General features: G+C 30.8%; 59 protein-coding genes and 1 riboswitch. Of the genes, 43 read left to right on the plus strand and 16 right to left on the minus strand.

The features are described from left to right. The 3 genes from LQ688_RS02570 to LQ688_RS02580 all read left to right on the plus strand — a co-directional run. A partial coding sequence (locus LQ688_RS02570) for an SDR family oxidoreductase (RefSeq protein WP_239752593.1) occupies positions 1-213 on the plus strand: 213 nt, incomplete at its 5' end. Between the two features lie 25 nt (positions 214-238). Continuing rightward, a complete protein-coding gene (locus tag LQ688_RS02575; protein WP_239752595.1) occupies positions 239-1,000 on the plus strand; it encodes an SDR family NAD(P)-dependent oxidoreductase in 762 nt (253 codons plus the stop codon). Between the two features lie 22 nt (positions 1,001-1,022). Beyond that, positions 1,023-1,499, plus strand: coding sequence for a hypothetical protein (locus tag LQ688_RS02580; RefSeq protein ID WP_239724285.1), 477 nt, complete (start codon positions 1,023-1,025; stop codon positions 1,497-1,499). A gap of 47 nt (positions 1,500-1,546) precedes the next feature. Here the strand turns inward: LQ688_RS02580 and LQ688_RS02585 are convergent, their stop codons facing one another. Then, a complete protein-coding gene (locus LQ688_RS02585) occupies positions 1,547-1,903 on the minus strand; it encodes an MmcQ/YjbR family DNA-binding protein (protein WP_017000006.1) in 357 nt (118 codons plus the stop codon). A 149-nt stretch (positions 1,904-2,052) separates the two neighbouring features. Here LQ688_RS02585 and LQ688_RS02590 point away from each other — a divergent pair, with 149 nt between their 5' ends. Both LQ688_RS02590 and LQ688_RS02595 read left to right on the plus strand, forming a co-directional pair. Further along, on the plus strand, positions 2,053-2,757 hold the full coding sequence (locus LQ688_RS02590) for a hypothetical protein (RefSeq protein WP_016999015.1): 705 nt from the start codon (positions 2,053-2,055) through the stop codon (positions 2,755-2,757). A gap of 152 nt (positions 2,758-2,909) precedes the next feature. Further along, positions 2,910-3,095 (plus strand): hypothetical protein, encoded by a 186-nt coding sequence (locus LQ688_RS02595; protein ID WP_016999014.1) that lies wholly within the window; start codon positions 2,910-2,912, stop codon positions 3,093-3,095. 67 nt (positions 3,096-3,162) lie between these two features. On the opposite strand, the gene nfsA is transcribed toward LQ688_RS02595, so the two are convergent. After that, positions 3,163-3,903, minus strand: a complete 741-nt coding sequence (nfsA, locus tag LQ688_RS02600; RefSeq protein WP_070045446.1) for an oxygen-insensitive NADPH nitroreductase — start codon at positions 3,901-3,903, stop codon at positions 3,163-3,165. A 189-nt stretch (positions 3,904-4,092) separates the two neighbouring features. Then, the gene (locus tag LQ688_RS02605; RefSeq protein ID WP_016999012.1) at positions 4,093-4,494 is read right to left on the minus strand and encodes a TetR family transcriptional regulator C-terminal domain-containing protein; all 402 of its coding nucleotides are present in this window, start codon (positions 4,492-4,494) and stop codon (positions 4,093-4,095) included. A gap of 296 nt (positions 4,495-4,790) precedes the next feature. Here LQ688_RS02605 and LQ688_RS02610 point away from each other — a divergent pair, with 296 nt between their 5' ends. Beyond that, positions 4,791-5,897 (plus strand): acyltransferase family protein, encoded by a 1,107-nt coding sequence (locus LQ688_RS02610; RefSeq protein ID WP_239747511.1) that lies wholly within the window; start codon positions 4,791-4,793, stop codon positions 5,895-5,897. Between the two features lie 30 nt (positions 5,898-5,927). On the opposite strand, the gene LQ688_RS02615 is transcribed toward LQ688_RS02610, so the two are convergent. Beyond that, positions 5,928-6,458, minus strand: coding sequence for a TetR/AcrR family transcriptional regulator (locus LQ688_RS02615; RefSeq protein WP_017001087.1), 531 nt, complete (start codon positions 6,456-6,458; stop codon positions 5,928-5,930). A gap of 126 nt (positions 6,459-6,584) precedes the next feature. On the opposite strand from LQ688_RS02615, the gene LQ688_RS02620 reads away from it, so the two are divergent. From LQ688_RS02620 to LQ688_RS02655, 8 genes are all read left to right on the plus strand, one after another. Further along, positions 6,585-7,778 carry an FAD-dependent monooxygenase gene (locus tag LQ688_RS02620; RefSeq protein ID WP_239752596.1) on the plus strand — a complete coding sequence of 398 codons (1,194 nt, stop codon included), beginning with the start codon at positions 6,585-6,587 and terminating at the stop codon, positions 7,776-7,778. Between the two features lie 128 nt (positions 7,779-7,906). Further along, entirely contained in the window at positions 7,907-8,749 is an 843-nt protein-coding gene (locus tag LQ688_RS02625) for an aldo/keto reductase (protein ID WP_239724287.1), read from the plus strand. Positions 8,750-9,386: 637 nt separating this feature from the next. Further along, positions 9,387-10,859, plus strand: a complete 1,473-nt coding sequence (locus LQ688_RS02630) for a BglG family transcription antiterminator (protein ID WP_239724288.1) — start codon at positions 9,387-9,389, stop codon at positions 10,857-10,859. Beyond that, the gene (locus LQ688_RS02635) at positions 10,860-11,324 is read left to right on the plus strand and encodes a PTS sugar transporter subunit IIA (protein WP_239724290.1); all 465 of its coding nucleotides are present in this window, start codon (positions 10,860-10,862) and stop codon (positions 11,322-11,324) included. 12 nt (positions 11,325-11,336) lie between these two features. After that, entirely contained in the window at positions 11,337-12,203 is an 867-nt protein-coding gene (locus tag LQ688_RS02640) for a ketose-bisphosphate aldolase (RefSeq protein ID WP_016998469.1), read from the plus strand. Positions 12,204-12,216: 13 nt separating this feature from the next. Further along, positions 12,217-12,525, plus strand: coding sequence for a PTS fructose transporter subunit IIB (locus LQ688_RS02645; RefSeq protein ID WP_016998468.1), 309 nt, complete (start codon positions 12,217-12,219; stop codon positions 12,523-12,525). Positions 12,526-12,549: 24 nt separating this feature from the next. Further along, positions 12,550-13,647, plus strand: coding sequence for a PTS fructose transporter subunit IIC (locus tag LQ688_RS02650; protein WP_239752597.1), 1,098 nt, complete (start codon positions 12,550-12,552; stop codon positions 13,645-13,647). Positions 13,648-13,659: 12 nt separating this feature from the next. Further along, on the plus strand, positions 13,660-14,175 hold the full coding sequence (locus LQ688_RS02655) for a D-lyxose/D-mannose family sugar isomerase (RefSeq protein ID WP_239752598.1): 516 nt from the start codon (positions 13,660-13,662) through the stop codon (positions 14,173-14,175). A gap of 65 nt (positions 14,176-14,240) precedes the next feature. Here LQ688_RS02655 and LQ688_RS02660 read toward each other — a convergent pair whose 3' ends face one another. Further along, entirely contained in the window at positions 14,241-15,266 is a 1,026-nt protein-coding gene (locus LQ688_RS02660) for a siderophore ABC transporter substrate-binding protein (RefSeq protein ID WP_016998465.1), read from the minus strand. A gap of 9 nt (positions 15,267-15,275) precedes the next feature. Then, positions 15,276-15,980: a DUF5694 domain-containing protein gene (locus tag LQ688_RS02665; RefSeq protein WP_239752599.1), complete on the minus strand. Its 705-nt coding sequence runs from the start codon at positions 15,978-15,980 to the stop codon at positions 15,276-15,278. Between the two features lie 143 nt (positions 15,981-16,123). Here LQ688_RS02665 and LQ688_RS02670 point away from each other — a divergent pair, with 143 nt between their 5' ends. From LQ688_RS02670 to melB, 5 genes are all read left to right on the plus strand, one after another. Beyond that, entirely contained in the window at positions 16,124-17,173 is a 1,050-nt protein-coding gene (locus LQ688_RS02670; RefSeq protein WP_239752601.1) for an ABC transporter permease, read from the plus strand. Between the two features lie 11 nt (positions 17,174-17,184). Next, positions 17,185-17,850, plus strand: a complete 666-nt coding sequence (locus tag LQ688_RS02675; protein WP_064204788.1) for an ABC transporter ATP-binding protein — start codon at positions 17,185-17,187, stop codon at positions 17,848-17,850. Between the two features lie 483 nt (positions 17,851-18,333). Continuing rightward, positions 18,334-19,218: an AraC family transcriptional regulator gene (locus tag LQ688_RS02680; protein WP_135032528.1), complete on the plus strand. Its 885-nt coding sequence runs from the start codon at positions 18,334-18,336 to the stop codon at positions 19,216-19,218. Between the two features lie 189 nt (positions 19,219-19,407). Continuing rightward, positions 19,408-20,706: an alpha-glucosidase/alpha-galactosidase gene (melA, locus tag LQ688_RS02685; protein WP_239752602.1), complete on the plus strand. Its 1,299-nt coding sequence runs from the start codon at positions 19,408-19,410 to the stop codon at positions 20,704-20,706. 88 nt (positions 20,707-20,794) lie between these two features. Beyond that, positions 20,795-22,168, plus strand: coding sequence for a melibiose:sodium transporter MelB (gene melB, locus LQ688_RS02690; protein WP_103269255.1), 1,374 nt, complete (start codon positions 20,795-20,797; stop codon positions 22,166-22,168). A gap of 81 nt (positions 22,169-22,249) precedes the next feature. Here melB and LQ688_RS02695 read toward each other — a convergent pair whose 3' ends face one another. Then, positions 22,250-23,194 (minus strand): nucleoside hydrolase, encoded by a 945-nt coding sequence (locus tag LQ688_RS02695; protein ID WP_070045465.1) that lies wholly within the window; start codon positions 23,192-23,194, stop codon positions 22,250-22,252. A 184-nt stretch (positions 23,195-23,378) separates the two neighbouring features. Between LQ688_RS02695 and adcA the strand changes: the two genes are divergently transcribed. The 11 genes from adcA (at position 23,379) to LQ688_RS02750 (ending at position 36,100) form a co-directional block, all read left to right on the plus strand. Next, entirely contained in the window at positions 23,379-24,974 is a 1,596-nt protein-coding gene (gene adcA, locus LQ688_RS02700; RefSeq protein ID WP_103269254.1) for a zinc ABC transporter substrate-binding lipoprotein AdcA, read from the plus strand. Positions 24,975-25,107: 133 nt separating this feature from the next. After that, positions 25,108-25,866 carry a class I SAM-dependent methyltransferase gene (locus tag LQ688_RS02705; protein ID WP_070045469.1) on the plus strand — a complete coding sequence of 253 codons (759 nt, stop codon included), beginning with the start codon at positions 25,108-25,110 and terminating at the stop codon, positions 25,864-25,866. Between the two features lie 108 nt (positions 25,867-25,974). Next, entirely contained in the window at positions 25,975-26,706 is a 732-nt protein-coding gene (locus LQ688_RS02710; protein WP_103269253.1) for a class I SAM-dependent DNA methyltransferase, read from the plus strand. Positions 26,707-26,770: 64 nt separating this feature from the next. Further along, positions 26,771-27,685 carry a DUF7916 family protein gene (locus LQ688_RS02715; RefSeq protein WP_103269252.1) on the plus strand — a complete coding sequence of 305 codons (915 nt, stop codon included), beginning with the start codon at positions 26,771-26,773 and terminating at the stop codon, positions 27,683-27,685. A gap of 295 nt (positions 27,686-27,980) precedes the next feature. Continuing rightward, the gene (locus tag LQ688_RS02720) at positions 27,981-29,411 is read left to right on the plus strand and encodes a 6-phospho-beta-glucosidase (protein WP_064204794.1); all 1,431 of its coding nucleotides are present in this window, start codon (positions 27,981-27,983) and stop codon (positions 29,409-29,411) included. 18 nt (positions 29,412-29,429) lie between these two features. After that, on the plus strand, positions 29,430-29,747 hold the full coding sequence (locus LQ688_RS02725) for a PTS cellobiose transporter subunit IIB (RefSeq protein ID WP_016998452.1): 318 nt from the start codon (positions 29,430-29,432) through the stop codon (positions 29,745-29,747). Positions 29,748-29,782: 35 nt separating this feature from the next. Further along, complete coding sequence (locus LQ688_RS02730) at positions 29,783-31,774, plus strand: BglG family transcription antiterminator (RefSeq protein ID WP_016998451.1); 1,992 nt, start codon at positions 29,783-29,785, stop codon at positions 31,772-31,774. 16 nt (positions 31,775-31,790) lie between these two features. Further along, a complete protein-coding gene (locus tag LQ688_RS02735) occupies positions 31,791-32,114 on the plus strand; it encodes a PTS cellobiose transporter subunit IIA (protein ID WP_016998450.1) in 324 nt (107 codons plus the stop codon). A 13-nt stretch (positions 32,115-32,127) separates the two neighbouring features. Then, positions 32,128-32,631 carry a hypothetical protein gene (locus LQ688_RS02740; protein ID WP_016998449.1) on the plus strand — a complete coding sequence of 168 codons (504 nt, stop codon included), beginning with the start codon at positions 32,128-32,130 and terminating at the stop codon, positions 32,629-32,631. A gap of 20 nt (positions 32,632-32,651) precedes the next feature. Then, on the plus strand, positions 32,652-34,007 hold the full coding sequence (gene celB, locus LQ688_RS02745; protein ID WP_016998448.1) for a PTS cellobiose transporter subunit IIC: 1,356 nt from the start codon (positions 32,652-32,654) through the stop codon (positions 34,005-34,007). A 368-nt stretch (positions 34,008-34,375) separates the two neighbouring features. Further along, a complete protein-coding gene (locus LQ688_RS02750) occupies positions 34,376-36,100 on the plus strand; it encodes an ABC transporter ATP-binding protein (protein ID WP_026023582.1) in 1,725 nt (574 codons plus the stop codon). A 106-nt stretch (positions 36,101-36,206) separates the two neighbouring features. On the opposite strand, the gene LQ688_RS02755 is transcribed toward LQ688_RS02750, so the two are convergent. From LQ688_RS02755 to LQ688_RS02765, 3 genes are read right to left on the minus strand one after another with little or no spacing between them, the layout of a single operon-like run. Next, positions 36,207-37,205: a FecCD family ABC transporter permease gene (locus tag LQ688_RS02755; RefSeq protein WP_070045478.1), complete on the minus strand. Its 999-nt coding sequence runs from the start codon at positions 37,203-37,205 to the stop codon at positions 36,207-36,209. Beyond that, on the minus strand, positions 37,202-38,197 hold the full coding sequence (locus tag LQ688_RS02760; protein ID WP_070045480.1) for a FecCD family ABC transporter permease: 996 nt from the start codon (positions 38,195-38,197) through the stop codon (positions 37,202-37,204). The genes LQ688_RS02755 and LQ688_RS02760 overlap by 4 nt, the downstream gene beginning before the upstream one ends. A gap of 18 nt (positions 38,198-38,215) precedes the next feature. Further along, the gene (locus LQ688_RS02765; RefSeq protein ID WP_070045481.1) at positions 38,216-39,208 is read right to left on the minus strand and encodes an ABC transporter substrate-binding protein; all 993 of its coding nucleotides are present in this window, start codon (positions 39,206-39,208) and stop codon (positions 38,216-38,218) included. Positions 39,209-39,446: 238 nt separating this feature from the next. Between LQ688_RS02765 and LQ688_RS02770 the strand changes: the two genes are divergently transcribed. Beyond that, positions 39,447-39,827, plus strand: a complete 381-nt coding sequence (locus tag LQ688_RS02770; protein ID WP_064204800.1) for an RrF2 family transcriptional regulator — start codon at positions 39,447-39,449, stop codon at positions 39,825-39,827. A gap of 72 nt (positions 39,828-39,899) precedes the next feature. Next, a complete protein-coding gene (locus tag LQ688_RS02775; protein WP_239752603.1) occupies positions 39,900-40,811 on the plus strand; it encodes an NAD(P)/FAD-dependent oxidoreductase in 912 nt (303 codons plus the stop codon). 96 nt (positions 40,812-40,907) lie between these two features. Here the strand turns inward: LQ688_RS02775 and LQ688_RS02780 are convergent, their stop codons facing one another. After that, positions 40,908-41,117 carry a hypothetical protein gene (locus tag LQ688_RS02780; protein WP_103269250.1) on the minus strand — a complete coding sequence of 70 codons (210 nt, stop codon included), beginning with the start codon at positions 41,115-41,117 and terminating at the stop codon, positions 40,908-40,910. Between the two features lie 74 nt (positions 41,118-41,191). Next, a riboswitch (SAM riboswitch) is annotated at positions 41,192-41,292 on the minus strand. Between the two features lie 130 nt (positions 41,293-41,422). Here LQ688_RS02780 and LQ688_RS02785 point away from each other — a divergent pair. From LQ688_RS02785 to LQ688_RS02820, 8 genes are all read left to right on the plus strand, one after another. Further along, positions 41,423-42,061: a PepSY domain-containing protein gene (locus LQ688_RS02785; RefSeq protein WP_239752604.1), complete on the plus strand. Its 639-nt coding sequence runs from the start codon at positions 41,423-41,425 to the stop codon at positions 42,059-42,061. A 184-nt stretch (positions 42,062-42,245) separates the two neighbouring features. Next, positions 42,246-43,097 (plus strand): iron uptake system protein EfeO, encoded by an 852-nt coding sequence (efeO, locus tag LQ688_RS02790; protein ID WP_070045488.1) that lies wholly within the window; start codon positions 42,246-42,248, stop codon positions 43,095-43,097. 6 nt (positions 43,098-43,103) lie between these two features. Next, positions 43,104-44,342: an iron uptake transporter deferrochelatase/peroxidase subunit gene (efeB, locus tag LQ688_RS02795; protein ID WP_239752605.1), complete on the plus strand. Its 1,239-nt coding sequence runs from the start codon at positions 43,104-43,106 to the stop codon at positions 44,340-44,342. Next, positions 44,317-46,011 (plus strand): FTR1 family iron permease, encoded by a 1,695-nt coding sequence (locus LQ688_RS02800; RefSeq protein WP_239724377.1) that lies wholly within the window; start codon positions 44,317-44,319, stop codon positions 46,009-46,011. Before efeB ends, LQ688_RS02800 begins: the two co-directional genes overlap by 26 nt. A 171-nt stretch (positions 46,012-46,182) precedes the next feature. Beyond that, entirely contained in the window at positions 46,183-47,043 is an 861-nt protein-coding gene (locus tag LQ688_RS02805) for an ABC transporter ATP-binding protein (RefSeq protein ID WP_239703945.1), read from the plus strand. Positions 47,044-47,049: 6 nt separating this feature from the next. Beyond that, a complete protein-coding gene (locus LQ688_RS02810; RefSeq protein ID WP_239752606.1) occupies positions 47,050-47,781 on the plus strand; it encodes an ABC transporter permease in 732 nt (243 codons plus the stop codon). Then, the gene (locus LQ688_RS02815) at positions 47,782-48,888 is read left to right on the plus strand and encodes a sensor histidine kinase (protein ID WP_239752607.1); all 1,107 of its coding nucleotides are present in this window, start codon (positions 47,782-47,784) and stop codon (positions 48,886-48,888) included. Next, positions 48,885-49,487 carry a response regulator transcription factor gene (locus LQ688_RS02820; RefSeq protein ID WP_239752608.1) on the plus strand — a complete coding sequence of 201 codons (603 nt, stop codon included), beginning with the start codon at positions 48,885-48,887 and terminating at the stop codon, positions 49,485-49,487. Before LQ688_RS02815 ends, LQ688_RS02820 begins: the two co-directional genes overlap by 4 nt. 454 nt (positions 49,488-49,941) lie before the next feature. Here LQ688_RS02820 and LQ688_RS02825 read toward each other — a convergent pair whose 3' ends face one another. Both LQ688_RS02825 and LQ688_RS02830 read right to left on the minus strand, forming a co-directional pair. Continuing rightward, positions 49,942-50,586, minus strand: coding sequence for a FusB/FusC family EF-G-binding protein (locus tag LQ688_RS02825; protein ID WP_239752609.1), 645 nt, complete (start codon positions 50,584-50,586; stop codon positions 49,942-49,944). 212 nt (positions 50,587-50,798) lie between these two features. Beyond that, positions 50,799-51,341 carry a hypothetical protein gene (locus LQ688_RS02830; RefSeq protein ID WP_218688244.1) on the minus strand — a complete coding sequence of 181 codons (543 nt, stop codon included), beginning with the start codon at positions 51,339-51,341 and terminating at the stop codon, positions 50,799-50,801. Positions 51,342-51,618: 277 nt separating this feature from the next. Between LQ688_RS02830 and glpT the strand changes: the two genes are divergently transcribed. The 3 genes from glpT to LQ688_RS02845 all read left to right on the plus strand — a co-directional run bounded on the left by glpT (position 51,619) and on the right by LQ688_RS02845 (position 54,294). After that, complete coding sequence (gene glpT / locus LQ688_RS02835) at positions 51,619-52,977, plus strand: glycerol-3-phosphate transporter (RefSeq protein WP_016998432.1); 1,359 nt, start codon at positions 51,619-51,621, stop codon at positions 52,975-52,977. A gap of 201 nt (positions 52,978-53,178) precedes the next feature. Then, a complete protein-coding gene (locus LQ688_RS02840; RefSeq protein ID WP_016998431.1) occupies positions 53,179-54,108 on the plus strand; it encodes an AraC family transcriptional regulator in 930 nt (309 codons plus the stop codon). A 15-nt stretch (positions 54,109-54,123) separates the two neighbouring features. Continuing rightward, positions 54,124-54,294 carry a hypothetical protein gene (locus tag LQ688_RS02845; RefSeq protein ID WP_016998430.1) on the plus strand — a complete coding sequence of 57 codons (171 nt, stop codon included), beginning with the start codon at positions 54,124-54,126 and terminating at the stop codon, positions 54,292-54,294. A gap of 245 nt (positions 54,295-54,539) precedes the next feature. Here the strand turns inward: LQ688_RS02845 and LQ688_RS02850 are convergent, their stop codons facing one another. The 3 genes from LQ688_RS02850 to LQ688_RS02860 form a co-directional block, all read right to left on the minus strand. Further along, a complete protein-coding gene (locus LQ688_RS02850) occupies positions 54,540-55,580 on the minus strand; it encodes an NAD(P)/FAD-dependent oxidoreductase (RefSeq protein ID WP_064211203.1) in 1,041 nt (346 codons plus the stop codon). 183 nt (positions 55,581-55,763) lie between these two features. Then, entirely contained in the window at positions 55,764-56,696 is a 933-nt protein-coding gene (locus LQ688_RS02855; protein ID WP_064211157.1) for an aldo/keto reductase, read from the minus strand. 144 nt (positions 56,697-56,840) lie between these two features. Then, entirely contained in the window at positions 56,841-57,671 is an 831-nt protein-coding gene (locus LQ688_RS02860) for an aldo/keto reductase (RefSeq protein ID WP_064205341.1), read from the minus strand.

The following is a 57,671-nucleotide window of genomic DNA, read 5'->3' on the forward strand; positions in this document are numbered from 1 at the left end:
TCACCTCTACAATATTTTCTTAGTCGATTACATTGTACTAAAGTGAGCTATATTTGGCTCTTTTTTTATTACACAATTATATGGACATATTTAAAATTTGGAGATGTAGAAAATGATATTGGACCAGTAGCAGTATTTTTAGCTAGTAGTGATTCTCAATACGTTACAGGACAAACAGTTATGGTAGACGGCGGCAGTATTAAATTATATTAAAAATATAGAGATAGAGGGGTAAATAATGGAAAACTTAATGACAAATAAAGTCGGAATTGTAACTGGTGCTGGAGATGGTATTGGTAGAGCAAGCGCGTTAGCCTTTGCGAAAGCTGGTGCTACTGTAATCGTTTCGGATATTTCTTTAGAGGGTGGAAATGAAACGGTTAGATTAATTAAAGAACAAGGTGGAACAGCTCAATTTATTAAATGTAATGTTGCTGAAGAAGAAGATGTTAAAAACTTAGTAAACGAAACTGTTGAACAATTTGGTCGATTAGATTGGGCATACAATAATGCTGGAATTGGTGCACCAACAGCTCCAGTAACAGAAATTAAAACAGAACAATGGCAGCGTGCGATAGATGTTACGTTGACTGGTACATTTTTATGTTTAAAATATGAAATACCTGCTATGCTTGAGTCTGGTGGAGGAGCTATCGTCAATACAGCTTCTACTGGAGGTTTAGTCGGTACACCTGGTTTATCACCATACATCTCAGCTAAACACGGTGTGAACGGATTAACTAAAAGTGCTGCTTTAGAATTTGGTAAGCAAAATATACGTATTAATTCAATTTGCCCAGGTATGACAAGAACTTCAGCAGTTGAAACTTGGAGTAAAAATGCTGAAGAACAAGCGAAAGCATTTGAAGCGGGTATTCCAATGGGACGCATGGGCGTAGCAAATGAACAAGCAAACGCGGCTGTCTGGTTATGTTCAGAACAATCTTCATTTATTACCGGTGTTAATCTTCCAGTAGACGGCGGAGAAACTGCAGAATAAATAATAATAAAAGGTGTTGTAGATGAAAAAACTTTATTTTACTACGTTAATAGCGTTATTGTTATTAGCTTCATGTAGTACTTCAGAAAGCAATGATAAGAGTGAACAAGAGAATCAAGATTCTAATAAAGAAGAAAAAGTAAGTAAGACAGATTCTAAAACTGAAGAAAAGTCAGAAGAAAAAGAAGAACCTAAACAACAAGAAAACGTTGTATATGGAGACCTTACTTTAAGTGATCGTAAAGAACAAGGTGCTTATTATGACGAAGCAACACAAACAAAATATATTTTAGGTGAAGGCAATATTATTATAAAAGTTATCAACAAATCAAATGATGACGTATCGCCAGAAGAATTTATGCAGAAAGATGCTAAAAAAGTCGATGAATTTTCTGATGGTGTTTATAAATACTATTCAAAATCTACTGATAAATATTATAAAGTGATTGAAAAGAAAAATCCTAACAAAAACATTTTGATTGTAACGAAATATGATTAATATTTAAATAAACAAGAGCCCAGGCTCTTGTTTTATATAGTAAAACTTTATGTCGTTAATTCATAACTTTCAGCAATTAAATCTTTAATTTCATTAATTGTATTTATCTCTTTCAAATTAATCGTAATCCAATTAGATTTATCCATGTGATAAGCACGATAAAATCCTTCTTTTTTTCTTAAAGGGCCTATAAACTCTTTTCTAACTTTAAGATTAATAACATCAATATGTTCATCAGTATTTAAACCGATTTTGTCAGAAGTAATATCCATAACTAGCCCGAACCATTTTTTATTATCTTTATGTCTCAAAGCAGCATAATTAGAATACTTTTCCCAAGGGTAATCTGGCTTTATATTATATTTATCCCTAACAAAATCAAAAATTTCTTCACGTGTTATCATCCAATCACCTTCTCCTTATATATCAGTTTACCCTAGAGGGATATTTGGTAATCGGTAAGCAATTAAAATATCTATTCAATTTAATTGATAATCATTATCATTTAAGGTATATTGAGTAGATAGATATAAATGAACAGGAGGATATATTAATGCAGATATATTGGACTAAAATAAATAAAATTATAGATGAAACATCTGAAATTAAGACTTATTTGCTGGATTGTCCAGAAGGGTTTACTTGGGAAGAAGGCGCGCATACGCACTTTGGTTTGAAAGGATTCAATGAAGGTGAAAAACCAAATAAGAGTTTGGTAAGACATATGTCCATATCCACTGTACCTAATGAGAATACAATCGGGATTACTACGAGAATACGAGAGCAATGCTCTGAGTTCAAACAAATTTTAAGAAATTTAGATGTTGGCCATGAAGTAGCGATTTTTAAAACGCATTCTAACGTTCCATTAAAGAGAGAAAATAAAAATGTCTACTTATTATCTTCAGGAGTAGGGTTAGCAACGTTTAGACCATTAGTACTAAAGTATTTAGAAGATAATGAAGGCGTTCATAAAATACATTCTATAAACGTTGATTCATCTTCAGAATTTTTATTCAATGATATATTTAATTCTGTTCCAGATAAAAAATTCACCTCAAAATTTGTGGATAGCAGACAAGCGTACTATGAAGAAGTGAATAGTATTAAACCAGAAGAGAATGACCTATTTTATATTGTAGGTAGTGATGAGTTCGTAGCTCAAAACATTAAAAACTTAATTGAATTAGGCGTTGATGCTTCACAAATTGTAATTGATAAGCATGAAAGACAACGTTTAGAGTTTTTAGCTGTATAAAAATATCAATAAATTAAAGATCTTCCGTTACAAATTTTAACGGAAGATTTTTTTATTAATAATAAAAAGTCTTTAACTATAAGTTTCATTAACCAATAAAATGATATAATTTATACAAGAATAAAATTGTTCGTTTTGGAGGTTATTTATAAATGAATGTAGAAAAGTTATCTAAAAAGTTCTTGTTTTATGGTGTTTCTATTATAGTTCTCTTCTTTATATGGGGCTTAATTAATATATTATTTCTTGAAGAATCTTTTTCTATTCCTGTAATAATTGGATGTGTAATTGGAATTATTTTAATAATAACCGGTAATGTCGTTAAACGTGTTAAATGACTATATAAATTTAATAATAAAAAGAGCCTTATATTTAAGGCTCTTTTTATTATTAATCTTTAAAAACTTACTTTACAGCATAACCTTGCTTGTTAAGGTAACTCAACATATTCGGTTGAATACTTCTTTCCAAGTGATCATCAATATGGTCACTCCAACCTTTAACTTTTTTAGCTGTAAAGGGCGCTCTTATTGGTCTGTTCTCATAATATTTCTTCATTTCTTGATCGTAATCTTCTATATCTTCTAAGCTAAATTCTTCATATTTATTATGATGCATTACAACTTCTTTTGGTAACCTAGGTTTCAACTGTGCTTTTTCTTCAGCAGGATAACCAATGCATAGACCAACTAATGGAATAACATACTTAGGAAGTTCGAGTAATTCTGATAGTTTTTCAATATTTAATCTTACTCCACCGATATAAACGCCACCTAATCCCATTGATTCAGCTGCAATCATAGCATTTTGAGCCATTAGACCAACATCTACAGCACCTATTTGTAAAAATTCTGTATAAGTTATATCAACATTTGGTGCAATTTGATGATTTCGATTGAAATCTGAAACAAATATCCAGAATTCAGAAGCTTCTTGAATATAACTTTGAGGGCCACTTAATTCCATTATAGCTTTTCTTGTATCCTCATCAGTGATTCTTATAATAGAAACAGCTTGAAGCAAACTAAACGATGACGCTTGATTAGCAGATTTGAAAATATGGTTTACTTGTTCATCAGTTAAAGGTTTATTTTTAAACTTTCGTACTGAACTGTGATTCTGTAATAAATTTATAGTTTCATTCATTATTAATCCCTCTCTTAATTTAATGCTTTATGATATATAGCATATTAAACCACTCAGTATTCATATGGAAGAAGGCAAAATAATAATACATAGTATTAAAAATCGTACCTTTGTGTAGTGATAGTGGTTAGAGAGTAGGGAAATTTTAAAGATTTTTAAAATGTATAAATTTTTTATGATTTCACTAGTCTAATTATTTAAGTCTTTGTCCAAATAATTAGATTTTACAAACCTTTCAACAAGATCCTTTAACAATTTATCATTATAATAGTCACGTAATAATAAGCTATGCTGTGATAAGCCTTCTAAAAATGAGTAAAACTCGTTAGTCGATTTATTGATATCTAAAGTTGCTTTGAAAATACCAGAGTCTACCATTAATTTAAAAACTTGTTTTATACCTTCGTAATTTTTTAATAAATTGTCGTGAGCGACTTTCCTCATATCTTCATTGGATAACGATTTATTTACTAGCGCTGTCCATGCTACAAATTCAATTTCTCTTTCTTTGTCTAAAGGTAACAGTTGTAATGCAAAATTTATAAATTCTTCAAAATCTATTTTATTTACAAATAAATTTTGTTTTTCCATTCTTTTTTGGCCATTTTCACTGATTATTTTAAAAATAAAAATTAATAAACTTTGTTGATTTCCAAAGAAATTTTGAATAGATCCTAATGACCATCCTGATTCATTAGATATTTTTCTAAAGCTTACAGTATCTAATCCATCCCTATATATAAGCTTTATTATTACATTACTAATTTCTTTTTTCTTTTGTTCAGATTTTTTATTAATTATTTTTCACCTCGATTAATATTATAAACTTATTGAATTTTTAATACAACTGTATTAAAGTTAGTGTGTACTTTTGAAGGAGGTAGTTTATGCAAAAGCATATAACGTACCTAGATAATATCAAATTATTTTTCGCATTGCTTGTTATCACTCATCATTCTTTAATGAGCTATGTATTATCTGGGGAGGTCAATGAGTCTATAAATGGGATTAGTTCTCTACTCGTTAGTTTTAACCAAGCATTTTTTATGGGTGGATTCTTTTTAATCTCAGGGTTATTTGTTGAAAACTCATATAATCGGAAGGGCAGTCAACTATTTTTAAAGCAGCGTTTTAAAAAATTAGTATTACCTATTATTTTTTATTTTATTATTCTTAGCCAAATTCAACCTATAAGTGAATATTTTATATTTAACAAAACATACGATATAAATGTATTTTTCAAGAGTATGAATATAGGTCCTTTATGGTTTATTGCCATGTTGTTTATATTTAATCTTGGATATGTATTAATTAAAAAATACACAAATTTTAAAATGCCAATATTAAAATTAAATATAATTTATTTTATTATTTTATATGCACTTGTTCTCTATGTTTGGAGAGTATTTATGCCATTAATTGGAGGGGAGCCGTTAATCAGTACAGTGATTTACGATTGGTTATTAAAATTCACACCAAGTATAGGGGATCTGCCACAATATTTAATTGCTTTCATGTTAGGAATTGTAGCATTTAAGTTTAATTTATTAGAAAAAATAAAAAATACTAAATGGAAATTAAGTATTTTTTATATCTTATTAAGTTTGCCAATATATTTAGCCGCAGTAATTATCGGTATATCTGACTTTTCATTTTCAGGTGGTTTATCATTAGCTTCTATATTGTATTCATTTTGGGAAGCTTTATTTGGTGTGAGCATCATGTTAGTTATTTTCAAGTTGTTCTATAAATATTTTAATAAAGAAAATGCTTTTATTAAAACACTGAGTAAATGCAGTTTTACTATGTACATTATTCATTTACCAATAATAGGTGTAATAGAAAATATTATTAAAAAGTATCATTTAATAGGTAGTTACTATGCCCTCAGTGCCATATTCGTCACTATTGTTATTACAATTTTAATTTCCTTATTAGTTTTATTAATCAAAAATTTAGCAGTAGAAAAATCACGTTTAAAATCAAGTATATAGGTGTACCCCAATCCATTTGATTGGGGTTATTTAGTTTTCTAAAAATCTTTTTTGAAATTCAATTATTTGTTCTTTTATTAAATCTAATGAATCAACCGTAGGATTTTCAATGATTTTAGACCAAGCTACGAGTATATTTCCGAATAGTGCACCTTTTAATACATCCGAGGAGTCTGACTCGCTTGAAGGAAATTGTGGTAGTATTTTTAATATTTTATATAGTATTTGAGATTGGAAATCTGGTTCTGTTTTAAGTCTCTTCATTGATTCCATATAATTCACTTTATCTTCGTGTGATGCATTATCTAATACATTAATTAATTTTTGCGTAATACTTTCCAATGTATAACTTCCATCTAAAAATTCATCTAAAGTGTTTTTTAATAAATCGTTATTGCTTAGAAACAAAATTTCGCTTTTCGATTCAAAATATCTAAAAAGTGTACGTCTTGAAACACCTGATTCTTTAGCAATTTTATCCATACTTGTTTTATCATATCCGTTTTCTTCGAATAATTTATCTGCAATTTCAAGTATTTGCTTTCTAGTATCTTCTTTCATTTAATTGTCCTCCAAAACTTTTAACAACATTATAGCATAATCTTTTTATTTTGACACTGAGTGCCAAATAAGTTATATTTTAATTAGTGGCACTGAGTGTCAATTAATAATAAAGGATGATGAAACATGAAAAAATTAAAAATATTAGTTTCTGGCGCTAGCATTGCAGGACTTACTTCAGCATATTGGCTAAATAAAAAAGGTTTTGAGGTAACAATCGTTGAAAAAGCATCAAAAATTAGAGGTGGAGGTTACCCTATAGATGTGAGAGGTAGTGCCATTAATATCGTTAAAATGATGGATATATATGATGAATTAAAAGCTCAAAATTTAAACAATATGAAATTTAAAATTCTTGATAATGACAATAGTATAATCTCGCAATTTACAGATGCTACTATGAAAGCAAACGAAGATATTGAAATACCAAGAGGTGATTTAACAACAGCTTTGTATAAATGTGTTGAAGAAAATGATATAAATCTCATTTTTAATGATTCTATTAAAACAATGAACCATTTAGATAATGGAGTTGAAATTGAATTAGAAAGTGGAAAGCAAGGCAGCTATGATTTAGTAGTTGGAGCAGATGGTATACATTCTAATACAAGAAAATTAACATTTGGCGAAGAAAGTCAATTCACAAATTATTTAGGACATTGTTTTACTGGATTTACAGTAGAGAACTATTTAGATATGTATAAAGAAGGTATGATTTATTCTGAACCAGGCAGAACAGCTATCATGTATGCTACTGAAAACAAAGAATCAGTACATGCGTTTTTAATCTTTAGTGATGAAGAAGAACCTTCTGTAAACCATAGAGATATAGAAGGTCACAAAAAATTAGTCAAAGATAAATTTAAAGACGTAGGTGGTATAGCTCCAAATCTTTTAGAAACATTAGAACAAACTGAAGATATATATTTTGATACGACAACTCAAATTATTATGGATCAATGGGCGGAAAATCGAGCAGTATTAGTTGGAGATGCAGCACATGCCCCATCCTTCTTAACAGGACAAGGTTCAAGTTTAGCAATGATAGGAGCATATATTTTAGCTGATGAATTAAAGAAGAACAATAGTATTAAAGATGCTTTTATTGCTTACGAAAAATATATGAAACCATTTGCAGAGATAAATCAAAATGCTGTAGAAAATGACGGTTCATCAATTTTATATCCTAAAAATGATGAAGAAATAGAAAAAAGAAATGCTATTTTAAAACAAATTGAAAATATAACAGAAGAAAACATGGGCTCTCAAGATCTTATTGATATAACGAGAGTAATAGATTATCCAAAATTAAATGACTAATATGTAAATTCCTAACTTTGCCCTATAAGCATTACTATTTATGTAAAACAGTTATTTGTAATAATACACTAAAACATTTACCATTAAAGTATGAAACTAATGCACATTATACAAAATGAGGTGTAGTTATGGTAAATATAAAAGATATGAGTATAGAACCGGTTGGATTAGGAACTTGGAAAATGGGCGACGATTCAAATATTCATCAAGAGGAGATTGATGCTATTCAATTCGCTATAAACCAAGGCGCAAATGTAATTGATACGGCTGAAATGTATGGCGATGGCGCATCAGAAGAGTTAATAGGTGAAGCAATACAATCTTATGATAGAGAAAAATTATATATTATCTCAAAAGTGCATCCTGAAAATGCATCGAGGGATAAAGTATTAACAAGTATAGATAACAGTTTAAAAAGACTACGTACAGATTATATTGATTTATATTTATTACATTGGAAAAGCCAGTATCCTTTAGAAGAAACAATTAGCGCATTTGAAGAAGCGAAAAATTTAGGAAAAATAAAAGAATGGGGCGTATCAAATTTTGATACGAGCGATATGAAACATTTACTTAGTTTACCTAATGGTCATGAATGTGTAGCTAATCAAGTTAGATATAATATAGGTGATCGAGGAATAGAATATGATTTAAAACCATTTATGAGAGAAAATAACATTGCCTTAATATCATATGCACCTATAGCTAGGGGAGATAAACTAGGTAAAAATTTAACTAAAAGTCCTGTTCTTCTAGAATTGTCTAGAAAATATGAAGTTGACGTATTTCAAATACTGTTAGCATGGAATATTAGAGATGGTCATACATTAGCTATACCTAAATCATCTAACAAACTTCATATTGAAAATAATATGGGAGCCAGTAATATTCATTTAACCGAAGAAGATATTCAAAAAATCGATTCAGAATTCCCGTCGCCAACAACTAAAGAACCATTAGCATTGTATTAATAAGGTACGAGTCCGAGACATAAATAGTTGTCTCGGACTCGTTATTTTTTTATTTTTAATACGGTGAATTATATCAGGTGTAATGTCCTTATTGTCACAACTCACAAAACGTGTCAACAAGGGTAGGCATATTGTCACAACTCGCAAAACGTGTCAACAAAGGTAGCTATATTGTCACAACTTGTAAAACGTGTCAACAAGGATAGCCATATTGTCACAACTCGCAAAACGTGTCAACAAGGATAGTCTTATTGTCATAACTTACGAAACGTGTCAACAAAGGTAGCCATATTTTCACAACTCATAAAACATGTCAACAAGGGTAGGCATATTGTCACAACTCGCAAAACGTGTCAATAAGGATAGTCTTATTGTCACAACTCATAAAACATGTCTTTAACAATAACATGTCGCTCTCCTTAATTACCTTTTTATTAATAACCTCAATTAAATTATTGAAAAACACTAAGTAATAATTGCTAAAAACTGTGGTGTTATCACTTTTTAATATTGCTATTATAGATAAGCTAGTAAATTAGAAACTTTTTACAAATAATGATTGTCCATAGTTAAGGACATAGATTGAAGTGTAAACGATTACAAATTAAGTATAATATTACATATCGGGGGTGATGATATGTTATTTAGTTCCAAGGAAGAACAAGTAATTAATTATTTGAACTTTTATGATTTTGTTGCTGCAAATGAAATATCCGATAAATTATTGGTGTCTTCTAAAACGATTTATAGACTTGTTAAAAAAATTAATGAAATTACCAAAGATCAATATGGAGAAAGGATGATAGAGTCAGAAACTGGTAAAGGATATAAAATTAATAAATTTTATATTGATAAAAATATTTACTCAATTGTAACAATTAAAGAAGAAAATTTTTTACTAGAGACAATGTTAACCTTACTTTTTCAACATCCCAAAAAGTTAAGGAAGAATCATATTTTTTGTGATAGTTATATGAGTGAAAGTACTGAAGAAAGGCGCATCAGAAGTATTATTGAATATTTAAATGAATTTAATATCGATGTCTACAACATGCATAATTTATTATATGTAAAAGGTGAAGAGATAGATATTAGAAGAGCAATAAATTCGATATTACTTACTATTAATAAAAATCAAGTGCTTGGGGATTTAGGATTAGATATAAATGCTTCTGATAAACATTTTCTAGATAAGCAAATATCTTTAATTGAAGAAAACTTAGAGGTAAATCTTTATTATCCATATGATGTCAGTATCTTCACACATTTATATATGCTCTTAAAGAGATATCGAGAAGGTAGAGTTAATCAGTTGGAAAATCAAGATGCATTGGATGAAGAAGAAAAAAATAAAATGAATCGAAATAAAGAAATAAAAACTATTGCAGATATTTTAACTCGAAATTTAAGTAAACACCTTTGCTATGATCTGCATGAACTAGAATCATTTTTTATATTTCAAAATTTGTATTCTTTAAATATTGAAAAAAAAGAGTACATAAAAAAAGACAAGCTTAACGCGAATAAGATAACAATAGAATTTGTATCTCGGTTTTTTGATATCAATGAAGAAGAAGTAAATGAAAATGAAAAATTATATCAAGACTTATATAATCATATCTTACCTATGATAGGAAGAATAAGAATGGGAATTAAACTTGAGAACAATATGTTAAAAGAATTGATCTTAGAATATAAAGAAACATTTTTAAAAGTGTTAGAAATTTCTAATGAAATTAATAAAAATTTAAATGAATATGGAGATATAGATGAAGCAGAAGTGGGGTATATTTCTTTATATTTTGAAAAATACAAATTAGAAAAGGAACATAGAAAAAAAGTGTTACTTGTATGTTCAACTGGTATCGGTACTTCAGAATTACTACAAATTAGGCTAAAAAACAGTTTCCCTAATTTGAAAATCGTTTCTACTATGAGTCATAGACAAATGCAAAAAAATAGTGAATTTATTGATGAAGAAGTGGATATTATTTTTTCTACGATAAGAGTAGAAAATAAGCATTTTGAAAAACCAGTTATTTGTATTAGCCCTGTACTTTCTGATAAAGACATAGATCTGATTGATTATTCATTAAAGGAGCTGAACTAAATGGAAGATACCATTAATTTAAAAAAAATTATAAATAAAGACTTAATGATTATAAATAGTCAAGCAACTGATAAAGATACAATTTTAAAAGAACTTTGTTTATTGCTACAAGAAAAACAATATATTAACGATTATCAATCGTTTCTAAATGATATTTATTTGAGAGAAAAAGAAGGCGTAACAGGTATAGGAGATGGTATTGCCATTCCTCATGGCAAGTCTATATCCGTAGATGAAACAACTGTAGCCATAGCAGTTCTTAAAAATGAAATTGAATGGGAGACTTTAGATGACCAAGACGTTAAAGTAGTCATTTTATTTGCTGTAAAAGATACAGACGCAACCACAACACACATAGTCTTGTTACAAAAGGTAGCTACATTATTGGCAAGGGAAACATTTATAAAACAGTTAAAAAACATTGAAAATAAAGAAGAGTTATACGATTTAATCATTAATTCATAAGGAGAGATTTATATGTTAATCAGTGGAAAAGAAATTTTAAAGGTAGCAAATGAAAATAAATTCGCAGTTCCAGCTTTTAATGCAGGTTCAGGACAATTACTTGATGCAGTTATGCAGGCATGTGAAGAAACAAAATCACCTGTAATGATTGCTATTCATCCAGATGAATTAAAATTTTTAACAGATAGCTTTGTAGCACAAGTGAAGTATTTTGCAAACAACAGCAATGTTCCAGTCTGTATACATTTAGATCATGGTGCAAGTTATGAACAAGTTATACATGCGATTCAACTTGGTTTTACTTCAGTAATGATTGACGCCTCTCATTTATCGTTTGAAGAAAATATAGAAGTTACTAAAAAAGTAGTTAGTATCGCGCATCCAGTCGGTGTATCGGTTGAAGCGGAATTAGGAACGATTGGTGACACTGGTAATACTGTAGAAGGGGGCGTCTCTGAAGTTATATATACAGATCCTTCTACCGCTCAAGAGTTTTTAGAAAGAACGGGAGTGGATAGTTTAGCAATTGCTATAGGAACTGCTCACGGTATATATCCCAAAAATATGAAGCCCGAATTAAAACTAGATATATTGAAAAAAACCAGTGATTTGACAGATATTCCATTAGTACTACATGGAGGATCTAGTAATCCTGATAATGAAATACAAGAAGCAGTCAAATTAGGTATAAATAAAATCAATATATCAAGTGATATCAAAATTGCATTCACAAATAAGTTGCGTGAAGTACTTGAAGGGGAAGATAACGAAGCAAGAGAACCAAATGTTTTATTTCCTTCTTGTATAGAAGAAACTAAGAAAATAGCTGTAGAAAAAATAAATTTATTCAATTCAGTTGATAAAGCTAATTTATATTAAGGAGTGAAAAATTATGAATATTGTAGGTATTGCGGCATGTACAGCTGGAATTGCACACACTTATATAGCGAAAGAGAAATTGACCAATGTAGCTGAAGATAGAGGGCATGTGATTAGTTTAGAAACTCAAGGTTTATCGGGGACACAAGATGAATTAGAACAAAAAGATATAGATAATGCAGATGTAGTATTAATAGCAGCAGATATTAAAATAGGTGGCCGCGAAAGATTTGAAGGGAAAAAAGTAGTTGAAGTACCCACAAGTTTAGTTGTTAAATCTCCGACAAAATTAGTTGAAAAATTAGAAGAATTGACGATTTAAATCAATAGAGGGGTTTGATAATTTATGATACTCAAAGAAATAGGGTTTAAACAACATTTGATGACTGCAATATCTTTCTTTTTACCAATTATTGTGGCATCTGGTTTTTTATTAGCTATAGGTAATTTAACTGGTGGTGAAGAAATTGAGAACTTTAAAAATGGATTTAAGTTCTCTGATGCAATGACAACCATGGGTGGATCTGGTTTGAGTTTATTGCCTATGATTGTTTCTACTGCAATAGCATATTCAATAGCCGATAAGCCGGGGATTGCTCCTGGATTAATTGTTGGAATGGTTGCATCAGGTATAGAAGCAGGATTTTTAGGAGGGATTGTTAGTGGCTATATTGCGGGTGTTGTAGTAATACTTTTAACAACTTATATTAAAGTTCCAAATTGGATGGAAGGTTTAATGCCGACCCTTGTATTCCCATTCCTTAGTACCTTCATAGCTGGTGTCATCATGTATTATGTTGTTGGAACACCAATTACTTGGTTTACAGAGCTGATTACTACGTATCTTGGTAATTTGAATACATCATCATTATTCTTATATGGAGCTGTTATAGGTGTATTATCATCCATAGATTACGGGGGTCCTATAAATAAAGTTGTATTTGCTTTTGTATTCGCTTTATTTTCGGAAGGTATTTATGAACCTGTAACAGTACTAATACTCGCTTCAATGGTTACTCCGTTTGGTTTAACTATTGCATACTTTTTAGGAAAGTTAGTGAAGAAAAATATTTTCAACAAACAAGAAATTACTACTTTAAAAACAGCGTTTCCTATGGGGATTTGTCAAATAACAGAAGGTTGTTTCCCGATTGTACTTAATGATTTAGGTAGAAATATTATCGCAACTGGGATTGGTGGAGCAATAGGTGGTGGATTAAGCATGTTATGGGGAGCAGATAGTCATATTCCAGCATCAGGAATGTTTGCGCTACCTACTATGACAAAACCTTTAAGTTTTATATTCGCTTTACTAATTGGATCATTGGCAACAGCAATCACAATTTTAATCTTAAAAAAACGTGTTGATGTAAATGAAGAAATCGTAATTAAGGAAAAGAAAGAAGAAGAAGACGTTTCATGGGATGATCTTAAAATTTCATAAAAGGTGATAATAATGAATCAAGAATATGAAAAGCAAGTGAGATATCAATTTGAAAATTCGAATATAGTATTTACTGAAAAAGAAATTAAAAATATTGAATTTGCAGATTTTGGACTAAATAATATTGAAATTGAAGGATTAAATTTAATTGTTTATATTAATGAAAATGGTTATTGTGCAAAAGAAATGGTCTTATTACCTCATCAGACTTGTCCTGAACATATTCATCCAAAACTTGTCAATGAACCTGGAAAAATCGAAACATTTAGGTGTAGAAAAGGGAAAGTATTTTTATATGTTGAAGGAGAAAGCAATCCTAATCATATTAAAGCCACTATCCCGCAAGGTAAAGAAGATTTTTATACAGTTTTTCATGAAATCCAACTTCATCCAGGAGAACAATATACTATACCTTCTAATACGAAACATTGGTTTCAATCAGGTTCAAAAGGTGCAGTTATTTCCGAGTTTTCTACAACTAGTAGAGATGAATTAGATATATTTACAGATACAAATGTAGTTAGATAATAAGAGTATATATTTAATAAAAGTAAGAAACGACTAATCCAACTCGGATTAGTCGTTTCTTCTTATCATTCTTGTAATTTTTTCGCGATGTTTTGTATTTCTTGTATTTGTTTGATTGTTGATTTGATACCGCCTGATGAGAAGTACCATGATTTTGCGTCTAGATTGATAATATTGTCGTCTTTAACTGCGGGGACATTTTTTAATACATCGTTTGATAACACTTTCTCGCTCGTTCCTTTACCGTCAGTGGCTTCATCTCTATCCATTGCAAATATAACTTCTGGTTTTTTAGATGAGACGTATTCGAAGCTAACGGGTTGTCCGTGTGGGTTTGGTTTTATATCTTTATCTGCTGGTTTAAATCCTAGTTGATCGTATAATAAACCGCCGAATCTTCCGCCTGGTCCGTATGTAGATAATTCTCCTTGGCTTACAAGTAATAACATAATGGAATCATCGACTTTTTTTGCTTGGTTTTTAGCCTTAGTTTCTTCATTGGTTAATTGATTTGTTAATTCTGTTGCTTTATCTTCTTTATCTAAGATTTTACCTAATTTTTTCGTGTTGTCATTGACTGATTTTACTACATTATTGTCGTCTGATCCTATGTAAACTAAGGCTGCGTCAGGTGCGGCTTTTTTAAATTCTTTTAAAGTTTCGCTACTTGCTGTTCTGTTAGAAAATATAATTAAATCTGGGTCGATTTCAGCGATTTTTTCAAAATTTGGTTTTCCTAATTCTCCAACATTTTTATATTTATCATCTGTGAAGTTTTTAAGTTCTTCAGGTAACATCGAAGTGCTTGAACCTATTGAGATACCGGCGACACTGTTTTCTTTACCAAGTGATTTAATAATATCTGCAGCTCCATAATCAAATGTTACGATTTTTTGTGGATTTTTGGGCACGGTTACTTCTTCTTCTTTATTCTCTGCATCTCGGCCATCTTTATATTTACCGCGTAGTTCATACTTTTGTTTTATTTTAACAGTTTCTTTTTTATCATTACTTTGAGCTTTATTTTCATTACTTTGACTACATGCAGCTAATACTAAACAAAGTGCTAGAAATATGATTAATTTTTTCATTTTATTCTCCTATTTTAGTATGTCTTGTGAAGGGATTACTTTAAATAATCCAGTTGATTCAATAATGAATTCTAAAAATCTAACGTGGCTCATACCTGTAAATACTATAGTTCTTTCGTGATTTAATGCTGCTTTGATAATGTTTGTCGCCATGATGTGATTTCTTTCAGACCATTCTAATGCAAAAGCTATTCCTGGACTATCTGCTAATGAACGAATGGCAAATACTTGCTCTAAAGGTATAGGTCCTTCTTTGTGTTCTGTTAATTTTTCATATAATATAGTGGGTTGATTTTTGGAAAGTTGGTGTTTATTTTTTGCATTATTCATATATTGATATAGTTTTTCGTCTGCATTTTCTAAATATTCGTCAGCAAAACTTACGCGAATTTTACGTGTTTGCATTTGATTAAAATCTATTGGCAACACTTCAGATAAGCCTAATTGATGTGCTAAAGGCATAGCTATGAAATGATGCTCGTTTAATAGGTGAGGAAGTTGTTGATTAATTATTTGTTTAAATTCTTTCTTTAAGCGAAGTGACTCTCTTGTATCCCATTCAATCGTGATGAGGTCGGGTGAATATTGTGCAATTTTCTTTATAATAATCGAAGATTCTTCTATGTATTTCTCGTATGATTCTTTAAAAGTATCAGAACCTTGGTCGAGTCTAATGTGAGGTGTACCAACAATACATATTTCTTTTAAAGTCAATATAGTACCTCCTTAATTGATAATTGTTCTCAATTATACAGTATAGTTTATTTTTTTACAATATTACGTCTTTTAATTAATTGCCATATGAAAATGCTATAATTGTTATTGAATTATTTTTTACTTATGGAGGAGTTGGCGAAATGTTCTTAGCATGGAACGAAATGCGTCGAAATAAATTGAAATTCGGTTTAATTATTGGCGTACTAATTATGATTAGTTATTTACTGTTTTTATTGTCAGGTTTGGCAAACGGTTTAATGAATATGAATAGAGAAGGTATTGATATTTGGAAAGCAAATGCAATTGTATTGAATAAAGATGCTAACCAAACAATTGCTCAATCTTCTATTGATACAGATAAAGTTGATGGTAAATTTGAGAATAGCGAAGGCTTGAAACAAACTGCTGTCATTACATCAAACGGTGATAGAAAAGAAAATGCTACGGTGTTTGGTATAGATTCTAAAGGTTTCCTCATGCCTAAATTAGAAAAAGGGAAGTTATTTAAAAAAGATAATGAAGTTGTAGCAGATCATACTTTAAAAACGAAAGGCTTTAAAATTGGTGATGAACTTACGTTATCTAATAGTGATGAAAAACTTGAAATAGTAGGATTCTCTGAAAGTGCAAAATTTAATGCTTCGCCTGTATTATTTACAAATAATGGTACGATTGAAAAGCTTAACCCAATGCTTAAAGGTGATAATATTAATGCACTTGTTGTTAAAGATAAAAATTGGAAAGACGTTAAATTAAATAATGATTTAGAAGTAAATGAAATTGAATCATTTATTACGAAATTACCAGGTTATAAAGAACAAAATCTAACACTAACATTTATGATTGTATTCTTATTTGCAATTTCAGCAATGGTAATTGGTATTTTCTTATACATTATTACATTACAAAAGAAAAACTTATTTGGTGTGTTAAAAGCACAAGGTATTACAAATGGTTTCTTAGCACGTTCAGTGATGAGTCAAACTATCATTATCGCACTAATCGGTACAATAATTGGTTTTGGTTTAACAGTGCTAACAGGAACATTTCTACCTGAGATAGTCCCGATTAAATTTGATTATTTAACGATGCTTCTATATGCAATTGTATTAATAATCGTAGCAATTTTAGGTAGCTTATTCTCAGTATTAAGCATTAGAAAAGTAGAACCATTAAAAGTTATAGGATAGGAGGGACTTAGATGTTATCATTTGAAAATGTTACGAAATCATTTAAAGACGGTAATGATACTATTGAAGCAGTAAAATCAACAAACTTCAGTTTAGAAAAAGGTGAACTCGTTGCAATAATCGGTCCTTCTGGGTCAGGTAAAAGTACATTGTTAACGATGGCAGGTGCGCTACAATTACCTACTGAAGGAAAAGTTTTATTAAACGGGAAAGAAATTAATCATTTTAATGAAAAAGCTTTATCAAAATTAAGATTAAGAGAAATAGGTTTCATCTTACAGACGAGTAATTTAATACCGTTTTTAACTGTAAACCAGCAATTTGAGCTTTTGAAAAAAGTGAAAAAAGATGTCATGTCAAAAGATGAACTAGATCGCTTATTAAAACAATTAGGTTTAAATAAAATTTTAAATCAATTACCGAGCGAAATATCAGGTGGACAGAAACAAAGAGTAGCGATTGCTAAAGCATTATATACTAAACCATCCGTTATACTAGCAGATGAACCAACAGCATCTTTAGATACTGAAAATGCGATTGAAGTAATGGAAATTTTAAGAAAAGAAACTAAAGAATTAAATAAATTAGGTATTATCGTGACACATGACCAACGACTTACAAAATATTGTGATAAAGTATTTGAAATGGTAGATGGTCAACTAACAGAACGAACTTAAAATTTAATAATGAAATAATAAAGGAGCGGGAGAGAAATCCCTAGCTCAAAATGATTCTCCTAATCCGTTAGATTTTTATTAACGGATTAGGAGAATTTATTTATATGGGAGTAGGACAGAAATATCATTTTGTTTAAAAATTCCTAGTGCCACCCCAGTGAGCTTCATTCTAACGTGCTTGTTTAGAAATTCTTGCTCGTTAGAAAATGTAGCGTGCAAGACTAAAATAACTAGCCCGTTAGAGGGAGTTTAGCATATGTAATCAGGCTAAAATTACATTAAAATCATGAAAAATATTGGGCTAACGTGCTTGTTTAGAAACTCTTGCCCGTTAGAAAATGTAACGTGCAAGACTGAAATAACTAGCCCGTTAGAGACGCAACTCCCTACAATTGTTATGTCTCAGACGCTTATTTTATTATACTAATTATTAGTTTCATGATTTCGAATATATAAAGTTATAAGAAATTTGGGAGGATTACTATGGAAAAGACGTTTAAACATAATGCTTATGGTTTTAAATTTAAAGGAGACTATCAAAATAAAATAGCTGGATTGAACTCTGTTGGATATGAGCTACGTAAAGAACATGACTATCATTGGCATGGTTTACATAGAGGAGAGAAAGATGTCTATATTTTTCAATATACTTTAAAAGGTGAAGGTGCTTTAAGTATAAATGGACGCACACATAGTATAAAACCGGGTGAAGCTTTCTTTGTTCGTGTGCCGAGTGATCATAGATATTATTTACCTAAACATTCAAGCGAATGGGAATTTCTTTATTTCACAACTTATGGTAAAGAGGTCGAAAAGTTATCACAGCATATTTTTGATAATTATGGACACGTATTTAAGTTATCCATTCACTCAGCTCCTATACAATATATATTAGAAACAATTGAAAAAGTTGAAACACTAGGTATTAATCATGGGTATGAAGCTTCTGCAAGTGCTTATACGTTTATGATGAAATACATAGAGTACTTAGAATATGGTCAGCAGCAACCTAACAACTATCCTCTTTCTATAGCTAAGGCTATTCAATTTATTGAAAAGAATTATAAAGATGATATTTCTTTGGACGATATTGTAGAAGTTACTGATTTATCAAAATATCATTTTACAAGAGAGTTTAAAAAGTACATGAATGATACACCTATTAACTACCTAGCAAAAATAAGAATTAATAAAGCGCTTACGTACTTATCCATGAATGAAAAAAACATAGAATGGATAGCTCGTGAGGTTGGATTTAGCTCGAGTAATTACTTTAGTAAAGTGTTTAAAAAGGTAACTGGCGTATCTCCTAATAGTTATAGAAGAGAAACAACAGTGATGGCGGTAAATAAAATATTCTCAGACTAAAACAGCAATATATTACTCTTTTTGAAAATATTTACGATTGAATATAGTTCAATTTACAACTAATCTAGATATAAGCTATAGCGGTTACAAAATAATTTTCATAAACTTGATTATTATTTTTTAATTAAAAATATATTAGTTTTATAAAACATTTTAGTGAATGAACTATTGCTAGGAGGAGTAAATATAATGAGTAAGATAACATTTTTAGGCGCAGGCAGCACGGTTTTCGCAAAAAACATATTAGGTGACTGTATGACTGTAGATGCGTTACAAGATTTTGAATTTGCATTATATGATATAGACGAAGAAAGATTAAACGATTCAGAAATGATGTTAAACAACTTGAAAAATGGTATGAATTCTACTGTCACAGTAAAATCATATAAAAATCGTAAAGAAGCATTAAGAGGAGCAAAATATGTTATTAATGCAATACAAGTAGGTGGTTATGATCCAGCTACAATTACTGACTTCGAAGTACCTAAAAAGTATGGTCTAAGACAAACAATTGCAGATACTTTAGGTATTGGAGGTATTTTCCGTAATTTAAGAACAATACCTGTTATGCAAGAATTCGCAAAAGACATGAAAGAAGTTTGTCCAGATGCTTGGTTCTTAAACTACACGAATCCTATGGCGGTTTTAACAAACATCATGTTAAAAGAAGGCATCAAAACTATTGGACTTTGTCATAGTGTGCAAGTTTGTGCAAGTGAATTACTAGAAGCATTAGAACTACCAACTGATCGCATTCAAGCAAAAATTGCAGGTATTAACCACATGGCATGGTTACTTGAAATAACACGTGATGGCGAAGATTTATATCCAGAAATCAAAAAACGTGCTAAAGAAAAGCAAAAAACAACACATGACGACATGGTTCGTTTTGAATTAATGGATAAGTTTGGATATTACGTCACAGAATCATCTGAACATAATGCTGAATACCATCCATATTTCATTAAGAGTCAATACCCTGAATTAATTGAAAAATTCAATATACCATTGGATGAATATCCAAGACGTTGTGTAAATCAAATTGAAGATTGGCAACATATGCGTGACGATATTGTAAACAATCAAAATTTAACGCATGAACGTTCACACGAATATGGTTCTTATATCGTCGAAGCGATGGAAACAAATAAACCTTATAAAATTGGTGGTAACGTATTAAATACAGGTGGCTTGATTAGTAACTTACCAGAAAATACAGTAGTTGAAGTTCCTTGTTTAGTAGATGCTAGCGGAATTGCGCCTACTTACGTTGGTGAATTACCAGAACAATTGGCTGCACTGAATAGAACGAATATTAATACACAGTTGCTAACAATTGAAGCGGCATTAACACAAAAGAAAAAAAAAATTTATCAAGCAGCTATGTTAGATCCGCATACAGCTTCTGAATTGTCTATGGATGATATTATTTCACTTTGTGACGATTTAATTGAAGCACATGGCGACTGGTTACCAACTTACGAATAATAGTGAAATCAACAATAATATCAGACAAAAATATCACACTATTTTGTAAGCGTTTTTAAATGGTGTTATAACTCAAGGGGGGCTTTTTTTGGAAAGGCAAGTAACCCGTAAAGCAAAATATTCTTTCGGTATCGGTGCGTTTGGTAAAGACTTAGTTGTTGGCCTTACAGGAACATTTTTAATGTTTTACTTCACCGATGTATTAGGTATTGCAGCAAGTTTCGTAGGTACATTATTTTTCGTTGCGCGTATTTGGGATGCTATTAATGACCCGGTAATGGGAATGATTGTAGATAAAACAAAAACTAAATGGGGTAAATTTAGACCATGGTTAGTTATTGGTACGTTAATCAACTCTGTTGTAACAGTTATTATGTTCACAAACTTTGGGTTAACTGGAACAAGTTTATATGTATTTGTATCAATACTCTATATTTTATGGGGAATGACATACACGATGATGGATGTTCCTTATTGGTCTTGGTTGCCTAATTTAACGAATAACCCAGTTGAAAGAGAAGAAGTTTCAATCATACCACGTGTATTCGCGAGTATGGCTAATTTACTTATCGGTACGGCTGGACTAGCTATCGTAATGTATTTTGACAATATATTTGGTAACGGCGATCAATCTGCAGGATTCTTTGTTATGACAGCTATTATAGCTGTCATATTCGTCATTGCGATATTAATTACTGTAAGAAACGTATACGAAGCACCTACAAATATAGATACAGGAATCACTTTAAGATTTAAAGACATATGGAGAATTTTATTTACTAATAAAGAATTGTTAGCATATATAGGTATTTTAGTTACATTTTTCTTGAGTCTGCAAATTCTAGGTAACGTGGCTATATATTATTTTAGCTATGTAGCAGAATCTAAAGCATTATTCGCATTATTTAATGCGATGGGATTCATGGAAATTATAGCATTGTTACTATTCCCTAAAGTTGCTAAATGGTTAACGAGAGAAGCTGTATTTCCAATAGCAGCAATTTCTTTAACTATAGGATTAATTATTATATTATTTGCTGGTTATATCGCACCAACAGCAGCAATCCCTGTTATGGTTGGAACAGCGTTTATTAAAATAGGAACTGGCTTTATTATGGGAATTATTACAGTATCTATAGCAGACGTTATAGACTATAGTGATATGAAATTTGGTCAAAGAAATGAAAGTGTTATTACATCTACACAAACATTTTTAATGAAAACAGCAATGGCTGTCGCAGCACTATTTACAGGCTGGGGACTAGATTTATTTGGTTATCAGCCAGGCGAAGTTCAAACTGAACACACAAAAAATGGATTGCGTTTTATTATGATTGCATTGCCAATCATAAGTGTTATCGCTAGTTATATCATTTATAAATTTAGTTATAACTTAAAAGGTGACTACATAAGAGATGTAGTAAATGTATTAAACCTTCGTAATAAGAAAAGAAAGTTATAATATAGGAAATGTCTTGGAGAATATGAACAAGGCTCCCAATTACTTGGATTGGGAGCCTTGTTTTTATTGGATAAAGGTATTTTATTCTGAGTAACTTCTTAATGTATTATCCATTAAATCCCATGCTAAATCGAGATTAACAGCTGTTGCAAAAAGAGCGTTTGTTTCTTTATTATATGTGTCATTTAAATCAACTGACATAGTACCGTATGTTAATTCGCTTTGATTTTCAATTTGGATGTATGTTTTTTGTAACTCAAATATTTCTGGATTTAATAAATATAAGATTGTACAAGCGTCGTGTATAGGACCGCCATCCATATCAAATTGTGATTTATATGTAGATTTAAAGAATTTTAATAATTCTACAACGAAATTAGAAACTTTATTATCTATTTTACTGAAGCGGTCGATAACTAAATCATCTGCTAATAATTGATGTGTTGCATCTAAACCAAAGACTACAACTGGGATACCACTTTCAAAAACTCTTCTAGCTGCTTCTGCATCTACCCAAATATTAAATTCAGCAGTAGGTGTCCAGTTACCGAATGTGCCACCGCCCATAATTACGATTTCATCAATGTTCTCTGCTATTTTAGGTTCTCTAATAAGTGCCATTGCTACGTTTGTAAGTGGGCCAGTAGCAACCAATGTAACAGCTTCATCGCTGTTTAAGACAGTTTCCACAATAACATCTACACCATGTTTATCAGTTGATTTGAGATTAGGTATTTTAGGTAACTCTGGACCATCTAATCCACTTTCACCGTGAATACTTTCAGCAAACTCTGCTTCTTTAATAAGAGGTCTTGTAGCACCTGTTGAGACTGGAATATCTCCTCTATTAATAATATCTAATACGTTTAATGCGTTATTTGTATTCTTATCGACTGATTGATTTCCTGCAACTGTTGTGACTGCTAATATGTCTAATGGACTTGTTTTAGCACCTGCTAATATTAGAGCGATAGCATCATCGTGTCCTGGATCACAGTCCATAATAATTTTTCTTTCTTTTGCCATTTTATTAACCCTTCCTTCTTTATAAAAGATTCTACACTATTATACTAAAACGTTTACATTACAACAAAGTAAACGTTTCTTTATATATAAATGTAATTATTTTGAAATGTAGTCTTGTGTTTTTGTGAATTAAAGTTTATAATTTTAAATCGTAAACGTTACTATTTGAAGAGGAGTGTTTTAGATGAAGAAATGGACGGGCTTATTTGCAATCATTTTCGTCTGTGCAATGTTACTTGCTGCATGTAACCAAGGCGACAGTAACAAAGGTAGTAAAAGCGACTCAGATAAATTGCAAATTAAAACAACAGTTTATCCGCTAAAATCTTTTATTGAACAAATCGGTGGAGAACATGTTGAAGTAGAATCTATTTATCCACCAGGTACGGATTTACATAGTTATGAACCTACACAAAAAGATATTTTAAATGCGAGCAAAGCAGATTTATTCGTATACACTGGTGACGATTTAGATCCAGTTGCGAAAAAAGTCGCATCTACTATTAAGAAAGATGATAAAAAATTATCATTACAAAATAGTATTGATCAATCTGAATTATTAACTGATCAACATGAACATGGTGAAGAGCATGACCATGAAGGGCACGGCCATGAGCATGGTGAAAGTCATGAAGAACACGAACATGAAGGACACGATCACGAACATCATCATCATGGCGGTTATGACCCACACGTATGGTTAGATCCACAAATAGACCAAGATTTCATCAAAGGTATTAAAGATGAATTAGTTAAAAAAGACCCAGATCACAAAGATGAATATGAAAAGAATTTCAAAAAATTAAATAAAGATTTAGAAAATATCGATAAAGATATGAAGAAAGCAACAAAAGGGCATGAGGGAGATACTGTATTCATTTCTCACGAATCATTGGGTTATTTAGCTCATCGTTATGGATTCGTACAAAAAGGCGTACAAAGTATGAATGCTGAAGATCCGTCACAAAAAGAATTAACTGAAATTGTTAAAGAAATTAGAGATACAGATGCAAAATATGTATTGTATGAAAACAATATTTCAGGAAAAGTAACTGACACAATTAGAAAAGAAACAGATGCTAAACCACTTACATTTAACAACATGGAATCATTATCGAAAGAACAATTAAATGACAAAGATATTTCTTATCAATCATTTATGAAAGAAAACATTAAAAACATCGAGAAAGCTTTAAATGATAAAATTAAAACTAAAGACGAGAAAAAAGAAGCAGCACACGATAAAGCAATTGAAAATGGCTACTTCAAAGATAAACAAGTTAAAGATCGTGAACTATCAGATTACGAAGGTGACTGGCAATCAGTTTATCCACTTTTAAAAGACGGTACACTAGATGAAGTATTTAAACATAAAGCTGAAGACGGTAAAATGTCAGCTAAAGAATACAAAGAGTACTATGACAAAGGATATAAAACAGACGTAGAAAACATTAAAATCGAAGGTAATCAAATCAGTTTCACTAAAGATGGAAAAACATCAACTGGTGAATATGAATATGATGGTTACGACATTCTTAAATACGAAAAAGGAAATAGAGGCGTAAGATATAGCTTTAAATTAAAAGGTGACTCAAACGATGACTTACCTAAATATGTACAATTTAGCGATCACAATATCTATCCTAAAAAATCAGCTCACTTCCATATCTTTACTGGAAATGACAAAGATAAAGTATTAAAAGAATTAGACAACTGGCCAACATATTACCCTTCAAAACTGTCTAAAGATGAAGTTAAAGAAGAAATGTTAGCTCATTAATAACAAAAAGCAGAGAAACCTTATTGAATTGAGGTTTCTCTGTTTTTTATTTTTGGTATTTGATTATATTGTGACAAGTTTAGAATAATGTTTTAAACTAATAGTAAAATAACCCAAAAAGGGGATAGATAGTATGTTTGGTTATTATAGTAAACTTTCTTCAGAAGTCTATGATATTGATAAATATATCGGACACTCATTTGGTGATGTAGAATTTTATAAAGATAGATTAAAATCTTGTACGGGACCTATTCTTGAACCGGGAGTTGGTACTGGGAGGCTACTCATTCCTCTTTTAGAAGAAGGTTTGAAAGTTACTGGCTTGGATTTCTCGGAAGAAATGTTAGAAATATGTAGAAAAAACTGTGAAAAACAAGGATTGAATCCTAAGATATTTAAAGGAAAAATGGAATCATTTTTATTAAATGCAGAATATGAAGCCATAATTGTGCCTACAGGAACATTTTTATTACTACATGAAAGAGAAGATTCCTTTAATGCTTTAAATAATTTTTATAATCATCTTACTGATGGTGGTAAGTTGATTGTAGATATATTTTTACAAACGGACTTAAAGGTTGACAATACCTCAACTAGAGTTTGGGAAAATCAGAATTCCGAAAAAATCACATTAGAGAGTAAATTAATTGAGATTGATTATATCCATCAACATACAACATCTCATAATAGATATGAAAAATGGCGTAATGGTGAATTGATACAGACAGAATTAGAACAATTTTCGATTCGTTGGTATGGAATTGAAGAATTTAAAATGATACTTGAACATATCGGATTTGAAAACATAATAATTTCAGCTGACTATGAACATGGAAAATATCCTACAAGTTCAACACAAACTATAACATTTGAAGCTACTGCTAATAAATAGTGACACCGGAATTTGAAGGAAATCATTGGTCACATCATGACTACAATCATCAATAATGAGGGGATTGGTGTATCCATTATAATTAATATTTGAAAGGGGGCTTTAAATGTGAATAATATATATGACCATCCTGATTTCTTTGAAAGTTATAAGAAAAAAAGACAAAATGATTTGAGTTACAATGAAGTAGTCGAGATGCCTGAAGTAAAGCGTGCTATGCCTGTGATAAAAGGTAAAGCAGTGTTAGATATTGGATGTGGTATGGGGAATTTAATTCAATATATTTTGGATTATGAACCTGCAAGGGTAGTAGGTATAGATCAGTCTCAAAAGATGATAAGCGAATGTCGGGAACATTTTAACACTGAACAAGTGGATCTTCATTGTACAAATTTTATGGATTTTAAATGCGAAGAAACTTTTGATGTTGTTGTCTCGTCACTCGTATTACATTATATAGAAGACTTTAATTTATGTTGTCAAAAAATCAGTGAATTGTTGAATAAAGATGGGACGTTATTATTCACAATGGAGCATCCTATACAAACGGCTACAATGGATCCGGAAGTAAAGAAAGAGGATAGTGATGGTGTTTATTTAAGAATGGAACATTACTTTGATGAAACAAGTCGAACTTCATATTGGTTGGATCAAAATGTTAAAAAATATCATCATACAATCGAAACAATTTTTAATAATTTAATTCAGCATGGTCTTGAAATTCAATATGTTAAAGATTTAGGTCAATCAGAGGAAGTTTTTCAATATTTTGATGAGAAACGAATTAATAAATTAAAGCAATTTCCTCCATTTTTAATGGTTAAAGCTAAGAAACAATAATTATTTGACTAACCATGTGTTTCTATATATCGTTAAACTGTATAAAATGCGGAAGGGTGATTGTGTGGTAAAACGTTTGATAAGTGCTAATGCATCTGATATTTCAAAGTTTTCGAAAGAAGAACTAAAACAAAGCATTAAAGCTAGTGAAGGTAGAACAGTGTTAAGTGAGAACATTGTTGTACACGATCCAGCGCTTGTACTAGATGTTACAAATGCAGAAATGGCAACTGCTTTTGGTGCGGATATGATTTTATTAAATGCTTTTGATGTCGTGAACCCAGAAATAAAGGGATTATATAACAAAGAATATCAAGGTACCGGAGAGCCAATTAAAGATTTAAAAAATCTAGTAGGCAGACCTATTGGCGTTAACTTAGAACCTGTAGATGACGAAGCCAAAATGGCCGAATCGAAATTAGAAATATCGTACGGTAGAAAAGCAACAGAAAAAACATTTAAGCACGCAAATGAACTAGGATTTGATTTTGTATGTTTAACAGGTAATCCAGCTACAGGTGTAACGAACCTAAATATATTAGAAGCAATTGAAACAGCAAAAAATCATTTTGATGGATTGATTATAGCGGGTAAAATGCACGGTTCAGGTGTAGACGAAGCAGTAGTCGATTTAGAAGTTATAACGCGATTTGTAGAAGCGGGTGCTGATATCATACTTGTGCCAGCAGTAGGAACAGTTTGGGGTGTGTCCGAAGAAGAAGTTCGTGAAGCAGTAAAAGTTGCACATCAACACGGAGCGCTTGTTATGAGTGCCATTGGAACATCACAAGAAAGCGCAGATGAATCTACTATTAAAGAAATGGCTATAAAAAATAAAACATTAGGCGTAGACATACAGCATATTGGAGATGCAGGATACGGTGGTTTAGCACCAGTCGAAAACATATACGCACTAAGCAAAGCGATAAGAGGACAAAGACATACAGTCTCAAGAATAGCACGATCCATTAATCGTTAATAAGAAAATAAAAACGAACCACCACTCAATTAAAGAAGAATTGAGTGGTGGTTTTTTGTGAAATAAGGATAAACTACGTTGCACGTGGGTGTCCACTTGCAAATTAGCTTATCGTTATTGACACGTTTGGCAAGAAAAGACAATAAGGCCATCGTTATTCTCGAAATATTATATTTCCGTATTCAATACATAACTTCCGGAGTAATACGGAAGTATCCAAGATGCTATACCTAATTGTAAACGTTTACAATAAAAGTGTATCTAATATAACAAGTTCACAAGGAGGAAGATATGAATGTCTAAATTACGCGATGACTTTCTGTGGGGTGGAGCTGTTGCTGCTCACCAACTTGAAGGTGCTTGGCAAGAAGATGGTAAAGGAATTAGTGTTGCTGATGTTATGACAGCAGCTTCTCATGGTCATCATAGAGAAATTACCAATGGTGTAATCGAAGGCAAAAATTACCCGAACCATGAAGCGATAGATTTTTATCATCGATATAAAGAAGATATTAAATTATTTAGTGAAATGGGCTTCAAATGTTTTAGAACATCTATAGCTTGGACAAGAATATTCCCAAATGGTGATGAGTTAGAACCAAATGAGAAAGGTCTTCAATTTTATGATGATCTATTTGACGAATGTTTAAAATACGGTATCGAACCAGTCGTAACACTTTCTCATTTTGAATTGCCTTATCATTTAGTAACAGAATATGGTGGTTTCCGAAACCGTAAAGTAATAGATTTCTTCGTTCGTTTTGCAGAAGTTTGTTTTAAACGTTATAAGAATAAAGTTAAATATTGGATGACATTTAATGAAATAAACAACCAAGCTAATTACAACGAAGATTTTGCGCCTTTTACAAATTCAGGCGTGAGATATAAAGAAGGTGAAGATAGAGAACAGATTATGTATCAAGCTTCACACTATGAACTAGTTGCAAGTGCTAAAGCGGTAAAAATTGGTCATGATATTAATCCGGAATTCGAAATAGGTTGTATGATTGCGATGTGCCCAATTTACCCTGCAACGTGTAATCCTAAAGATATATTAATGGCTCAAAAAGCTATGCAAAAAAGATACTATTTTACAGATGTTCATGTACACGGTTCTTATCCAAGTCACATGCAGCAATATTTCAAGAATAAGTCTTTTAATTTAGATATTACAGAAGAAGATTTGAATGATTTACAGGAAGGAACTGTAGATTATATTGGCTTTAGTTACTATATGTCATTTGCAATTTCACATGAACAATCTAACGAATATTATGATTATGTTGAAACGAGAGATTTAGTAAGAAATGAATATGTAAAAGCTTCTGACTGGGGATGGCAAATTGATCCAGAGGGGTTACGTTTTTCGTTGAACTGGTTTACTGATATGTACCAATTGCCTTTATTTATTGTAGAAAATGGTTTTGGTGCAATTGATGAAGCTGGGGAAGATGGCATAATACATGATGATTATCGAATAGAATATTTGAAAGCACACATAGAACAATTTATTAAAGCTGTTGAAGAAGATGGTGTGAACTTAATGGGTTATACACCATGGGGATGTATAGATTTAGTTTCTGCAGGAACTGGAGAAATGAAAAAGCGTTATGGATTTATTCATGTTGATAAAGATAATGAAGGTAATGGAACTTTAGAGCGGTCTAGAAAAGATTCATTCTATTGGTACAAAAAAGTCATTCAATCTAACGGTGAAAATTTATAAAAATCGGAGGTAATAAATATGAAAAAAGTATTAATAATTTGTGCAGCAGGAATGTCATCTTCACTGATGGCAAAGAAAACAACAACATTTTTAAAAGAAAAAGGTCATGAAATAGAAGTGGATGCAATTTCAGCAAATGAAGGTGGAAAAATGATTGAAAAGCAATCATTTGATTTATATTTAGTCAGTCCACAAACAAAAATGTATTATAAAAAGTTAAAAGAAACAGGTGATAAAGTAAATAAACCTGTTGTTAATATACCAGCACAGGCTTATGTTCCAATTCCAATGGGGATTGAAAAATTAGCAAACCTGATTTTAAAAGAAACAGAATAATCAGTATAATATTCTCTATGAAATGAGGGGAGCTTATGCTAAGTCAGAGAGAAATAGATATACTCAGTTATTTATCACAACGACGCAATGAGTTTGTTAAAAGTTCAGAAATAGCATCAATGTTAGAGATATCAGATAGAACAGTTAGGAAATACATCAAACAACTTAAACCCGAAGTTCAAAAGAACGGTGCCACACTTATCTCAAAACAAGGATTTGGTTACTTTTTAAAGGTAGATTTAGTGATAGAGTTTGAAAAATTTTTAAAACAATATTTATCTTTAGATGAATCTAAACAAGAAAATATCAATGATGCAAAAGATCGACAGTATTATATATTGAATTTACTTCTTTTTAATAAAAAATGTATGACTATTGAGAAATTAAGTAATCAATTGTATATATCACGATCTACTATTTCACAAGATATTTCAAGTATAAAGAAATTAATTGCGCATTATAATTTAGAACTTGTTAGTAAACAGCAAAACGGTCTAGTTATAAAAGGTGATGAAAGAGATAAAAGACATTTTATAATGGATTATTTCTTGGGAAATAGTTTTTTTAGTTCGATAAATAAGTATTTTCAAGATACACCACTCTTACAACAAATTAATATGGAAGAATTAGCAATCATTGTTGTGGATGAGACGAGAGAATCAAAAGTTTATTTGTCAGATTATATATTGCAAAACTTAGTATTACATTTAGGTTTGATGATTAGAAGGCTTTTGGATGGATATTCTTTAAATACTATCACATCTAATGAAGAAGTATTAACAGAAAAAGAGATGATTGTAGCTAAAAAAATCCTTTCTAGAGTCGAAAGGATTTATCAAATTTCTTTTCCTGAAGAAGAAGCGAAATATATAAGTTTGCATATTATGAGTAAAGGTACAAAACAGTTACAAAGTCACTCACAAAGTAATTTATCTAAACGTGTTGAAAAGATTTTGAAAGAGATTGAAACAGATTTCGACTATCCAATGTCTTCAGACAATCAATTATTATATGGACTTGTTACTCATTTAGAACCACTTTTGAAGCGAGTTCAAAATGGAATACATTTAGAGAATCCTATTTTGAATGATATACGAAATCAAAATAATGATGTACTTGAAATGACAAGGCAATATTTTAGTCAATTACAAGAATTAAAGGACCAAAATGTGAGCGATGGCGAGTGGGCATATTTAACGCTTCACTTACTAGCAGCTATAGAAAAATATGAACAGCGAGAAAAATTAAATGTATTGATAATTTGTGCGACTGGATATGGAAGTGCACAAGTATTAAAAGTTCGTGTTGCACGAGAATTTAACATGCAAATGAACATTGTAGATGTCATTAGTTATTATGAAATAACGGATAAAAAGCTAGAATCAATAGATTTAATTATATCTTCTATTGATTTATCAACAATTGTATTTAAAGTACCTGTCATTCAAGTGAATGTATTGTTAAATGAAGTAGATATAAGAAATATTAATACATACATTCAACAGCAAGACACGAAACGATTGCAGAGTCATCAATTGGAAGATAAAGATAACGTGCAGTTACAGCAATATAGTTATTATTTTGACCAATATTGTAGCGATTATTTATTTAATTATATTGAAGGATCAATAGACAAAGAAAGTATTTATAATCGCCTAATTCAACAATTAAGTATTAAAGAAGATAGAGATTTTGAATGTAAGCTGAGAAATCAACTTGCCTATAGAGAAGAATTAAGTACGGTGTTATTTAGTGAGGCAGTAGCAGTGCCGCATACTGCCCAACCTGTAGGAGATTATTCGAGTATTGCAGTTGCAATTATTCCTGAAGGTATATATTGGAATGATGCATATCAGAACATTAAAGTGGTCATCATGCTTTCTCCTTCAAAATATAATGATAATGAATTAAAAACGATTATCGATGTCATAGTAAATTTGATCGACTCTGAAGAAAATATACAGAAGCTGATGGAATGTAAAACTTATCAAATGTTTAAAGATTTTATGATAAATCAATATCGTTAATAAAGGGGATTAGCTTATGGAACAGGAAGATATTCAAGTAGTTGCGTTTGAGATTATTTTACACAGTGGAACAGCTCGAACGACGATACATGACGCATTTAAAAATATGCGTGAAGAAAAATATGAAATTGCATTTGAACAGTTAGAAGATGCTAATGAAGAGATTACGTTAGCACATCAATCGCAAACTGAGTTATTACAGAAGTATGCGTCTGGTGAATCTATCAATATGGAAATAATAATGGTTCACGCACAAGATCATCTCATGACGACGATGACTTTAAAAGAAGTTGCATCTGAAATGTTACACCTTTATAAAAAAGTAAATGAAACTGCTTAAATGAGGGATGAAAATGAATAAAAAGACAAAAGCAACATTTGAAAAGAATAGAAAAGAGACGAGTATAAAGTCTATGTATTTCAATCGATACTTATTGGTGAGATACGCTTCAGCACTATTTTTCTTTTCTAATTTATATTGGTTTTTCTATCTTATAACGAGTCGTTCATGGACATTTGTTATACCTCTTCTAATGATGATTATCATTTTAATTAGCGTAGCAGAACAAGTGAAAATGTATGGAAATCACTCTAATAATGCTAAGTATACGTTTTATTGTTTTAGGATTTTAACTGGCGTGAATTTATTGATCATACCAATTGTTTTATTTACACCGATGTTTGAACAGTTATATCCATTTATGATTAATCAATACGCATCAAGATTACTCATTATTTGTGTTTTAGCAGTTGGTATTTTAATAAGTGGATTTATTTTATTTAGATTAAACAATATTAGACAAGACAAAGATTGGCACTATAAACGATTGAAAAAATTTGAAAATGCTATGAATTAACATAGAAAAGGGGTCTTTTTATGGAATCAGAAAATAAAGTATTCGCATTTTTAGAGAAATACTTGATGGGTCCGATGGGGAAAGTAGCTTCGTTTAGAATAGTAAGAGCGATTATGGCCGCTGGGATGGCGTGTATACCTTTTACAATTGTAGGATCTATGTTTTTAGTATTAAATGTTATACCACAGACTTTTACGTTTTTAGAAGGATTCTGGAACAGTACGTTTTTTAAGATTGGCGATTTATACATGTTAGCCAATAAAGCGACAATGGGAATATTAGCATTATATTTCTGTTTAGTTATTGGATATGAATATACGAAGATTTATGCTGATGAAGAAGATTTAAATGTTAACCCATTAAACGGAGCATTGTTATCAATGTTTGCTTATTTTATGGCCATCCCACAATTAGTGATGGAAGATGGCAAAATGGTTTTGGTTAATATTGCGAATAAAGATATGAATATATTTAAAGGTTGGGAGATGTCTGCAGATGGTGTGACTAGACTAGGTACAACTGGGATATTTACAGCAATTATTATGTCTATTATTGCAGTACAATTGTATAGGTTATGTGTGAAACGTAAATGGATAATTAAAATGCCAGAAGCAGTACCAGAAGGTGTTTCAAGATCATTTACAGCGCTTATTCCAGCATTTTTAGTAGCGTTTGTCATATTAACTTTTACAGGTATACTAGTAGCATTTAATACAGATATTTTTAAAATTATTGCAGTTCCCTTTGGTTTCGTAGTTAACTTAACGAGTAGTTGGGCTGGTATACTAGTCATTTACTTCTTAATACATGCACTTTGGATAGTAGGCATACATGGAGCAAACATTATTGGTGCTTTTATTACACCAATTGTATTATCAAATATGCAATTAAATATTGATGGTGCGAATATACCATTTGCAGGTGAGTTCCAAAATACTTTTGTAATTATAGGTGGATCTGGTGCAACACTAGGTTTATGTCTCTTTATTGCATTGTTAGCAAAGTCAGAACAATTAAAAGTATTGGGTAAAGCTTCATTAGTTCCTGGCATATTTAATATTAATGAACCCCTCGTGTTTGGATTGCCAATAGTTTATAACCCGTTTTTAGCGATACCATTTTTCTTAGCACCTATGGTTTCAGCATCAATTGGATATTGGACAATTAAATTAGAACTTGTAAAACCAATCATTGCACAAGTACCATGGCCGTCTCCAATTGGTTTTGGCGCATTTATAGGCACAGCAGGTAGTTTAATGGCAGTATTTGTATCAATAATATGCGCTATAGTCGCATTCTTAATTTGGTTACCATTCATTAAAATATATGACAGTAAATTAGTAGAACAAGAAAAAGGTAATGATGCTTTAATTTAATAGATGAACGAGGTAGCGTGACAGGAATCTCATTATAATGAAACAGTCCGAGACATTTATATATGCCTTGGATTGTTTTTTTATGTATAAGCGCTAGGAATGGACTCATAAAAGTTGCAAGACGAAGGGAGCATGTACTTAGCGTTTTCCTTATTGCCAAGACTCATAAGAAAAGGCAACAAGCATCCACAAAAAATTCTGATTTGTCTAACCAACTCTCTATATGTTCAATATCTTCTTTTAATTAATCAATAATATATTATTTTAGTTTGCAATAATAATTAAATTTATTTATTTTTAGAAAACTAAAGTAAAATTTTAAAATTATAGTATAATGGTCTTTGATTAAATTTATTCATAGGAGGTTAATTATGAAGGAATTCTTCCAATATTATAAACCCTATAAAGGATTATTTTTCTTAGATTTTGGTTCAGCTGTGTTTGTAGGTATATTAGAACTCATTTTTCCATTAATTACGAGTATATTTATAGACCGTTTGCTACCAACTAAGAATTGGAGTTGGATTGTAATATTTGTTTTTATTTTATTATTCATATACGTTGTTGAATCTGTATTAAAATTCATCGTAACGTATTGGGGGCATAAACTGGGGACTAATATTGAAAGAGACATTCGTAATGAACTGTATGAACATATTCAAAAAATGAATTTTGGATTTTTTGATAACCAGAAATCGGGTAAAATTATTGGTCGTTTAACGAATGACTTGATGGATATTGGGGAAGTAGCCCATCATGGACCTGAGGATATATTCGTAGCACTTATGACGTTGATTGGTTCATTTGTTATCATGTTAACAATTGATGTGAAATTAGCATTGATTACTTTCTGTGTTATACCGATTATTTTTGTACTGACTATTTATTTCAACCATAAAATGTCTGGAGCTTTTAAAAGTTTATTTAGTAACGTATCTAGATTTAACGAATTAATCTCAGATAATGTTGGTGGAATGAGACTTGTTCAAGCTTTTACAAATGAAGGTTATGAACTATCAAGATTTAAAAAAGTTAATGATAATTTTAGAGCAACTAAATTAAAAGCATATTCGTTCATGTCTTGGAATATAACAATCAGTCATATTGCACAAAAATTAACTATGATTTTCGTATTGATTATGGGAAGCTATTTCGTGTTAAATGGTTCATTGTCATACGGTGGTTTCGTAGCTTTTATTATGATTACGAATTTACTATTTAAACCTTTAGAAGCTATAAATATGATTATTGAGTTATTCCCGAAAGGTATTGCAGGGTTTAAAAACTTTAAAGAAATCGTAAATATGGATCCTGAAATTAAAGATAGTGAGGATGCTGTAGAGTTTACTGATGAACCGGACATCATAGAATATGAAAATGTATCATTTAAATACGGTGAAAAGTTAGTGCTAGATCAGTTATCAATTAAAATTGAACAAGGTGAAAAAATAGCGCTTGTAGGACCGAGTGGGGGAGGTAAAACAACGATTTGTTCGTTATTACCAAGGTTCTATGATCCTATAGAAGGTGCAGTTAAAATCAATAATAAAAATATTAAATCTTATACATTAGAATCTTTAAGAAAACAAATTGGTGTTGTTCAACAAGATGTATTCTTATTTGGTGGAACGTTAAGAGATAATATAATATATGGTAACTTAAACGCGACAGAAGTAGAAATCAATGAAGCTGTCGACCAAGCGCAGTTAAGATCATTTGTAGATGAATTACCAGCTGGCTTAGATACAGTTGTCGGAGAACGAGGAACGAAACTTTCAGGTGGACAAAAACAACGTATTTCAATCGCGAGAATGTTCTTGAAAAACCCACCAATCATTATATTAGACGAAGCAACAAGTGCTCTAGATGTAGAAACAGAAAATAAAATACAGTCAGCATTCAAAAATCTATCACAAGGTAGAACATCATTAATCATTGCACATAGATTAAGTACGATTAGACACGTAGATAGAATTGTATTTATAGAACAAGGACAAATTAAGGAAATGGGTAGCCATGATGAACTGATGGCACAAGGTGGTAAATATAAAGACTTATATATGTCGCAATTTGAACAATTAGAAGATTTTTAGTGAGAGAACTTCATATCTATAATATTAAAAGAGTATAGCCTGTAATAAAAACCCTTAAAATCAAATGATTTTAAGGGTTTTTATAAATTATAATATCAAATTTAATTTATAATTTTTTTGTTGTTAATAATAAATATATAAAGAAAGGTGCCCCGAATGCAGCAATGAAAACACCTGCGGGTACTTCATTCGGTATAAAAATTGTTCGACCTATTAAATCGGCAATAACAATAGAAATTGCCCCACAAATTGCTGACATTAATAATCGTTTAAAGTAATTGGTTTTTATTAATGTTTTTGCTATATGTGGAGAAATTAAACCTACAAACCCTATGTTACCTACAAAGCTAATAGCAGATGCAGCGAGAATTGTACTGATTAACATTTGTAATAATTTTGTCTGATTGACTCTAAGCCCTAGACCTGTTGCAATATCATCATGCAACAGAGAGATTTTCATTCTCGGAATAATAATGATTAGTAAAGGTAGTATACAGAGTAAAAATGTCCCTAACATTAAGCTGTTTTCAAAAGTCGCACCAGATAAGCTACCAATAATCCAAGTATAAGCTTTCGATGCTGAAAGTTGTTTAGTCATAACAAGGATTCCGTTAACGAGTGCAGCAAACAATGTTTGTAAAGCTATACCGACTATGATTAGAGTTGTAGCTTGAATGTTTCCTTTTTGTTGAAAATAGAGAAGTAATATCATAGTCAGCGTGGCACCTGCTAAAGAAAATAACGGTAACCATATGATGCTTATATGAGTTAAAAAGGCGACGAACAATACTGCACCAAGAGTGGCCCCTCCTGTAATCCCAATGATATCAGGTGATGCAATTGGATTCTTTAAAATATTTTGTAAAATAAGACCACTTGCACCTAAAGCAGCACCCGCAACTATAGCAAGAATGATACGTGGTAAACGTAGTACTTCTATTGTGAATTGGTCTGGACTTTCAATAGGATTAAAGATATAAGATATAATTTTTATGGGTGAAATGAATGTTGATCCAGACATTAAACTTATGAATGACAGTATTAATAATATTATTAATGCGCTGATTAAACGATTTGTGTCTTGTTTAGATAGTGTCTCATTCATATGTTTTGTACGTCCTTCCTCATAATATATATAAGTGTAACCGCGCCGATTATTGCTGTGATAACACCAATTGGTAGTTCTAATGGTGCAATGATAATACGGGAAACGATATCTGATAACAACATGAGTATAGCGCCACTTATAGCGTTGAATGGTATTAAATATTTATAGTTTAGTGGCAATAATTTTTTGCTGATATTAGGTATTATTAGACCAACAAACATGATAGAACCGGCAATTGCTACTGATATTCCAGCAAGAATACTGATGATTAAAATTATAGTGAGTTTTGTTAATATAACTTTTTGTCCAAGCGATTTAGCAATATCATCACTAGTCATTAAAATATTTAAGTGTGCGGACATAAAAAACGCAATTAAAAGCGTAATAAAGATAATTGGTATCACCCATGGAAATTCCCATATATTACGAACTGATACGGAACCACTTAACCAAAATAAAAAACTTTGTAAATTACTTTCATTCATTATCATAATACCTTGCGTGAAAGCACTGAATAATGCAGAAATGGCAGCCCCTGCTAAAATAACTCGCTTGGGTGAAAAGCGTGCTTGTTTAAACATACCAAGGGTAACCACAATTATAGTAACTAAAATTGCACCGAAGAAAGATAGAAAAATTAAGAATTGAAAGGATTGTATACTAAATAGAGTTAAACCAACAATAACAAAAAATACAGCCCCAGCATTAACTCCAAAAAGTCCTGGCGATGCAATCGGGTTACGGGTCAATACTTGCATAAACAATCCTGATACTGCTAACGAAGCTCCTGTTAATAAAGCAATTATAGTTCTAGAAGAACGTGATTCAAAAACTAGAGTATGAATATCGTTTTTACTATCAAAGTGGAACAACGCTTGTATCAACTGAGGTAGTGATACAAGCGTATTTCCAATTGTTAAACTTAAAATTGTTATAATGATCAGACATAAACTAGAGAGCAATAATTTGTACTGCGGTTTAAGTAACATAATGAAGCTCCTTAAAAGTTAAGATTGTTTTTTAATGTCTAATTTATCGTATAAATCATCTATTAATTTAAGTGAAGATGTGTAACCACCAGCCATGTTCCAATTAATTTCATCGATATTATCTGAAACATGGTTTTCTTTGACTGCTTTTAAATTCTGCCACTGATTACTAGAAGTCCATTCTTCCTTTGTTTTTTCAGCCAACTTCTCATCCTTAGCAGATGTGTCGCTTTTAAATATGAAGATATGATCTGCATCCATTAGTGGAATACTTTCTTTAGTCGTTAACTGAATAATATCTTTTCCTTTACTAACTTGTTTTTCTTGTTCTTCGGGACGTTTAAAACCTAAATCATGTAAAATATCGCCAGCATAACCACTTGCGTAAATACGAGCATGATCTGCTCTGAAGTTAATAACGGAAGCTGAAACAGGCCATTTATCTCCGAATGTTCCTTTCGCATCTTTTTTGAATTGTGTAACTTTCTCATTATAATTTTTTAATAATTCATCTGCTTTTTTCTCTTTACCTAGAGCTTTACCCATCATTTCAAGAGTATCTTTGAACTTATATACGGTATTATGAGTTATAGTCGGTGCAATCTTAGAAAGTTGTTCATATTGCTTTTCGTTTCTTACTTTAGAAGCTACTATTAAATCAGGTTTTAATTTAGCAATTTCTTCTAAGTTAGGTGATGGCTCTTGACCAACAATTTTAGTGTCTTTTAAGTCTTCTTTTATGTAATCGTATTTTGGTTTTTGAGTCCAAGACTCAACAGCGCCCACTGGCTTAACATCTAAAGCAACGGCGACATCTGTTGCACCTTGATATAACGTAACAACACGTTTTGGTTTTCCTTTAATCTCCGTCGTTCCCATAGCGTGTTCGATTTTTACTGTCTCATTATCTTTTTTAGCTTCAGAAGATTTTTCTGAGTTGTTACTTCCACAAGCTGCCATCAATATGATGGATACTAGTGTAACTATAAATAATTTAGTTAGGTTTTTCATATTATATAATATCCTCCTTCGTTAATGATAATCATTATCATTACTATATATAAATATGTAACAGCTTTACTCGTATGTCAATAAAATTTTTTGCTATATTACGCTAAAAATTGGTTTTTATTAGAGGACTCATATAGTTAGAATAAAATATAAATTTTAAATCCTTAAGCTTATCTATAGACAATAATAATATATATGATATTATAGACACACAATATCTATAATACAGAGGTGTAACATGAAGATATCTAAAGGTACAGATTATGCTTTACATTCATTACTATATTTAATAAGCAATGGTGATAATCAGCCTGTAACTGTAAAGAGGTTATCTGACGTGCTAAATGTTTCTGTTACGTATTTATCTAAAATTTTAACTCAACTTGTCAAAGCTGGTGTGATTAAATCGGCTTCTGGTGCTAAGGGTGGTTATTATTTAGTGAATAATTGGGAAACCATTAGAATATATGACATCATTACTGCAATCGATGGTCATAGAAGCATGATAGAAGATAGTTTTAATCATGGTCCGGAATGTAAAGTTCAGTCTATTTTAAACTCTGCGGAGGATGAAATGACGAAATCTTTAAAATCGAAGACGTTAAAAGATTTAATGTAAATTAAATCTTTTTTTAACAGCTAATCATAGATATTAAGACTCTTTAATATATGTGGAAAAGGTGGTATAAATATGTTTGATTGTATAGTAGTAGGTGGAGGTCCAGCTGGATTAGCGAGTGCTTTAACTTTAGGAAGAGCTTTAAAAACAACATTGGTAATAGATAATGATAATGCGAGAAATAAAGTGACACAGACTTCACATGCGTTTTTAACACAAGATGGTGTAACACCAGAAGAATTAAGGGAAAAAGCACAATCGGATGTTGATAAATATGAAGATGTAACGCGCGTGCAAGATACAGTTGAAAAGATTGCTAAAGAAGGCAATACTTTCATAGTGAAAACGAAAAATGAAACGTACAAAGCTAAGAAAGTTATGTTATGTACTGGATTAAGAGAGACATTACCTAATATAAAAGGTGTGAAAGAAATTTACGGAAAATCTGCATTTTACTGTCCTTGGTGTGACGGTTATGAATTAAGAAATAAATCATTACTCGTAGATGTATCTCCAGAACTAGTGATGCATATGGCTAAATTAGTTAGCAATTGGACTAATGATTTAGTTATAAGTTCACAAGACTTTTCAGAATTAACCGAAGATGATAAATCATTTTTAAAAAAGAAAAATATAAAGCTTGTTCAAGGTAAAGTATCGGAATTTAAACATGATGATGGAATGATAAATGAAGTGATAAATGAAGATGGTACTAGAATTTCTAGGAATGGTGCGATTATATCAGTTGAATGGGATACAAAATTTTCATTTTTAGAAGAACTTCAAATTGAAAGAGATGAAAATGGAGGTATTAAAAAAGATGACTTTGGAGAAACTTCTATTCCAGGGTTATTTGTAGCTGGTGAAACAAATGGTGCAATGCCTTCACAACTTATCGATTCTGCTGCAAGTGGTAATCATATTGCTAAATTAGTAGCAATGCAAATTATATTAGAAGCAGAAGGTGAAACATTAAAAGGTTAGCCTGAGTAACTTCAAATATTTATTTAATTCTTTGTAAATAAAAAAATCCTCGCTAACGTATAAAGACTTCTGCTTATACGCTAGCGGGGGTTTTAATTATTTTTTAGTGATTGTAATATGAATATCGAACTCATTGAATTGTGATTTATGCTTATAGCGTTCAGGATTTTGTTCATTCTCTAAATCCACCAGTTCACCAATCAAAGCATTTTTTTTATTTGTTTTATGCATAGATCCTGAAAAACTTTGTGGTGGGTTTTGTTTTAACTCTACTAATTCTGATAAAATGTCGTCTCTTGTTCTCATAATATTGCCTCCTAAATGTTTTAGTAACAATAAAACAGCTCATCTTAAGATTAAGAAGAGCTGTTTAGAGAATCTTCTTATCTTTCAAGTTGATACTTGTTGGATTTAGCACAGTACTTACGCCTGTTGCTGAGGTTTCATCGGGCCAATTCCCTCCGCCTACTCTTAATAAGACTTACGAGCTATTTTATTGTTTCTATTAATATAACTGATAATTCAATATTTGTCTAATAAAATAAATAAATGTTTAAAATATTAAGAAACTGTGAATATATAAATAGTAATCAGCTTGAGGAGGTATAATTATGAAATTTAAATGGATGTCATTACTTTTAGCTTCAGGTCTAGTATTATCTGCTTGCGGAAATAATAATGATGACGACGATATGAAAGACGATCAAAAAGATCAAAAATCAGAACAAACTGAAAAAGAAAATGACAGTCAAGATAATGACAATAAAGATGATTCTACAATGTCAGATAATAAATCTGATAATAAAGCAACTGAAAAAACTGTAAAATGGAATGATGTGAAAGTATCACCTGAAGAAGCAGTTAAAACAGCTCAAAAAGAAGAAAAAGGTGGTTTGAAAGACATATCATTCGAAAAAGAAACTGGTGAGTGGAGTTATAAAATTGAATTATTAGATGGACAAGATGAAAATAAAGTCTTGATCAATGCAGAAGATAATTCTGTTACTAACGTTGAAAACGAAAAAGAAGATGATGACGACAATGACAAAACATTTAAGTTATCTGATGCAGCTAAATTCGAAGATGCTTTAAAAGTAGCTCAAGATAAAGCATCAGGAGATTTAAAAGAATGGTCATTAAGTAGAGAAAACGGTAAACTTGTTTATTCTATTGACTTAAAAGAAGGAAATAAAGACACAACAGAATTTACGATTGATGCTAAAACGAAAGAAATATTAGAACAAGACTAATATGAAATGTTTAGACAGGTTGGGACATAAATAAATGTCCCAGCCTATTTTTTTAATACTTTTTTACCTTGATTACCCTCAATTTAATTTACATTTTATTGAAATTTCTTATTGACTAATAGTAAAGATAGGAATAAATTAAAAGAGTGATAATGAATATCAATTAGGTGGGGAGAATCCAATCATGAAGAGAATAGCAACAACACTTTTAGCAAGTACTTTAATATTAACTGCTTGTGGTAATGATGATGAGAAAAAGGAAACTAATAGTGATAAAGAAACGAAAGAAACTACAAAAGTTGATTTTTCTAAAGAAACAAAAGCATATAAAGATTTCACAACGAAACAATTAGATACATTTTTAACTGAAACTGAAAAGTTTGTAGAGGCTGTTAAAGCTGACGACGTTGAAAAAGCTAAAGAGATTTATCCAAAAGCGCGTATGTATTATGAAAGATCAGAGCCAGTAGCGGAAAGTTTTGGCGAACTGGATCCTAAAATTGATGCGCGCTTAGCTGATATGAAGGAAGAGAAAAAGGAAAACGAATGGTCAGGTTATCATAAAATAGAAAAAACTTTATGGGAAGAAAACTCTACAAAAGATATGGGACCTGTTGCAGACCAATTACTTAAAGATGTAAAAGAGTTAAGAGCAAAAGTTGATACTGTAGACGTAACACCAAAATTAATGTTGCAAGGTTCTATTGATTTATTAAATGAAGTATCAAGTTCAAAAATAACTGGTGAAGAAGAAATTTATTCACATACAGATTTATATGACTTCAAAGCAAATATTGAAGGAGCAGAAAAAATCTTTGAAATCTTTAAAGATAAAGTAACTGAAAAAGATAAAAAAGTTGCTGAAACAACGCAAGAAAGATTTGATAACGTTAACAAATTATTAGCAAAATATGAAACGAAAGATGGCGGCTATGTCGACTATACTAAATTATCAAAAGAGGATACGAAAAAATTATCTGAAGCAGTTGATAAATTAGGTGAATCATTAAGTCAAATGGCAGTCATTACGGAGTGATAACTTATGACTAACAAGGACAACCATATAGCAAGAAGGGATTTTTTGAAGCTTGCTGGAGTTGGGGGTGCTGGCCTCATTTTAGGTTCTACCGGTGTCGGTGGAACCTTGTTAGCTTCTCAATATTTTGCAAAAGATAAAACAGATGTAAAAAATAAAGTGAAATTTTATGGTAAGTACCAATCAGGTATTACAACTGATTTGCAGAAACATATTTATTTTGTAGTGTTAACGATTAATAAAATGACTGTTTCTGATGTTAAAGAAATGTTTAAAACTTGGACGAATTATAGCGTTCATTTAATGAATGGGGAACCAGTAAAAGAGTTAGGCCAAAATAAAATGTTACCAAGTCCAGATACCGGTGAAACAATCGGTATAGATGCTAATCATTTATCATTAACTTTTGGTATAAGTCCATCCTTTTTCGAAAAAGTTGGCCTTGAAAAGTATAAACCTGAATTGTTGAAAGACTTACCTCATTTTCCTAAAGACCAATTAGATAAACAATATACTGGCGGAGACATATGTATACAAGCTTGCTCTGATAATCCACAAGTGAATTTCCATGCTATTAGAAATTTGATAAGAGTAGCTAAAGGTGAAGTTTCTATGAAATGGAGTCAATCTGGATTTAATTCTATCAAAGTAAAAAATGGAAAAATGGAAACGCCTAGAAATTTATTTTCATTTAAAGATGGCACTGGAAACCCGTCTATACATAATCAAACTGAATTAGATAAGTATGTGTTTATTCAAGACGGGTGGGCGAAAAACGGTTCATATTTAGTTGTAAGAAGAATACAAATGTTGTTAGAAACATGGGATAGAACGGCACTTGGTGAACAGGAAGCTACATTTGGAAGGTATCGACATTCCGGAGCTCCATTGGGTAAAGAGAAAGAATTTGACGAGTTTGATAGAAATATAAAAGATAAAAATGGAGAGAAATTAATAGAGGATGAATCACATGTCAGTTTAGCAAAACAGGCGAAATCTAATTTGCTTAGACGTTCTTATTCATACTCAGATGGTATTAATGAACAAACTGGCGCATTTGATGCAGGGCTATTATTTTTATCATTCCAAAGAGCACCGGAACAATTCATTAAAATTCAAAGCAAAATGGGCGCTCAAGATAAATTGAATGAATATATCACACATAGAGGTTCAGGTATTTTTCTATGTTTACCTGGTATTCAAGAAGGAGGATATTTAGGTGAAGCGTTATTTAATCGCATTTAGTATTACCATATTAATGTGCCTAGTTATCCCTATAACTGTTAAAGCGGAAATAAGTTTAAGTAATATTTATATTAGTGTGACAGATGCCAAAACAGCACTCCAAGACAAGGATACAAAAGCTTTTGAAGCACACTTTAAGGATATTAAAGAAAATTGGTCAAAAGTTAACAAAAAAGATCATAAATTAGTTAAAACAATTAATAATGATATAGAAAATATCGAAAAAAGTAACTCAAATGATGAAAAAATAAAATCGCTTAATACTTTAACAACAGATTTGATAGATTATGAAAAAGTATTAAATCCAGTAGACAAACAAGCAAAAAGAGATAAATTGCAAAATCAAATGCAACCGTTGATTAAAGAGATGGGTACAGCTATTTCTAACAAAGACTTTGACAAAGCGGTGGTAATTAATAATAAATTGAATTCAACTTGGACAAACAACGAAAAAATTGTGAGAGAAGAAAATATTGGGCGTTACGGTAAAATAGAAACAGCATTGATGTTTATTAGAATAGAACTTACAAAAGATAAAATCGAGCAAGGTAGTGCCCAAATGCAAGTAGACCAACTCAAAAAAGAACTTGATGACTATCATGCAGGTAAGCAGTCAGATGCAAAAACGAGCAACCAAGTTGTAACGGTTTTAAATGAGTATCTAGATGAAGCAATCAGAAATATCAAAAATAATAAACTAAGTAAAACAAAACAAGATTTACAAAGCTTTATTGTTGCTTGGCCAAACGTGGAAAATGAAATTGGCACAAGAAATGGTGAACTGTACACAAAAATAGAACAGAAAATACCACAATATGTAGGGCAAATAAATGGAAGCAATAAAGATGATATACAAGCAGAACTTGAGACATTGGATCAAGAAATTAAATCAACTATTTCTAAAGCAGGATATACATTTTGGGACGCAGCTTTAATCCTTTTACGAGAAGGTGTAGAAGCATTGCTAATTATTATGGCTTTGTTAACAGTTACTCGTAAAGCAGAACAAACAAAAGCATCTAAATGGATAATGAGTGGAAGCTTGCTAGGAATTATATTAAGTATAGCTTTAGCATTCATATTTAAGGCAATATTTGAAAATTTAGGATCTACACGTGAATTAACAGAAGGTATAGTGGGTATATGCTCGGTTATTTTGATGGTTATTGTAGGTGCTTGGTTACATTCAAAATCAAGTTTAGAATCATGGGAAAAATTTATTAATAAAAACATGGATAAAGCAATGTCTACAGGTAGTCTACTAACATTCGGTTTAGTAGCATTTTTATCAGTATTTAGAGAAGGTGCGGAAACTATTATTTTCTATTTAGGTATAGTAGGTAAGATTTCAACATGGTCTCTCATACTTGGAATATTAGTAGCAGTATTTATTTTAATTTTAATAGCCGTATTCTTTAATCAAATTACAAAATGGATACCAATACATAGACTATTCTTTATTATGTCACTATTTATATTCCTATTAGCATTTAAAATATTAGGCGTAAGTGTACACACGCTACAAATTCTCAATATTTTGCCTCAACACACAATTAATCATTTACCATTTATAGATCTTATAGGATTATATCCAACATATGAGACGGTTATACCACAATTAATCTTAATTGTGATTGTTATGATTTATTATATGATGAGCAAGAAATAAATAAGAGTTTAACCCCCAATCTATCACTCGATAGGTTGGTTTTTTATGTGAGAAGTGTGAAATGTACTAACTTTATGACAATTGTCATAGTGTATTCGTGACAATTTGTACTTATACATACAGCTAATATAATTTATACTTAAACCAATCTTATAAAAGGTGGTGGCCATAGTGATTAAAGTTCAAAATGTAACGAAAGTTTATAATGGTAAAAAAGTTGTGAATGATGTTTCTTTTCAAATTAATAAAGGTGAATGTACAGCTTTAATTGGGCCGAATGGTGCAGGAAAATCAACGTTAATAGATATGATTATTGGTGATAGAAAGCCAAACAATGGAACGATTGAAAGTGACCAATACCAACTCGATAAAAAATATATGGGCATATTATTTCAAACGTCAGCATTTCTAGATGTGATGAAAGTAAAAGAATTATTTAATTTATATAAATCGTTTTATAAACAAACAATTTCAATTGAAGACTTTAAAAGAATTACTAGATTTAATGATGAAAAATTAGAACAATTCGCTTCCAAATTATCTGGCGGTGAGCGTAGAATTCTTGATTTTGCATTATCCATCATTGGAAAGCCTAACTTTGTAATCTTAGATGAACCTACAAGTGCAATGGATACTGAAATGAGAAAGCATTTTTGGGTAGTAATTGACCAAATGAAAAAAGAAGGAAAAACAATATTTTATACATCTCATTATATTGAAGAAGTGGAAAGAATGGCTGACCGTGTCATAGTACTTAATAAAGGTGAACTTATAGTCGATAGCACGCCACGTGAAATTCGTCATAGTGACCATAAAACAAATATCCAAATTCCTTTAAAAAACAAAAAAATCATTGAAAATCTTAAAGATATTGAAATTGAAGAACTAAAAGACATTTTGAATATAAAAACTGAAGATGTGAATCCGATAATAAGAAAATTGATAGAGAATAATGTTGATTTTAACGAAATTGAAATTACGAAAGACTCATTAATGGATACTATATTCAAAAAAGATGAAGAAAGGAATTGATGTCCTATGTTATGGGCTTACATTAAATCTGAACTCATTTTATTGTCTAGAAAGAAAGCATATTTAATACTTTCAATTATGTTACCACTTGTTTTTTATTTAATTTTCACAGCTATGTTAGATTTACCAAAGGAATATGAAGCAAAGTTTTACAAAGAATATATGTTTAGCATGGCGACTTTTAGTTTGAGCAGTTTCTGTATCATGACTTTCCCACTTGAAATGATTGAAGATAAGAAATTAGGTTGGGCTAAAAATCTGTTTAAAACACCTTTATCTCCAATACATTATTATGCTGGTAAAATTATGAAATTAATGTGCATGTTTTGTATGTCTATAATTGCTTTATTTGTAACTGGAGCGTTGTATAAAGGTGTTGAGATGTCTATAGGAGAATGGATAGGATCAGCTATTTTATTATGGATAGGATCAAGCATGTTCTTATCTATAGGAGTGATCATATCACAAATTAAAGATATTCAAAAAGCTAGTGCAATAGCGAATATCCTGTATCTAGGTCTTGCTGTAATAGGAGGACTATGGTTTCCTACAGACCAATTTCCAAATTGGCTAAAAGAAATTTCTTATTTAACACCAACTTATAATTTAAGAGAGCTCTCACTTTCTTTTACAACGAGCGGTAGCTTTCACTATGAATCTCTATTTATTTTAATAGTTTATTGTATAATATTTATAAGTACAGCATTATTTATACGTAAAAAAACGGAAGTGATTTAATTGTCCATATTAGATAAAGTTAAAGCGAATCCAATAGGTACTGCAAACACCGTTTATTTGATTTTTCCAATACTGAGTTTAACTGTATTAGGCTATAAAGGTCCTTTATGGGGTGGTATTTTTGTTACCATCCTTTTTATTTTAAGTTATTTGATTATGATTTATGAAGATCTAACGGAAAAGGTTAAATTAAGAAGAGTATTATTATTGATTCACTTTTTAGGAATTATATATTTTGTGGCATTTTTCCATGCTTTTGATATTATGTTCTTCTTTTATGGGGCATTCATTATACCTTATGCTTTTCAGGTAAAGCTAAATTCTATTGAAGTGCTTATGTATTTCATTGCATTTTCATTGAGCCTAACGATAGTTGTACTTGATTATAAAGATTATTTGTTTATTCTTTCTCCTATGAGTATTGTTTTTATTTTGCTTTTGTTAGGTAACTTTAAAGCTATTGAAGCTGATAAGTTAAAAGAAGAAATTAATAGTAAAAACGAACATATTAATATATTAATTGCTGAACAAGAAAGAAATCGAATTGGTCAAGACTTACATGATACTTTAGGTCATGTTTTTGCTAGTTTAAGTATTAAGTCTGAATTAGCGATGAAGTTAGCTGATAATGATATCGAACAAGCTAAAGAAGAAATGGCATCAGTTAATGAATTATCTAAGGAAGCTCTAGTAAAAGTAAGAGCGATAGTTGATGACTTGAAACTTCAATCTTTTGAAGAAGAAGTAGAAACAATGGACACATTATTAAAAAATGCAAATTTATCGTTTGAATTTAATCATGCAATTCGTGCTAGTATACTCAGCCCTACAAAGCAATCAGCATTATCTATGGTTTTAAGAGAAGCGATAAATAATGTGATAAAACACGCTCAAGCAACAAAAGTAACAGGGACAATTATAGAAAATGATCAAAATATTATTATGGTTATTGAAGATGATGGCAAAGGTATGAAAAAAATAAACGATAATGATTTTAATAGCATTAAGCAAAGAATCAATGTATTTAATGGGGATTTGGAAGTGAATAATATAGAAGATGGCTTTAAAATGACAATTAGCTTACCAAAAGGGGATGATACACTATGATTTCAATTGTCATAGCTGAAGATCAAGAAATGTTGAGAAAAGCCATGGTACAGCTTATGGAATTAAACGATGAATTAGAAATCTTGGGTGATACTGCAAATGGAGAAAGTGCACTCACATTAATAAAAGAAAAGAAACCAGATGTAGCGATATTAGATGTAGAAATGCCGAATATGACAGGTCTAGAAGTATTAAAAGCAATTAAAGAGTCTAATATGGATACGAAAGTTATTATCGTGACTACATTTAAGCGCCCCGGATATTTTGAAAGTGCAGTTGCAAATGATATTGATGCATACGTACTTAAAGAGCGTTCAATAGATGAATTAGTTACAACTATAAAAAATGTAATGGATGGTAAAAAGGAATATAGCGAAACATTAATGACTTCTATGCTTAAATATAAAAACCCTTTAAATCCTAAAGAGCAACTAGTACTTAAAAAGATTGGAAAAGGATTATCGAGCAAAGAGATTTCTAAAGAACTATTTTTGTCAGATGGGACGATAAGAAATTACACATCGACAATCATAGAAAAATTAGAAGCGGAAAACCGTTTCGACGCTTGGCAAATTGCTATAGAAAAAGGTTGGATATAAAAAGAGTTTAGTATATAAATCCAAATAAAGATGAAGAATAATGCGCTAACGTGCTTGTTTACAACCACAAGCCCGTAAGAAAATGTAACGTGCTAGACTGAAATTTCTTGCCCGTAAGAGCAGAGTATCCAATGAATTTAGGGTGAAATCACATAATAAAGATGAAGAATAATGTGCTAACGTGCTTGTTTACATTCACTAGCCCGTTAGAAAATGTAACGTGCTAGACTGAAATTTCTTGCCCGTAAGAGCAGAGTATCCTATGAATTTAGGATAAAATTACATTAAGGTGATGAAGAATCAAGCGCTAACGTGCTTGTTTACAACGACTAGCCCGTTAGAAAATGTAACGTGCTAGTCCCAAATTTCTTGCCCGTTAGAGTCACTATAATACCCTCATATATAACAAAGGATCCAGAACATAAATTTGTCCTGGATCCTTTGTTTTCATTCATTATTTCATTTTAACTGTGCGTATGAAATCGTATAGACCTTCTAGTTGATCTAATTGTTGGTTACAGCGAATACTATCGTGACATATATAATTGCCGTTCTTTGTATATGTGCCATCGCCTTTAGATTTCGTAGTTGATAAGAACATGGAAACATTAGATTCTTTCTTACAAATACTACATACACCTGGTTTAATAGTTGTAGATAAATCACCAACTACACCAGTCAATTTATCATCTTCATACATGATGATATATTTTTTCTGTTTTCCAGAATCGTTCCATCCGATATATGATGTTTCTTTTAAATCAATGTTATCCCAATCTGGTTGTTTAAGTTTTTTAGTCTTTTTGAAGACTTTTTCTATTTGTTTAGATGACGGTTGTTGAAAAGGAATGACATAAACTTTTAAGCCAAGCAATACTTTTTCAATTTGTGAACGATTGATTTTTGGATTCATAATGATGTTTATGAAATTATCTACTTCAGAATATTTTTCTGTGAAAAGTTGTTCTATATGATCGTTTGTTATTGCTTGAAAAGTATCGATTGTTTTTGGGTCATTGACTGATTTATATACGTTAAATAGTTTTTCTGAATGTTCTTTAATATTTACATATTGATATGGTTGAATAAAATTATTCATAATTAATCCCTTCTTATTTTAATTTGAACTTTGGGTATGAATAATTGTAGAGAACATGACACATTTAATAGCATCTTGAGATCCCTCCTTATCAGAAACAAGTATAGTCTTTATTAGTTAGCATTTCAACATACAAAATTGGAGAAAGAAAAAACAGATAAAGTATTTTGCCATATACTTTATCTGTTTTAAATTTTTTGACGCTTATAATTTTAAGCTTTTTTATCGCGTGGTGGCCATATGAAATAACTTATTGCGATGATTAAATCTATTATAATTACAATTGTCCATAAATTAATGACATCATCCATTGCTTCTGTACGTTTGGGGTCGTGAATGATAAAAATAATAAGATGTAATATACCAGTTCCTAAAATATAAGATATTAAGTGTTTAACCCAACTTTTTCCGTATTGTTTAGCATAAGCAATGCCTTTCGGTTTATAAGGTTTTGGACCTTCTTTCATAATATAATACTGAAATCTTTCATCCGCCCATTGAATCATACTTTTACCGAATACAATTGAAACTGCAATGTACACTGCTGCAATAGCGTGAGGTAGTTCTGCGGTAGCACCGTGGTATAAATCTAAACTTGTTGAAACAAGCAATATTAAATCTAGCACGGGTGTTAATGCTAAGAAGAATAAACCGAGATTTTTACGTTTAAATATATATCTTGTAACCAAACCTAATAAGATAACTACCCAAAATGCGATTTCACAGAAGATAATAAGCCAGACAATAAAGTTCATGATTTGTCCTCCTTCGTATTCGTTAAAATATGTATTTCAGTACGAATAATTTATTCAATATCGTTTTATTAGAAAGTATGTCCAAATCATCATCTAACGTATTTTGACCATATATAAAACATTTTAACATAGCTGTATTCAATAAAAGTATCAAAATAAAATAGTTTAAATGTCATTGACTTTAGCAATACCAATATCTATTATTGGGTTAAGAAACGAGATTTTACAATTTCTTAACAAACTTTACAAAAAATTAATATTCGAGGAGGTTTAAAGCATGTTCAATTTTCTAAAGCCAGCTAAACATATTGAACCTTTACCTAAAGAAGAAGTAGACGATACGTATAAAAAACTGAGACTCCAAGTATTTATTGGGATCTTCTTAGGGTATGCAGGTTATTATTTATTACGTAAGAACTTTTCACTCGCGATGCCTGCTTTAATTGATGAAGGATTTAGCAAATCAGAATTAGGTTTTGCCTTATCAGCTATTTCAATCGCTTACGGGTTTAGTAAATTTGTTATGGCAACCATTAGTGACCGGAGTAATGCGAGAATATTTTTAACTTTAGGACTTGTATTAACTGCTATTGTTAACTTATTGATGGGTTTTATTCCTGTCTTAACATCAAGCGTTACGATTATGTTTATCATGCTATTCCTAAACGGTTGGTTCCAAGGTATGGGATGGCCGCCATCAGGCAGAGTGCTTGTACATTGGTATAGTGTGAGTGAACGTGGAAGTAAGACTGCAATTTGGAACGTTGCACATAATGTGGGTGGCGGGTTAATGGCTCCACTTGCTCTATTAGGTATCTCTATCACTGGTACACTTTCATTTGGATATTTAAAAGGATTCGAAGGGGCATTTATTTATCCAGCAATACTCGCACTAATTATTGCTTTAGTTTCATATATTCTTGTTAGAGATACACCTCAATCGATGGGGTTACCACCAATTGAAGATTATAGACAAGATTATCCAAATGAAAACAGAGAAACATTAGAAGTAGAACTGACAACTAAAGAAATATTGTTTAAATATGTACTAAATAATAAATGGGTTTGGATGATAGCAATTGCAAATATATTTGTTTATTTTGTAAGGTATGGTGTGCTTGATTGGGCTCCAACTTATTTAAGCGAAGAAAAAGATTTTAATTTAAATGCATCTGGTTGGGCTTACTTCTTATATGAATGGGCAGGTATACCAGGTACATTATTATGTGGATATATTTCAGATAAAGTATTTAAAGGTAGAAGGGGACCAGCTGGCTTTATATTCATGTTAGGTGTAACAATAGCCGTTGTTATTTATTGGCTAAATCCTCCTGGAAATCCATTGGTGGATAATATTGCTTTAATCGCAATAGGCTTTTTAATCTATGGACCAGTAATGTTAATTGGCTTACAAGCATTAGACTATGTACCTAAAAAAGCGGCAGGTACTGCAGCAGGACTAACAGGTTTGTTTGGCTATTTAGGTGGTGCAGTTATGGCTAATATTATCATGGGTCTTGTTGTGGATAACTTAGGATGGGATTCTGGTTTCTTATTGTTAACAATTGTAAGTGTGTTAGCAATGTTGAGCTTTATATTCACATGGAATAAACGCGGACAAGAAATTGTAAAATAAAATACTATAAAATATATAATACACTCTAAAAGATGGATGGTTTCATTTTTTAGAGTGTATTTTTCATTATCTAATAAAACAAAAAAATTCAAAAAATATAAAGAATTTAATTTCAATTTATTGTAAAACAAGTTAAAATATTAATGCTAAATTTAGCAATGCTTTTAAAAATAAAAAAATATTTTATTAGGAGTTTTTGGTATGAAAAATATATACGAAATCAAATACTTTAAATACTCTGCAACTAAATATAGAAATCATAATGGATTATCTTTCTTTGTGGTGTTAAAAGGGCAAGTTATGTTGACCATCAATTCTGAAAGTACAACTTATCGAGAAGGAGAAATATTTTTATTGAAGCATAATGAATGTTATAAGTTGGATGTTTCTGAAGGAAATATCGTCGTACAAATACATTTTTATGAATCACTACTTGATAACCTTATTCCTGAATTATTAACTAATCAATTCCAATTGAAAAACCAATCAGAAACGATTCAACTGAGAGAGCAGTTAATTCAACTTTGCAGTATATATTTAACAAAAGATGACGATAAAAATATTAAAATATTAAAAACATTACTATATATAGTAGAGAATATAAAAACGAGTTTCGAATTTTCTTATGATATGGACACAATTTCTACTGAAGGTTTACACCCTGTCATCGAAGAAATCAAGAACTATATTTATATTAACTATAATGAGAAAATCACTATGAACACTTTTACATCTAAATATCATTTATCGGAGTCTTATTTTTCAAAAATGTTTAAAGAACAAATGGGTATGAATTTTAAAGATTATTTAACGGATATTAGGTTATTGAATAGTATTTACGATTTGATTCATACAAATGAAAAAGTCATTGATATATCAGAAAAACATGGATTTTATAACGTGTCAGCATACATTAGCTCATTTAAATTACATTATGGTATAACACCTAAAAAGTATCGAACAATGTTTCAGAGTGAAAACACGAAATTTGCAAGACAAAATTTTTATAACGAAATAGACTACGAAAAGAAACTAAGTATAGATGAAATTAAATCGTATCTAAAATATTTTAAAACAACATATATAAATACAGATATTCAACAAGATAAAGAAATGTTATTGTTAAAATAAAAAGGAGACAAGAAGATGATAGTAGCATATATTGCTATGATAATGTTAATTATCATAGCGGTGACTTCTATAATAAAAGACATAACAGATAATAATGAAAATAAGAAAAAGAACCTTTTACCAAGTATAGCTATGTTGCTTGGAGGTATTATCATGCTTGTTTATAGTTTAGTATATTTGAGTTGAACACATATATGAAGTTCTATGTAGCAAGACGAGGTACACATGCAACATATAAGGTGAGAATGTTGCAAGACGAGGTTCACGTGCAACATATAAGGTGAGAATGTTGCAAGACGAGGTTCACGTGCAACATATAAGGTGAGAATGTTGCAAGACGAGGTTCACGTGCAACATTTGATCTCCCATTAACATACTCAGTCTAATTAAAACCACCGATTCAAATAATGAATCGGTGGTTTGCTATACATTTATGATTGTGAAATATATTTTTTAATAACTTCTTTATTTTTTTCTTTAAAAATATCGTTGTGGCTTGATACACGGCCGCCTGCCTGTGCTTCAGGATCTATATAACTTTTAGCTAAGTTTGCTGCATTAGCTGCGTCATTGAAACATGATGCGATAAGGTGTGCTTTTGCATCGTGTTTAAGAATATCTCCAGCACCAAAGATACCTTGTACTGACGTTTGTGTATTACCTAAGCCTTCAATAAAGAAATCATTTACTAAGTTAACTTTTGTTTGTGCATTGTGTAGCAATTCAGATTCACGATCGAAACCATGACTAATAATCACTTCTTCAACTGGAACAACTTCTTGTTCTTTCGTTTCAACATGTTCTAACACAACTTCTGAAATAACAGGTTTATCTGGCTGACTGTTTAACTGTTTGATGACCATACTAGGTTTCTTAATAACGTCTAATTTTTCTAGGAGATTTTTCATGTGTTCGTGACCTGATATTTCTTCTTTTCTATAACAGATTGTAACACTTTTAGCATATTCTGATAGGTCACAAGCCCAGTCTAGAGCTGAGTTCCCAGCACCTGAAATTAATATATGTTTATCTTTATATTTTTGGATAGATTGTACAACATAGTTTAAGTTTGATAGTTCAAAACGCTCTGCACCTTCTATATCAAGTGTAAGTGGTTTAATAATTCCGCCACCGACAGCAATAATTATAGATTTTGAATGATATTCATTGTCTTTATCTGTGGATATTATGAAATGTTGTTCTTCTACTTTTTGAATGTCTACTACTTTTTCCCCTAAACATACTTCAGGATTAAAATGTAATCCTTGTTCTACTAGATCTTGTATAACTTCATAACAAGGTTTTGGAGCAAGTGCACCAATATCCCATATAACTTTTTCTGGATACACATGCATTTTCCCACCCAATTTATCTTGGAAATCAACAATTCTTACGCTCATTCCTCTTAATCCCGAATAGAAGCTTGCGAACAAACCTGCTGGACCCCCGCCAATAATCGTAACGTCTGTTATATTCATAAATCGTGATTCCTCCTATTTTTCTACTTACGAGTATTATCCTACATCTGCAAATGATAATCAATATCATTGAATAGATTGTAATAATTTAATAAATAAAAAATTACCCACTAAAGTTATAATTTAGGTGGGTAATTTCGAATATATAATATTTTATTTTCAGTTAAATCCTAAAAATTATTCAACTGGGAATAATTTTTCAATTGTATCTAAGTTTTCTTTTGTTAATTTTACATCTAAAGTTTTTAAATTATCGATGACTTGGTCTTTACGTTTAGCACCTGGAATAATAACATCTAATGATGGTTTTGTTAAATAGAAAGCAAGTACAATGTGTGCAACTTCAACATTGTGTTCTTTAGCAATATCACGTAATTTATCGACTTTTTTAAGATTTTCTTTAAATCGTTCACCTTGGAATTCTGGATTATCTGCTCTTAAGTCATTAAATGTTGTATTTTCATCATATTTACCCGCTAATAGTCCAGAAACCAATGGGAAGTAAGGGATAAAAGTAATATTGTTTTCTGCTGTATAATTTAAAATTTCTTCGTTTTCTCTATTTAATAAGTTATATTCTAATTGTACGACATCAACATGTCCATCTTTATTTGCTTCTTTTAATTGTTCTAAACTAAAGTTTGAAACACCAATTGCTTTAATTTTACCTTGTTCTTTTAATTCTTGTAGTGTTGCTACTGCTTTATCTTTTGGTGTGTCATCATCTGGAAAATGTATATAATATAAATCTATATAATCAGTTTGTAATCTTTTTAGACTATTTTCCACTTGTTCTTTTAAAAATTCAGGGTCATTGGAGAGTTTTGTTTCATCGCCGTCAAAATAATGAGCACCCTTAGTTGCGATTACAACATCTTCTCTATTGTATTCTTTGACAACTTCTCCAACGAGTTCTTCAGAACGACCTGGTCCATATATAAACGCAGTATCTAGAAGGGTAACACCATTTTCAATTGCTGCTCTCACAACATCTTTACCTTGTTCTTCATCAAGATTTGGATATAAATTGTGCCCACCAACAGCATTTGTACCTAAACCAATTGGATTAACTTTGATATCTGTTTTACCTAATTTTGAAAGCTCTGTCACAAAAATCACTCCTTATCTTTTATATATATACCTTATCATTTAACTAAGACTTATTTAAAGGTTAATGCTTAAAGCTACTGCCAATACAAAAAGAGAGTCTGGAACAATTATTTATGACCCAGACTCCTTTAATTAATTTTGTTATTAAAACTCTTCGTATTCTGCTGGATCTTGGTCTTTTAGTCTACCATCAGATTTAGTTAAATTGTCTATAGTGTGTAAATCTTCTGATTCTAAGTAGAAGTCGAAAATATCAAGATTTTGTATTTGTCTTGCGTTTGATGTTGACTTAGGAATTGGAACTACACCATTTTGCACATGCCATTTTAATATAATTTGTGGAATTGTTTTATTATATTTTTCTGCGATTTGTTCGATGTTTTTATCGTGAATAACTTCTGATGCACGACCTAACGGGCTCCATGCTTCAGTTATGATGCCTTTTTCTTCATGATATTTAATAGCATCTTTTTGATTAAAGTATGGATGCAGTTCAATTTGGTTAACAGCCGGTAGTACACCTGTTTCTTTTTCTAAAGTTTCAAGATGTTCTGGTAAGAAGTTACAAACACCAATTGATTTTACCAGTCCCATTTTTTGAGCTTCAATTAATGCCTTCCAAGCTTCTACGTATAAACCTTGTTTAGGATTTGGCCAATGAATTAAATATAAATCAATGTACTCAACGCCAAGACGGTATATAGATTCTTGAATTGTTCTAGCTGCTTGCTCATAACTATGATAGCGACCAGGTAATTTAGAGGTAACAATAATTTGATCGCGACTAACATGACTTTGCTGCATCGCTTTACCTACAGTACCTTCATTTTCATAGTTATATGCAGTATCTAATACTCTATAACCATTGTTAAGTGCATTTACAATTGCATGAACACCTGATGCGCCATTCAATTTATATGTACCAAAACCGACTTGAGGTATTACGTGTCCATCAATTAAATTATAATTTTCCAT

It is taken from the genome of Mammaliicoccus sp. J-M40 (assembly GCF_022386395.1).
Lineage (GTDB): Bacteria > Bacillota > Bacilli > Staphylococcales > Staphylococcaceae > Mammaliicoccus > Mammaliicoccus lentus.

What these genes read in the sequence shown, in the direction of transcription:
- LQ688_RS02650 (WP_239752597.1), top strand. Translation starts at nt 12,550, where the DNA reads ATGATACTCAAAGAAATAGGGTTTAAACAACATTTGATGACTGCAATA.
- LQ688_RS02635 (WP_239724290.1), top strand. Translation starts at nt 10,860, where the DNA reads ATGGAAGATACCATTAATTTAAAAAAAATTATAAATAAAGACTTAATG.
- LQ688_RS02670 (WP_239752601.1), top strand. Translation starts at nt 16,124, where the DNA reads ATGTTCTTAGCATGGAACGAAATGCGTCGAAATAAATTGAAATTCGGT.
- LQ688_RS02775 (WP_239752603.1), top strand. Translation starts at nt 39,900, where the DNA reads ATGTTTGATTGTATAGTAGTAGGTGGAGGTCCAGCTGGATTAGCGAGT.
- LQ688_RS02585 (WP_017000006.1), bottom strand. Translation starts at nt 1,903, where the DNA reads ATGATAACACGTGAAGAAATTTTTGATTTTGTTAGGGATAAATATAAT.
- adcA (WP_103269254.1), top strand. Translation starts at nt 23,379, where the DNA reads ATGAAGAAATGGACGGGCTTATTTGCAATCATTTTCGTCTGTGCAATG.
- LQ688_RS02725 (WP_016998452.1), top strand. Translation starts at nt 29,430, where the DNA reads ATGAAAAAAGTATTAATAATTTGTGCAGCAGGAATGTCATCTTCACTG.
- efeO (WP_070045488.1), top strand. Translation starts at nt 42,246, where the DNA reads ATGAAGAGAATAGCAACAACACTTTTAGCAAGTACTTTAATATTAACT.
- LQ688_RS02785 (WP_239752604.1), top strand. Translation starts at nt 41,423, where the DNA reads ATGAAATTTAAATGGATGTCATTACTTTTAGCTTCAGGTCTAGTATTA.
- LQ688_RS02595 (WP_016999014.1), top strand. Translation starts at nt 2,910, where the DNA reads ATGAATGTAGAAAAGTTATCTAAAAAGTTCTTGTTTTATGGTGTTTCT.
- nfsA (WP_070045446.1), bottom strand. Translation starts at nt 3,903, where the DNA reads ATGAATGAAACTATAAATTTATTACAGAATCACAGTTCAGTACGAAAG.
- glpT (WP_016998432.1), top strand. Translation starts at nt 51,619, where the DNA reads ATGTTCAATTTTCTAAAGCCAGCTAAACATATTGAACCTTTACCTAAA.
- LQ688_RS02765 (WP_070045481.1), bottom strand. Translation starts at nt 39,208, where the DNA reads ATGAAAAACCTAACTAAATTATTTATAGTTACACTAGTATCCATCATA.
- LQ688_RS02705 (WP_070045469.1), top strand. Translation starts at nt 25,108, where the DNA reads ATGTTTGGTTATTATAGTAAACTTTCTTCAGAAGTCTATGATATTGAT.
- efeB (WP_239752605.1), top strand. Translation starts at nt 43,104, where the DNA reads ATGACTAACAAGGACAACCATATAGCAAGAAGGGATTTTTTGAAGCTT.
- LQ688_RS02720 (WP_064204794.1), top strand. Translation starts at nt 27,981, where the DNA reads ATGTCTAAATTACGCGATGACTTTCTGTGGGGTGGAGCTGTTGCTGCT.
- LQ688_RS02640 (WP_016998469.1), top strand. Translation starts at nt 11,337, where the DNA reads ATGTTAATCAGTGGAAAAGAAATTTTAAAGGTAGCAAATGAAAATAAA.
- LQ688_RS02645 (WP_016998468.1), top strand. Translation starts at nt 12,217, where the DNA reads ATGAATATTGTAGGTATTGCGGCATGTACAGCTGGAATTGCACACACT.
- LQ688_RS02825 (WP_239752609.1), bottom strand. Translation starts at nt 50,586, where the DNA reads ATGAATAATTTTATTCAACCATATCAATATGTAAATATTAAAGAACAT.
- LQ688_RS02605 (WP_016999012.1), bottom strand. Translation starts at nt 4,494, where the DNA reads ATGGAAAAACAAAATTTATTTGTAAATAAAATAGATTTTGAAGAATTT.
- LQ688_RS02655 (WP_239752598.1), top strand. Translation starts at nt 13,660, where the DNA reads ATGAATCAAGAATATGAAAAGCAAGTGAGATATCAATTTGAAAATTCG.
- LQ688_RS02660 (WP_016998465.1), bottom strand. Translation starts at nt 15,266, where the DNA reads ATGAAAAAATTAATCATATTTCTAGCACTTTGTTTAGTATTAGCTGCA.
- LQ688_RS02615 (WP_017001087.1), bottom strand. Translation starts at nt 6,458, where the DNA reads ATGAAAGAAGATACTAGAAAGCAAATACTTGAAATTGCAGATAAATTA.
- LQ688_RS02770 (WP_064204800.1), top strand. Translation starts at nt 39,447, where the DNA reads ATGAAGATATCTAAAGGTACAGATTATGCTTTACATTCATTACTATAT.
- LQ688_RS02830 (WP_218688244.1), bottom strand. Translation starts at nt 51,341, where the DNA reads ATGAACTTTATTGTCTGGCTTATTATCTTCTGTGAAATCGCATTTTGG.
- LQ688_RS02740 (WP_016998449.1), top strand. Translation starts at nt 32,128, where the DNA reads ATGAATAAAAAGACAAAAGCAACATTTGAAAAGAATAGAAAAGAGACG.
- melA (WP_239752602.1), top strand. Translation starts at nt 19,408, where the DNA reads ATGAGTAAGATAACATTTTTAGGCGCAGGCAGCACGGTTTTCGCAAAA.
- LQ688_RS02620 (WP_239752596.1), top strand. Translation starts at nt 6,585, where the DNA reads ATGAAAAAATTAAAAATATTAGTTTCTGGCGCTAGCATTGCAGGACTT.
- LQ688_RS02695 (WP_070045465.1), bottom strand. Translation starts at nt 23,194, where the DNA reads ATGGCAAAAGAAAGAAAAATTATTATGGACTGTGATCCAGGACACGAT.
- LQ688_RS02810 (WP_239752606.1), top strand. Translation starts at nt 47,050, where the DNA reads ATGTTATGGGCTTACATTAAATCTGAACTCATTTTATTGTCTAGAAAG.
- LQ688_RS02625 (WP_239724287.1), top strand. Translation starts at nt 7,907, where the DNA reads ATGGTAAATATAAAAGATATGAGTATAGAACCGGTTGGATTAGGAACT.
- LQ688_RS02730 (WP_016998451.1), top strand. Translation starts at nt 29,783, where the DNA reads ATGCTAAGTCAGAGAGAAATAGATATACTCAGTTATTTATCACAACGA.
- LQ688_RS02590 (WP_016999015.1), top strand. Translation starts at nt 2,053, where the DNA reads ATGCAGATATATTGGACTAAAATAAATAAAATTATAGATGAAACATCT.
- LQ688_RS02820 (WP_239752608.1), top strand. Translation starts at nt 48,885, where the DNA reads ATGATTTCAATTGTCATAGCTGAAGATCAAGAAATGTTGAGAAAAGCC.
- celB (WP_016998448.1), top strand. Translation starts at nt 32,652, where the DNA reads ATGGAATCAGAAAATAAAGTATTCGCATTTTTAGAGAAATACTTGATG.
- LQ688_RS02755 (WP_070045478.1), bottom strand. Translation starts at nt 37,205, where the DNA reads ATGAATGAGACACTATCTAAACAAGACACAAATCGTTTAATCAGCGCA.
- LQ688_RS02580 (WP_239724285.1), top strand. Translation starts at nt 1,023, where the DNA reads ATGAAAAAACTTTATTTTACTACGTTAATAGCGTTATTGTTATTAGCT.
- LQ688_RS02680 (WP_135032528.1), top strand. Translation starts at nt 18,334, where the DNA reads ATGGAAAAGACGTTTAAACATAATGCTTATGGTTTTAAATTTAAAGGA.
- LQ688_RS02780 (WP_103269250.1), bottom strand. Translation starts at nt 41,117, where the DNA reads ATGAGAACAAGAGACGACATTTTATCAGAATTAGTAGAGTTAAAACAA.
- LQ688_RS02860 (WP_064205341.1), bottom strand. Translation starts at nt 57,671, where the DNA reads ATGGAAAATTATAATTTAATTGATGGACACGTAATACCTCAAGTCGGT.
- LQ688_RS02675 (WP_064204788.1), top strand. Translation starts at nt 17,185, where the DNA reads ATGTTATCATTTGAAAATGTTACGAAATCATTTAAAGACGGTAATGAT.
- LQ688_RS02845 (WP_016998430.1), top strand. Translation starts at nt 54,124, where the DNA reads ATGATAGTAGCATATATTGCTATGATAATGTTAATTATCATAGCGGTG.
- LQ688_RS02630 (WP_239724288.1), top strand. Translation starts at nt 9,387, where the DNA reads ATGTTATTTAGTTCCAAGGAAGAACAAGTAATTAATTATTTGAACTTT.
- LQ688_RS02575 (WP_239752595.1), top strand. Translation starts at nt 239, where the DNA reads ATGGAAAACTTAATGACAAATAAAGTCGGAATTGTAACTGGTGCTGGA.
- LQ688_RS02735 (WP_016998450.1), top strand. Translation starts at nt 31,791, where the DNA reads ATGGAACAGGAAGATATTCAAGTAGTTGCGTTTGAGATTATTTTACAC.
- LQ688_RS02610 (WP_239747511.1), top strand. Translation starts at nt 4,791, where the DNA reads ATGCAAAAGCATATAACGTACCTAGATAATATCAAATTATTTTTCGCA.
- LQ688_RS02760 (WP_070045480.1), bottom strand. Translation starts at nt 38,197, where the DNA reads ATGTTACTTAAACCGCAGTACAAATTATTGCTCTCTAGTTTATGTCTG.
- LQ688_RS02840 (WP_016998431.1), top strand. Translation starts at nt 53,179, where the DNA reads ATGAAAAATATATACGAAATCAAATACTTTAAATACTCTGCAACTAAA.